The organism is Conyzicola lurida (genome assembly GCF_014204935.1).
GTDB lineage: Bacteria > Actinomycetota > Actinomycetes > Actinomycetales > Microbacteriaceae > Conyzicola > Conyzicola lurida.
In genome coordinates, this window is record NZ_JACHMJ010000001.1 from 2,951,895 (window position 1) to 3,009,565 (window position 57,671).

Sequence of the window (57,671 nt, forward strand, 5' to 3'; positions counted from 1 at the left end):
TCGGCGACGATCTCGCCCAGTTCCGCGATCATTCGTCTCCCCTGACGACGAGCGTCGAGGTCGCGGTGACCACGTGGGCACCGGTCTGGTCGACGATGGTGGATTCGGCGGTGACCATCGCGTTGCCGCCGAGCGTCTTGATGCTCGAGACGGCGAGGGTCGCGGTGAGCTCGTCGCCCGCGACGATGGCGCGCGTGTAGCTGAACCGCTGCTCGCCGTGGACGACGCGCGAGAAGTCGATGCCGCCGTCGGGCTCGGCGAGGAGCTGCTGGAGCGTCGCCTCCTGGACGACGACCGGGAAGGTCGGCGGGGCGACGATGTCCGAATACCCGGCAGCGCGCGCGGCCTCCGGGTCGTGGTTGAGCGGGCTCGTGGCGAAGACGGCGCGGGCGAACTCGCGGATCTTCTCCCGCCCGACGAGATAGGGGGCAGTGGGCGCGAACACGCGGCCCTGCAGTTCGGGGTTCACTGGCACCCGGTAATTCTAGCGACCGAGCGGTCGGACGGTGGACGGCGGCGTGCGCCATCCCTCCCCGCTCGGACAACCACAAAACCCCGGCTGCCTGTCGGCAACCGGGGTTTCGTTGGGGGTCTTTTGGGGTGCTATCTGCCTACTGGCAGGAGTCGCACTGCAGAAGATCCATCGGGTCAACGGGAACTGCGTAGCCGCCGACTGTTTCGTCGTTGTCCATGTGATCCTCCTTCTGTGTTGTGGTCGTGACCGCGACTGACTGCCGCGAGGGTTCTCACTATATAACGGGAATCACACGGATGTCATTCCACTACATCTAGTGTTTCGGCGTGTCGCGATGATTAATATTCTGCCAACGACCACTGACATTTGCGGCACCCGCGGAATCTCGCGGGAGTTGCCGGGCGGGCTGATTTCGCGCGTCTTTTCGGGAGGAAAATCAAGTCCCCCGATCTGGGACGGGGTGGTGGGCGTGTCGTTTTCGCCGGCCGACAGGATGACGCGCGGGCGAGCGCGCGATCGGTCCTGTCGGGCGGGCGAACGGGGCGATCGGCCCTGTCGGGCGGGCGCGGCGGGGGCGCGTCGAAGGCGCGTCGAAGGCGCGTCGCGGCGGGCGGGCGCGGCGCGTCGCGGCGGGAGCGCGTCGCGGCGGGTGGGCGCGGCAAGGCGGGCGGGTCAGCCAGCCAGCCGGCGCAGCACTAGCGGTACGACGCCGCCAGGCGGGCGAAGCCCTCGTCGAGCGAGACGGCGGGCGTCCACTGCAGGTCGGCGCGGGTGCGGCGTTGGTCGAACCAGTGCGCTGTCGACAGCTGCTCGGCGAGGAACCGGGTCATCGGCGGTTCGTCCGCGCCCGGGCGGATGCGCCAGGCACGCTCGATGACCGACCCCGCGGCACGGGCGACTCCGGCGGGAACACTCCACGCCGGTGCACGCACCCCGGCGGCCGCGCACATGCCCGCGAGCAGTTCGGCGACGGGCCGCGGCTCGCCGTTGGTGATCACGTACGAGTTGCCGTGCACCTGCGGTGCCCGCTCGAGGGCGGCCGTGATGGCGGATGCCGCGTTGTCGATGTACGTCGTATCGATGAGCGCCGCACCGTGGCCGAGCAGCGGCAGCCGGCCGCGGCGCGCCCGGTCGACGATGCGCGCGACGAGCTGCGTGTCGCCGGGTCCCCAGACGAGGTGGGGCCGCACGGCCACGACGGCCAGCGCGGCCGAGTCGGCGCCGAGGGCGAGCAGTTCCGCGGTCGCCTTGGTGCGCGCGTAGTCGCCGCGGGCGCGTAGCGGGTCGGCGGGCCGCGCGTCGTCGCCGACGATCGAGGCTCCCGAGTGCGCGACCGAGGGCGAGGAGACCTGCACGAAGCGCGAGACGCCCGACTGGGTGGCCGCGCGCAGCAGGCGCAGGGTGCCGCCCACGTTGACGGCGTCGAACTCCGCGGGGTCGCCGGCGAGCGAGACCTTGGCGGCGAGGTGCATGACCGCGTCGGCACCGTCGACGGCGCGCGCGACATCGCCGACCGAGGTCACCGAGCCGAGGTGGTCGGTCGCTCCGGCGACGCCCGAGGGACGCCGCTGCAGCGTGCGAACCTCGTGCCCCGCCGCGACCACCGAGGCCGCCACGGCGCTGCCGAGCAGTCCGCTGGCCCCGGTGACGAGAACGATCACGGCCGCGTCATCCGCCCGCCGGTGAAGACGGTCGACGCCCACTCGCCGAGCCGCACGCGGTCGATCTTCGAGTTGTGGCGGATATCGGTGGGCAGGTGCGGCACGACCAGCACCGCGGCGATGGGCAGGTCGACGGCCGAGCGCACGGCACTCGCGAGCGCCGAGGTCGCGAGCGACACCCCGAAGGCGGGCGGCACGGTCTCGATCACGGCGACGAGCTGCTGCTCGCCGCGCGGTCCGATGCCGACGAGCGCGGCACGGGCCACTTCGAAGACCGACTCGAAGCGCTGTTCGGGGCCGACCGGCGTGACGACTCCGTCGGCGGTGACGATCACGTGCGGCATCCGGCCCTCGACCCAGAGGCGTCCCTGGTCGTCGAGGTGTCCGACGTCGCCGGTGCGGTGCCAGCGTTCGCCGGCCGGGGCGCCGCGGCGCGATTCGCGCTCGGTGATCCAGAGGCCGTCGTAGTGGTCTTTGACGTGCGGCGCGGAGACGACGATCTCGCCGGTCACGCCGGCCTCGTCGCTCAACTCGCCGGTCGCGTCGCCGTTCTCGTCCAGGGCGCTGATGCGCACCCGCACGCTGGCGGCGGGCAGGCCGACGCAGACGCCGCCCGGTCCGCCAAGAGTGAGCGCCGCATCGCGGATGCCCTCGAGCGTGATGTCGGTCATCAGCAGGCCTTCGGTCATGCCGTACGGCGTGTGCGCGGTGGCGTTCGGCATCAGGCCGGATGCCGCGGCGAGCAGCCGCTCGGAGACGGGAGCTCCCGCGGACAGGAAGTCCTTGACGCCTGCGAGTGCGGCACGGTCGGCGTCGTCGAGAGCGCCGGATGTCGCGACGACATTGGTCACCGCGGCCGGGGAGAGGAACACGACGGTCGCGTCGACGGCGGCCACCGCCGCCGCGACGGCGGTCGCGGTGAGGGTCTTCGGCGAGGTGACCACCATGTCCGGTGTCACCGAGCGGGCGCCGAGGGCCGGGCCGAGCAGGGCGAACGGGGCGAAACCGGCGACGAGGCCGGTGCCGGGTCCGACGCCGTACGCGGTGGAGAGCGCGTCGACGAGCGCCGCGAGCTGGCCGTGCGTGTAGACGACGCCCTTCGCGGGGCCGGTCGAGCCGGACGTGAACAGGACGGCCGCGACATCCTCGGGGCCGGGCAGTTCGGGCAGCTCTTCCTCGACGCCGAGCGACACGAGGTCGCCGAGCGAGTAGGCCACGTCGAGCGAGCGGCGCACCGGCTTGATGTAGCGCGCAGTCGAGATCTTCTGGCCGGGCCAGCCGAGGGCGGTCGCCGCGGCGAGGCCGGCGGGGGCACCGATCACGTGGTCGGGCCAGGCGCCGCGCACGGCACGGGTGAGACCCTGCACACCGAGACCCGCGTCGGCCACGACCACGACGGCGCCGATGCGCAGGCAGGCGTAGAGCACCGCGGTCAGGTCGGCGCCGGGCTGCACGAGCAGCGAGACGCGGTCGCCGCGCTTCACGCCGACCATGGTGAGTCCGGCGGCGATCTGGCGCACGCGCTTGGAGAGCAGGCGCCACGTCACGACGGTCGGGGTCTTGGACCCGGCCGGAGCCATCTCGACGAGCGCGGTGTCGGAACTGTCGCGCAGCTCGTCGAGGTAGCGGAAGAGCCCGGCGGGCGGACCCTGCTTCGCGGGCTTCACGTAGCCCTCGTCGAAGCGGTTCGGGTCGAGGTCCTCGTCGTCGTCTTTCTCGGCCACGTCGGGAACGGTGACGAAGCGCGACGGGTTGCCGGCCGCGGTGCCGAGGGCGCCGAGGTCGGTGCCGCGGTCTCCGAGCCAGGTGAGCACGGATGCCGCGTAGTCGACGTCTTCGGCGACGAGGTGACCCGCGCCCTCGAAACGGTGCACGTCGGCGTGCGGCAGGCGGTCGACGAGGTCGTCGAGGTAGCGGTCGCTGAAGATCGGGTCGCGGGGACCCCAGAGCGCGAGGGCAGGCACCGCGAGGTAGCGCAGCGCCTCGGCGATGCGCGCGAGTTCGGGGTAGCTGTCGTGCTGGTCGTCGACGGGGATGTCGGCCACGAATCCGCCGATGCCGCCGCGACGGGCGGCCTCGAGGTACGGGGCGCGGTAGGCGTCTTTGACGGATTCGGCGAGCGGCGGGTGCGCGAGCGCGAGCGTCGTCTCGAGGAAGGCGGGGGTGGCGACGGTCGCGGCGCCGAGCACTCCCCGCAGGAGCGCGAGCCGCAGCGGGGCCGGGATCGCCTCGCCCTCGGGCTGGTGGATCGCGGTGTTCAGCACGGCGACGCCGGCGAGGATCTCGGGGTGGTCGACGGCCCAGCCGAGGCTGACGACGCCGCCCCAGTCGTGGCCGAGCGTGATGACGGGGCCGCGCAGCTGGAGCGCGTCGGTCAGGTCTCCGAGGTCACGGACGCGGCGCGGCAGGGTGCGGGACACTCCCGTGCGCTCGGAGAAGCCCATGTCGAGCTGGTCCACGGCGATGACCCGCCACGCTTCGCGGCCGTCGGCCGCGGCATCCGTCGCCTGCGACACCAGCGAACGCCAGAGGTAGCTCCACGTCGGGTTGCCGTGCACGCAGAGGATGGTGCCGACGGGCGTGACGCCGAGCTCGGCGAGGCGCGGGCCGTTGTCGAGGATGTGCCACTGGTGGGTGACGGAGAGCCCCTCGCTCTCGGGCGCCGTGACGAGGCGCGAGAACGACGGGTCGAGACCGTCGAGTCCCGCGGGAGGAAGGCTCGCCGGAAGGGGAGCTGAGCGCGGGATTCGAGAGATCACCAGGCGATCTCCAACATGGCGGTATTGAGTCCGGAACCGACACCCATGAGCAGCACGCGGTCGCCCTTCTTCAGGTCCTCGGCCTCGTAGGCGAGGGTGATCGGGATCGACGCGGGGCCGATGTTGCCGAGCAGCGGGTAGGTGCGGGGCACCTTCGCCTCGTCGAGACCGGCGGCCTTGACGATCGCGTTGGTGTGCACGGAGGAGACCTGGTGGAGGATGTAGCGGTCCATCTTGCCCCAGGACCAGTCGGTCTTCGCCTCGTTCCACGCGGAGACGACGAGCTCCATGCCGCCCTTGAGCAGCGCCTTCGCGTCGGTGAACATGCCGTCGACGCTGCCGACGCAGAGGTCGTTGAACTGGGTGGCGGCACGGGTGACGCCGCCGAGGACGCGGTGGCCCTCGGGGTGCGCGTCGGCCCGGCCGAGCACGGCGGCCGCGGCGCCCGACCCGAGGGTGAGGCTGGCGAACTCGCTCATGAAGTCTTTGCGGCTGAGGCTGTTGGCCTCGAGGCGGTCGACCGTGTTGTTCTGGATCTCGTCGGCGTCTTCTCCGGCGACAATCACGGCGTAGTCGATCTGGCCCGAGTCGATCAGCGACGAGGCGAGGCTCATGCCGTTGACGAAACCGAGGCAGGCGTTGGCGATGTCGAAGTTCAGCGCGGAGCTGGGCAGGCCGAGGCCGTGGTGGATGCTGACCGCGACGGAGGGCTCGAGGTTCTTGCGGGTGACCGAGGTGTTGATGAGGAGGCCGACCTGGTCGGGGCGGACGCCGGCCTGGGCCAACGCGCGCTTTCCCGCAGCGACGGCCGCGTCATCGAACTTCTGACCGTTCTCCCAGTTGCGTCGCTCGTAGACGCCGGCGACCCGCTGGAGGAGTCCCTTCGGGAGGCGGAGTCTCTTGAGAGCTCCTTGCAGTCGCTGGTCGATTGATTCGGACGTCGTGATCCGCGAAGCAATCGTGCTGGCGACTGAGAGCAAGGCGACGTTCGTGTGCGTCGTCGTGGCGTTTCCGTCCAACGGATCTCCCTATCGAATTGTCATCTGGTGCTGGTGACAAGTTAATTATTGTCCGTCTAGAACCTGACCGTTGACCGGGCGGGGCCTGTGTCAGGCGGCGCGGCCGGGTGGGCTTTTGCAGGACGTGCGACCGGATGCCGCAAATCGACCCAAATCGGGAGTGAATGGGTCGATATTCGGCAACGCGATCGGTGTGGATAAGATTCCCGCGATGTGGTCCGCGCGGGGGAGGATTCTGCGATGGGCCGCCGAGATCCACTCCCTCCAGAGTTCGGTCGTGAGCCGTTCGCGACTGGTGCCGCCCGTCGCGCCGGAATCGGAGAAGGACGGTTACGCGGTCGCGATCTCGACCGGCCGTTTCACGGAGTCCGGGTGCCGCGGCCGGGGCCTGCCCCACTCCCCAACGAGTTCGGCAGCTTTCCCTCCCCGCGCGCGGCCGAGGAATTCGACCTGCTCGTCGAGCGCTGCCGGGCCTACGCGCCGCTGCTGCGGCCCGGGCAGTTCTTCAGCCACACGACAGCCGCGCGACTCTGGAAGGCGCCGATGCCGGGCGAGTTCACGCTCGACGAGCCGTTGCACGTCTCCGTGTTCGCGCCCGGCCGGGCGCCGCGCAGCCGTGGGATCGTCGGGCACCGAGCGCCGGCCGGGATACCCGTGGTCGACCGATTCGGGCTCCCGACCTCCGACCCAGCGGCGACGTGGTTGTCGCTCGGCACCACGGCTGCGACGCGGCTCGGGCACGACGACCTCGTGGCGGTCGCGGATCACCTGGTGCTCGATCCCGTGAGGTTCGACCCTCATGATCCGCGGCCGTACGCATCGATCGCGCAATTGGGCGACAGGCTGCTGGACTTCTCCGGCCCGGGTTCACGCGCCGCGGCATCCGCCATTCTCGACGTCAGGGAGCACGTCGAGTCCCGCCAGGAAACTCGGCTGCGGCTGGTCTTGGTGCGGGCGGGGCTTCCCGAACCAGAGCTCGGGGTGGACATCTACGACGACCTCGGCCGATGGCTGGGGCGCGCCGACCAGCTCTTCCGAGAATGGAAGGTCATCAGCGAGTACGACGGTGAGCAGCACCGCACGTCGAGCGCGCAGTACGACCGTGACCAGATCCGCCTCGACGACTTCCGCCAGGCCGGCTACACGACCGTGCAAACCCGCAAGCGTCAGCTGTACCCCCGGCCCGAAGTGGCCGTCGCGCGGGTCGCGCGAACCCTTTGGGCGGCTGGATGTCCGGGGTAGCGCACCACAATGCCGCAAATCGACCCATCGGCAGCAATATGGGTCGATTTGCGGCAATCGGCGGCTCTAGGGCAGCCCCTGCCTCTGGTTACCCCGCCGTGGTACTTTGGCGACGATCCGCTGGGCGTGCGCCCTTGCGCACGTGCCACCACGTTCAATGACGAACACGGAAGGTCCCGACATGAAGAAGCTCATCAACGCCCCCGAGGACGTTCTCGCCGATGCCCTGGTCGGTGTCGCGGCGGCGCATCCCGAACTCGCCGTCGACCACGAGAACCGCATCATCTACCGAGGCACTCCGACCAAGGCCGGCAAGGTCGCGCTCATCTCGGGCGGCGGTTCGGGCCACGAGCCGCTGCACGGCGGCTTCGTCGGGTTCGGCATGCTCGACGCGGCGTGCGCCGGGGAGGTCTTCACCTCCCCCACCCCCGACCAGATGATCGAGGCCACCAAGGTCGCTGATTCCGGCGCGGGCGTGCTGCACATCGTGAAGAACTACACCGGCGACGTGATGAACTTCGAGATGGCCGCCGAGCTCGCCGAGGCCGAGACCGGGGTCAAGGTCGCATCGGTCGTGGTGGCCGACGACGTGGCCGTGGAGGACTCGACCTGGACCGCCGGACGGCGCGGCGTGGGCACGACAGTGCTGCTCGAGAAGATCGTCGGCGCCGCGGCCGAGGAGGGCCGCGACCTCGCGGCCATCACCGAGCTGGCCACCCGGGTCGCGAACACGGGGCGCTCGATGGGCATGGCGCTCACCAGCTGCACGGTGCCCTCGGCCGGCAAGCCGACCTTCGACCTGCCCGACGACATGATGGAGATCGGCGTGGGGATCCACGGGGAGCCCGGGCGCCATCGTGTGCCGTTGGCGCCCGCGTCATCCATCGCCCAGCAGCTCGTCGAACCGATTCTCGCCGACCTCGACTTCACGAAGGGCCCGGTGATCGCCCTGCTCAACGGCATGGGCGGCTCGCCGCTGCTCGAGCTGTACCTCATGTACGGGGAGGTGGCGAAGCTGCTCGAGAAGGCGGGCGTCACCGTGGCCCGCAACCTGGTCGGCAACTACATCACCAGCCTCGACATGGCCGGCTGCTCGGTCACCCTGCTGCAGGCCGACGACGAGCTGCTCGGCCTGTGGGACGCGCCGGTCAACACCTCCGGTCTGCGCTGGGGCATCTAGTGGCAGACACCGCCTCGCTCGAGGAACTCACCGACTGGCTCGCCCGCTTCCAGGCGCTCGTGGTCGAGAACCAGGCCTACCTGACCGAACTCGACTCCGCGATCGGCGACGCCGACCACGGCTCGAACATGGCGCGCGGCATGAACACCGTCGAGCTCAAGCTCGGCAGCCCCGCCACGATCGACGCCCTCTTCAAGACGGCCGGGATGACGCTGGTGAGCTCGGTCGGAGGTGCGAGCGGGCCGCTCTACGGCACGTTCTTCCTCCGGATCGGCACCACGGCCGGCGCGGTCACCGAACTCGACGGCGCGGCCCTCGCTGCCGCGCTGCGCGCCGGGTTCGCGGGGGTGCTCGCCCGCGGCAACGCCGAGCCGGGCGACAAGACGATGGTGGATGCCATGGGCCCGGCCCTCGACGCACTGGACGCCGGTCTCGGGTCGGGTTCGTCGATCGCCGCGGCAGCCTCGGCTGCAGCCGACGCCGCCGCGGCCGGTCGCGACGCCACCGAGCCGCTCGTGGCGCGCAAGGGACGCGCGAGCTACCTCGGCGACCGCAGCGCCGGGCACCTCGACCCGGGCGCGACGTCGACGGCGTTCCTGTTCCGGGCACTCGCCGACGCGCTGGGCGACGCCGCGTGATCGGCATCGTCGTCGTCTCGCACAGCCCCGCGCTGGCGGACGCGGCCGTCGCGCTCGCCCTCGACATGGCGGGCGGCACTCCCCCGCGCGTCGCCGTCGCGGCGGGCGCCGGCGGCGGGGTGTTCGGCACCGACGCGGTTGCCGTCGCCGCCGCGATCGACGAGGTGGCCGGCCCCGACGGGGTGCTCGTGTTTATGGATCTCGGCTCGGCCGTGCTGAGCGCGGGCATGGCGCTCGAGTTCACGACGACGGATGCGCCGGTGCGCCTGAGCACCGCGCCGTTCGTCGAGGGGGTGGTCGCCGGAATAGTGCTGGCCGCGGCCGGGGCGAGCCTCGACGAGGCCGACCGCGAGGCGGCGGGGGCGATGACGGCGAAGAACGCGCAGCTGGCCGGGCCTGGCGCGGCGCCGGCCGCGGCATCCTTGCCCACGACCGGCGCCGTCGAGGTGACGCTCGTCAACCCGCTCGGGCTGCACGCGCGCCCCGCCGCCGCGATCGTCGCCGCCCTCGCAGAGGTGGACGCGACGGTCACGGTCTCGACGGGGTCGGCGCCGGGCGTCTCGGCGAAGAGCCTGATGGGGCTGATGTCGCTGGGCGCGCAGCAGGGCGCGGTGCTGCGGATCGAGGCGAGCGGGGCCGATGCGGCCGTGGCGGTCGAGACGATCCGGGCGATGGCGGAGGCGGGGTTCGGCGAGGTCTGAGGCGGTTTCGACAGGCTCAACCCGTTAGCGAACCACCAGAGCCAGCAGCTCGTCCAGGTCCTCGATGACGTGCGACGCCCCCGCGGCGTGCAGTACCTCGACCGGCGCGTATCCCCCCGCGACGCCGATCGGCACGTAGCCGGCCTCGAGCGCCGAGCGCATGTCGTAGGCGGTGTCGCCGACGTAGAACGCGCGGGCGCGTTCATGCCGGTGCGCGGCGAGCGCGGCGACCTTGTCGACGACGGGTGCTTCGACCGAGCGCCAGACGTCCGGCACTCCGAGAGACGCTCGGTCGAAGTCGACCGCCTCCCGTGCCGCGGCCGAGACGACTCCGAGCCAGGCACCGTCGGCGGCCAGCCGGTCGAGGGCGCCGACAGCACCGGCGCGCAGCCGCGTGGTTTCCGACGCCATGTGCGCGTTCCACTCGGCCTCGGCCGGGAGCAGGGCTCCCGTGGCGACCCCGAGCTCCTCGAACATCTCGCCCATGGGCAGCCGGAACCGGGTCGCGAACTGGGTCTCGTCGAGCAGCCCGAGGCCACGCCTCCCGAGTACTCCGTTGAGCGCGTCTCGCGCCCGGTCACCGTCGAGCACGACGGTGCCGTTCCAGTCGAACAGCACCATCGTGTCGGCGAGCGCCGCGGCGACAGCCGTCACGCGTGCACCATCGTGACGAGCTCGACACCCTCGCTCTCGGCGCTGCCGAGGAGGAGGCCGGATTCCCGCGAGTAGACGAGCACGTCCCGCGGGGATCCGACCACCGTGACGCGGGAGCCGGGCACCGGGCTCTCGGCCACTTCGCAGCGGAAGGCGACGATCTGACCGGCATCCGTCACCAGCTGCACGACGCGGTCCTTGCCGGTCGGCTCGACCAAGCCCACGGTTCCCGTGATCGACCAGCCCGGCTCCGACGCGGAGCCGAGCCGCAAGTGCTCGGCGCGGATGCCGAGCGTGACCGGGCCGATCTGGCCGCGGTGGCTGCCGAACGCCGAGCCGCCGTTGCTGTCGATCTCGACGAGGTTCATCGGCGGGGAGCCGACGAACGACGCGACGAACAGCGTGGCGGGCCGCGCGTAGAGCTCGTCGGGAGTACCGACCTGCTCGATGCGCCCGGCGTTGATCACCGCGATGCGGTCGGCCATCGCCATCGCATCGAGCTGGTCGTGCGTCACGTTGATGCCGGTTGCACCCACGGCGCGAAGCAGCGACGCGATCTCGAGCCGCAGGACCGCGTGCAGCTGGGCGTCGAGGCCCGAGAGCGGCTCGTCGAGCAGCACGATGCCGCTGCGGCGGGCGAGCGCGCGGGCCAGGGCGATGCGCTGACGCTGGCCGCCCGACATCTCCTTCGGCTTGCGGGCGAGCAGAGACTCGACCTGCATGCGCGTCGCGATCTCGTGCGCCCGGTCGGACGCCTCCTTCTTGGGGAGCCCGAGCCCGTGCCGCAGTCCGAGGGTGATGTTCTCGAGCGCGGTGAGGTGCGGGTAGAGGGCGAAGTGCTGGAACACGATCGCCGCGTCGCGCTTGTGCGGGGGGATGCCCGCCTGCGAGACACCGCCGAACGACACCGAACCCGAGTCCTGGTCTTCGAGGCCGGCGATGATGCGCAGCAGGGTGGACTTGCCCGACCCCGACGGGCCGAGGATGGCGAAGTTCTCGCCGTCCCCGATCGACAGGTCGATCCCGTCGAGGGCGGTGACGCCCCCGAACGACTTGCGGATACCGGAGAGTTCGACGGTGGCCATGGTTACTCGCCGACGATCGCGTCGATGCCGCTGACGGCGGAGGCCACGGTCGGTTCCGCGTCGTCTCCGGCCTGCAGCTTCTGCGCCATGGTGCGGATCGTGTCGTTCACGCGCACGATGTTGGTTCCGTCGAAGCCGCCCCACGGGGTGAGGGGCTTGTCGTAGCTCCACGCGTAGGTGAGCTGGGGGGTGGCGGCGTCGCTGGCCAGCAGGGCCTCGCCCGCCTCGGTGTCGACGGGGATGTAGCTGTACGAGGTTCCGCTGGCGCCGGCGACGGCCTCGGGCGAGAGCAGCTCGCCGATGAGCGCGTTCGCGAAGGCGGCGCGGCACTCGTCGTCGCTCAGCACGATCCAGCCGTTACCGCCGGCCGGGAGCGCGCCGCCGTCGGCGTCGACGCTCGGCAGGTCGACGGGCGTCCACTCGAACGAGTCGCCGATGCCTTTCTGCAGCGACGCGATGGTCGACGTCGTGTAGACGAGGAACGCCGCGTTTCCGCCGATGAACTGTGCCATCGCGTCCTGGTCGGCGATGCCGAGCTCGAGGCCCTTGTCGGCGAGGGTCGACCAGATCGACAGCGCCTCGACGGCCTTGTCGGTTCCGAAGCCGGCCGAGCCGTCCTCGTTCACGAAGGTCTCGCCCGATCCCTGCACGAAGGCCTGGCTGAACCAGTCGGCGAGGCCGACCGCGGGGATACTCACCGAGGGAGCGCCGGTCTCGGCGGTGACCTTCTCGGCGGCCTCGACGAGCTCGTCGAAGGTGGTGATGTCCGCGGCCTCGCCGGCGTCGGCCGCGTCGAGCGCGTCCTGGTTGACGAGCAGCACGGGCGTGGAGATCTGCGCCGGGGCGAGGTAGACGGTGCCGTCGACGGTTCCCGCGTCGAGGAACTGCGTCTTGTAGGTCGCAGGGAGAGCGGCGGTGTCGATCGGTGCGGGCTCGTAGGTGTCGGTCCAGAACCGCAGCTGGCCGAGGCCCGTCATGATCAGGTCGGGGCGTTTGCCCACTGCGATGTCGGCGACGACCGTCTTGGTCAGGTCGTCGTAGCTCGAGGTCGCCTGCGGTTCGGCGGCGATCTCGAGGCCGGGGTATTCGGCCTTCAGGTTCGCGACGGCGATCTCCATGGCTTCGGCGGCCTGGGTGCCGAAGGTCACAGTGATCGGCGATTCGGCCGGGTCGCAGCTGGCGATGTCCGCGATGTCGGCGATTGCGACATCCGTCACCGGTGTTGTCGACGCGGCGCAGCCGCTGAGGAGGAGGGAACCGGTGGCGAGGGCACCGAGCGCGAGAGTGAGGCGTTTTTTGGGCATGACGATTACTCCTGGGGTGAGAGGGGTGGTGTGAGTGAGGGTGGAAGGGGACGGAAGGGTTAGCCGGGGATCTCTGTGCCGCTCATGCCCTGCACGAAGCGCTTCTGGGCGAAGAGGAACAGGATGACGACGGGTGCCGTGACGATGACGGCTCCCGCGCTGAGGGCGGAGTAGTCGAGGCCGACGTCCGCCTGCTGGAAGACCCCGAGCGCGAGCGGCGGGGTGGCGATGTCGGTGCTGCGCGCGATGAGCAGCGGCCACATGTAGTCGTTCCAGTGGGTGAACACCGAGAAGACGCTGAAGGCCGCGATGCCGGGCGCCGCCATCGGGATAACGACGTTGCGCAGCGTGCGGAAGTGGCCGAGGCCGTCGGTGCGGGCCGCCTCCATGAGCGAGTCGGGGATCGACATCATCTGCTGGCGCAGCAGGAAGATGCCGAACGCGCTCGTCACGAACGGCAGCACGAGCGCCGTGAGGGTGTCGGCGAGGCCGAGCATGTTCACCCCGATGAACGTGGGAATGAGCGTCACCTGCGCCGGCACCAGCAGGCAGCCGAGCACGATGCCGAGCACGAGCCCGGTGCCGCGCATCTTCACCTTCGCCAGCACGTAGGCCGCCGGGATGCAGGTGACGAGCTGCAGCACGAGGATCGACACCGTCACGATCACGCCGTTGAGCACGGCGCGGCCGAGGTTGGCGTCCTCCCAGGCACGCACGAAGTTCGACCAGTCGAGTTCGGACGGCACGAGGGAGATGCCGTCGAAGAAGACCTCGTCAGCGGGCGAAACGGCGGTCCGCAGCATCCAATAAAAAGGGAAAAGCGAGATGAGTACGGCGACGACGATGAGCAGCCAGCGGCCGACACTGAGGGCGTGGGTCACTTGGAGCCTCCCGAAAGAACGCGGCGCTGGAGGATTCCGACACCGATGAGGACGACGAGGAGCAAGAACGAGAGGGCGGATGCCGCGCCGAGATCGAAATACCCGAACCCGAGTTTCCAGCTCATGGTGAGGATCGTCTCGCTCGAGCCCTGCGGCCCTCCCTGCGTCATCACGTTGATGGTGTCGAACGCCTGCACGGACGCGAGGACGGCGAGCACGACGGCGAAGACGACGGTGGGTTTCATGGTCGGCAGGGTGATCTTGCGCAGCTTGGTGAAGCCGCGGATACCCTCGGCCTTCGCCGCCTCGTTGAGCGTGCCGGGGATGGTCGCGAGGCCGGCGAAGAAGATCATCATGCTGAAACTCGCGCTGCGCCAGACGCCGACGAGGGCGACCGTGATGAGCGAGGTGTCGGTGTCGCCGAGCCAGTTGACCGCGCCGAAGCCGACGAAGCCGAGCAGCTGGTTGACGAATCCGCCCTGGAAGGCGAACAGCCAGCGGAAGACCACGGCCATCGCCACCAGGTTCGCGGTCATCGGCAGAAACAGCGCCGTGCGCACGAACGGCTTGCCGCGGCTCACCGAGTTGGCAAGCAGGGCGAGCGTGAGGCCGATGACCAGACTCGGCACGATCGTGATGACCGAGTAGACCGCGGTGTTGCCGATCGCCTGCAAAACGGCCGGGTCGGTGAGCACGCGCTGGAAGTTCGCGATGCCGACCCACTGCCACGCGCCGCCGGCGAGCGGCACGGAGAAGAAGCTCGCGACGAGCGAGAGCACGGCGGGAAGGATGACGAAGAGGACGATCGCGACGCCGGCCGGGGCCAGGAACAGGATCGGCACGAGGTTCGAGCGGTCGCGCCTCCGCACCGCCACGGCGTCGGGTGCCGTCACGGGACGCTCCAGGGTGGCGGTCATCGGGCGACCTCGGTCGAGAGCGCGATGACGTTGCCGTCGGTGCCGACAGCGATCAGGCGGTCGCCGGCGTCGACGAGCGCGGCGGCGATCGGCGAGGCGAGCTGCGTCTGCCCGACGACGACGCCGTCGAGCGAGATGCGCCGGATCACACCGTCGAGCCCCGGCAGCAGCAGCTCGTCGCCGACGAGCACCGGCGGCGCGATCACGGGGTGCGCGGCCTTCGTGTACGCGGCCATCGGGAACGCGGCGTCTCCCTCGATCGGCAGGTCCCAGAGGGTCTCGCCCGTCTCGGCCGACACCATGCGAAGCCCGTGTCCGGTGACGGTCACGACGTAACCGACGGGGGTCACGATCGGGGTGGCCGGGCTGAAGCCGCCCTCGTGTTCCTGCGCCCAGCGCACCAGACCGGTCGCCCGGTCGATGCTCGTGGTGGCGCCGAACGCGGGGATGACGACGCTGTCGGTGGCCTCGTCGAAGACGGCGGTGCCGAGGATCAGCAGTCGCTTGAGCACCGCGAACAGGTCGTCGGCACCCATCTCGGCGCTGGCCCAGACGGTCTCGCCGGTGCGCGCGTCGAGCCCGACGGGGTGCGACGGCGTCGGCCAGAAGCCCTGCACGAGCAGGTCGCCGACCACGAGCGGCGCCGAGTGGTTCACCAGGTTGTGGTGCGGCGAGAGATCGGTGCGGCGCCAGACCACCTCGCCGGTTCGGGTGTCGAGGCACCGGAGGTCGGACTGGTCGCCGAGGTAGACGCGGTCGCCCTGCACCGTGGGGCTGCCCCAGGCGAAGCGGCGCAGCGGGTCGGTCGACGGCGTGACCCAGAGCAGGTCGCCGGTGAGGCGGTCGAAGCCCGAGACGTCGCCGCCCACCTCGGCCGCGATCACGACGTCGCCCGCGACGACCGGCGAGGTCTTCACCGCCGACGAGGTGTGGGCGCGCCAGAGCAGAGCGCCGGTGGCGAGGTCGAGCGCCTCGACCGTGCCCGCGGGACGGTCTTCGATCTGCGCGCCGGCGAAGACCATGTCGCCGTCGACGGTGACGCGCTGACGCTGGCCCGCGCCGGCGAGTTCGGCCCGCCAGAGCACCGCGTCGTCCATCGAAGGGGTGGATGACGCGGCATACGTCGCGGTGGAGGTGTCGCCGAGCGAGGCAGGGGTCGGCAGCCACGGCATGATCTGGGTGCGCAGCGTGATGGCTTCGCCGTCCCAGGTCACGTGCCGGAAGGCCGGCGGGCTGTAGTCGAGGTTCGCGAAGAAGCTCGTCGGGCTGTTGACGTGCAGTGTGCCGTCGACCTCGACGACGCGCGAGGTGTGCCAGTGGCCCGAGAACGCGGCGATCGGCAGCCACGGCATCTCGTCGACGATCGAGGCGGCGGGCTGGTCGTGGAAGAGCAGGATCCACGGGCTCCCGTGAGGGATGCTCGCGAGGTCGGCGCGCAGCCACGCGTTCTGCTGCTCGTGGTCGAGACCGAGCTCGTGGGTGTGCCAGTCGAGGGTGACGACGTGCAGACCGGCGACGTCGAAGCTATACCAGCGCGGGCCGAGATAGTGCTCGTAGAGGTCGGGCGTGCCGACGTTGGTGAGGTAGTTGTTGCGGCTCACGAAGCTGCCGTGCGCACCGTTCATGTGGTCGTGGTTGCCGGGGATGAGGTGCACGGGCACCGGGCTCGCACCGAGCGCCTCGATGTACGCCTCGTACTCTTCGGCGAGGCCGTGGTCGACCAGGTCGCCGGTGATGAAGATGCTCTGCGCGTCGGGGGCGACCTCGGGCAGCGACCGCAGGAACGCTCGGATCTCGTCGGGCAGGCTGCCCTCGCGGTAGAGCGTGAACCCGCCCTTCTCGCTCTCGACGCCGCTCTGCGGCACCGTCATGTGCGTGTCGGTGAGGTGCACGAACTCGTAGGGCAGCGACTGCACCGAGCGCTCGATGGTGAAGCGCAGTTCGTCGGTGGATACCGGGAGCCACCAGGTCGCGGCGGTGTGGTCGGTGGGGCGGGTGATCGCGACGAAGCGGCCCTCGTCGGGCAGCTCGAACTGGCCGTCGTCGCCCGTGCGGGTGACCTGCGTTCCGTTGGTCACGGCGACGCCGGAGGCCGGCATCCCGTCTGCGTGGTTCACGATTCCGTGCACGGTGAAGTCCTTTGGTCCTGGAGCGGGAGGGATACGGGGAGGGGTTACATCCGGTGCTCGATGAGCACGTCTGCGGTGAGGGCGAGGTGGGCGGTGCTGTCGGCACTGCGGTGGGAGATGGCGACGAAGATCGCGTCGAGAACGGTGAGGTGCACGACGCGGCTCGCCATCGCCTCGACCCGGTAGGCGGTCTCCGCGCTGCCGGCCACGAGCACGAGGTCGGACACCTCGGTGAGCGGCGAGCGCGCGAAGCTGGTCAGGGCGATCGTGGTCGCGCCCGCCGCACGGGCGGCGCGCGCCGTGGAGAGCGTCTCGAAGGTCGAGCCGGTGTGGCTGATCGCGAAGAAGACGTCGCCGGGGCGCAGCATGCGGGCCGTGACGTGCTGCGTGTGCACGTCCTGGGCGAACGAGGCCTCGACTCCGAGCGTGGTGAGACGGTAGGCGGCGTCGAGCGCGAGCGGCGCGGAGGTACCGACGGCGCCGAACATCACGCGGCGTGCGCCGAGCACGCTGTCGACGATGGCACCGACGGCGTCGATGTCGATCGTGCGCGCGGCGTCGGCGAGCGCCCGGGAGGTGCCCTCGATGACCTTGCGGGTCATCTCGGCGAGATCGTCGTCGGGGCCGATTTCGCCGACCAGGCTCTGCGCCGAGGGGATGGCCTCGCTCGCGAGCCGGATCTTGAGGTCTTGGAAGCCGCGCAGGCCGAGTGTGACGCACATGCGCACGACGCTGGCCGGCGAGCTCTCCGCGATCGCCGCGAGCTCGGTGACTGAGAGGTGGATGACCGCGACCGGGTCCTTGAGCACGGCGGCGGCGACGCGACGCTCGGCGGGGCTGAAGGTGGTCAGCCCGGCACGGATGCGCTCGCGGATGGCGACGGCGTCGATCGGCGCCTGGTCGGGGATGGTGGTTTCGCTCACACCTCGAAAGTAGGCAGCGGCGCTTAACGGGCAGCCCCGCGAAGGTTAACGATGAACGCCATTTTCATGTCGGGACGGTGAGTGAAATTGCGTTTCACATCGCAGCGGATTGAGCTTGTCGAAATCCCTTCTCGTGGTTACGGGTTTCGACAGGCTCCACCCGCTGGGGCGCTGGTTGAACGGTTGTGCGCAACTTGGTTGCGCACAACCGTGCTATGGTTTCACCCATGACCGACACCGTGAAGGTACTCCCGCCTGAGGAGCAGATCTGCTTCGCGCTGTACAGCGCCTCCCGGTCGCTCACCGCCCTCTATCGCGACCTGCTCGCGCCGCTCGGCGTCACCTATCCGCAGTACCTCGTGCTACTCACCCTCTGGGACGCGGGCACCCTCTCGGTCGGCACCCTCGGCAAGCGCCTACAGCTAGACTCCGGCACGCTGTCGCCGCTGCTGCGCCGCCTCGAGCAGGCCGGCCTCGTCAGCAAGGGCCGCTCCGCCACCGACGAGCGCGTCGTCGAGATCTCCCTCACCCCCGCGGGCGACGCACTCCGCAGCGAGGCACCGCGCATCAGCGACGCCGTCTGCGGCTCCACCGGCCTGGCGATCGAGGACCTCATCCAGCTCCAGGCACAGGTCTCCGCACTCGCCGAGCGCGTGCGCTCCGTCGCCTGATCCCCGACCCACCCGATACCCGACTACCCCGAAAAAGAAGGACACACCATGGCAACACGCACCGCACGCACCGCTTGGATCGGCAGCGTCGAAGAGGGCTCCGGCCAGACCGAACTGACCAGCTCGGGCCTCGGCACTTACACGATCGCCCTTCCGACCCGCACGGCAGAGAAGGCGGGCGGCTCCACCAGCCCCGAAGAGCTCATCGCCGCGGCGCACTCCGCCTGCTACGCCATGCAGCTCTCGGCCGTGCTCGGCGCGACCGGCGGAACGATCGAGGTCCTCGACGTCACCGCGGACGTCACGCTCGGCACCGACCCCGCCGGCGGCTTCCAGCTCACCGGCATCCACCTCACCGTTCGCGGCGAAGTCAGCGGCATCGACAGCGCGACCTTCCTCGAGGCCGCGCAGAACGCCAAGGCCACCTGCCCGGTTAGCAAGGCGCTCACCGGCGTGGAGATCACTCTCGACGCACAGCTCGAAGAGTAGTCACTGAGAAAAAAGCCCGGCCAGACATACCCACTGGCCGGGCTTTTCCTTTTCAAGCGATCGGATGCCGCGGCTCACGCCCCGCGCGGCACGAGCCGCAGCGTGGCCGATGCGGCATCCGGGCCGACGACACTGCCGACGATGGCCGGGCCGTAGCGGTCGTACTTCGCGTGGTACGCGGCGTCGATGGCGGCGTGGTCGTCGGCCGCGGCATCCACGAATTCGACGTCCTTCTGCACCCCGCCGGCCTTTATGCGGCCGAGACCGCTCGCGACGGCCCGGCGGTACCAGGGGTTCGTCGAGCCGTAGGCGGAGCGGACGTAGATGTCGTCGCCCACCCGTACGGTCCAGATGATGACATCGCCCCGCAGCGAGCCGTCGGGCCGCTGCGAGGCGATCTTCAGTTCGTCGGCGGCGCCGATTTTCGACAGTTCGCTGTCGGTCCATGCCGGCATGGCGTTCTCCTCGTGTCTCGTTTCTTCGAAAGTACCCACGCACTGCGCGATGAGACAGACCCTGTCGGTACACCCCACGCGACACCTGCGTAGGCTTGACGGGTCAACGCCGATGATCAGGAGAACCATGACTGCACCGTCCGTCCAGCTGTACACCGTGCGCGATGCCATCGCCGCCGACCTGCACGCCGCCGTCGCGCGCGTCGCCGAGATCGGGTTCACGAAGGTCGAGCCCTACGCGTTCGTCGAGCGAGCCCCCGAGTACGAGAAGGCCCTCGCCGCCGCCGGACTCGCCGCGCCCTCCGGCCACGCCGCGACGATCGACTCGCCCGACCCCGCCGCGATCTTCGACGCCGCGAACCGCCTCGGCATCGGCACCGTCATCGACCCGTTCATCCCGAGCGACCGCTGGCAGACCGCGGACGACGCCGCCCGCCTCGCCGAACGCGTGAACGAGCTGCAGGTCGAGGCCGCGGCCGCGGGACTGCGCTTCGGATACCACAACCACAACTGGGAGTTCTCGAACCGCGTCGACGGAAGGCCGGTCTACGAGCTGTTCCTCGAGCAGCTCTCGCCCGACGTCGTGCTCGAGGTCGACACGTTCTGGTCGACCGTCGGCGGCGCCGACACCCCCGCGTTCCTCCGCTCGCTCGGCGAGCGGGTGCAGTTCCTGCACATCAAGGACGGCCCGGTCGTCGGCGACATCGCCGACGTGCTGCCCAGCAGTGAGAGCGCGCTGAAGGTGCCCGAGTCGCTCACCGCCGCTTTCGAGACCCAGGTTCCGGCCGGCAGCGGCGACGCGAACGTGCCCGCGATCCTCGCGGCCGCCCCGCACGCCCTGCGCATCGTCGAGTTCGACGGCTACGACGGCGACCCCTTCGACGGCATCGCCCTGTCGCTGCAGTGGCTGGCGGAGAACGACCGCTAGGCCCGCCGCGATTGCAGCGCTTCAAACGCGGGTAATGTTCTGCGAAAGGTGACCCCGCGGAACGGAGCGACGATGTCGAGGCTGAACGGGCCGGCCAGAACCAACCGGCCGGCCAAGCTCATCGACGTGGCGCGCCACGCGGGCGTCTCCACCGGCACGGTGTCGAACGTGCTCAACCACCCCGACAAGGTCAAAGAGGGCACCTCGGCGCGCGTGATGCGCTCGATCGAGCACCTCGGTTTTGTGCGCGATACCAACGCCAGCTCGCTCGCCAACGGCGGGTCGCACGACATCGGCCTGGTGGTCATCGACCTCGCCAACTCGATCTTCCTCGACGCCGCGCGCGGCGCGCAGTCGACCGCCCGTGCGGCCGGCCTCAACCTGCTGATGGCCGGCAGCGAGAACGACTTCGGGGTGCAGAGCTCGAACGTCGACTCGTTCATCGGCGCGCGCGTCGCGGGACTGCTGCTCGCGCCGATGCAGGACTCCTCCGCGCAGATCCAGCGGCTGACCAAGCGGCACGTGCCCGTGGTGCTCGTCAACTACGACCCGGGCACCGACCACGCCTGCTCGGTCATCGTGGACAACGATGCGGCCGGCTACATCGCTGCCCGCCACCTGATCGACCTGGGCAGACGCCGGATCGCCTTCGTGAGCGTCGACTGGGACCTGCAGCCCGTGGAGCAGCGCCGCCACGGCATCCGCCGCGCCGTCGCCGAGACGGACGGCGCGGTCACCCTCGAAGAGATCGTGGCCGACGACCTCGAGGTCGGCTCGGGCAACGCGATCGCGCGGCAGGTCGCCGCGCGCGATGCGGCCGAGCGTCCCGACGCCGTCGTCGCGGTCACCGACAACCTCGCGGTCGGGTTCATCGAGCAGGCCGCCGACCTCGGCATCGACGTTCCCGGCGACATCGCCGTGATGGGCACCGACGACAACACCTCCGCGGCGCGCTGCCGCCTCACGCTCACGACTGTGACGATGCAGGGGCGGCAGCTGGGGGCCGTGGCGATGGAGCTGCTGATGGACGAGATCCGGCACGGCCGCGACGAGCACCGTCACCAGCGCGTCGTGCTCACCCCGCAGCTCGTGGTGCAGCAGTCGACGGTGCGCTGAACTCGACCGTCGCGGGGCCCGTCGTGCGCTCGTCGCCGCGCACCAGTGTGTGCCCGGCCGGCACGTCCACCCGCACCCGGTCGCGGTCGGCCGTGACGAAGATCTCGCCTCCGGGCACGGGCACCACGGCCGAGGCCCAGTCGAGCGCGCCGAGCCGCGGCGAGACCCCGAACTCGCGCCACCCGTCGCTCAGCGGCCGCACCCCGAGCACGACGCGCGGCAGCAGCGCCGCCGGCCCCGCCGCCCAGCCGTGGCAGAGGCTCTTGCCGAACGGCCGCCCGTACATGGCGAGCGGCGTATCCCCGTCGTCGAATTCCTCCCAGAAGGTCTGGGCGCCGGCGTCGAGCATGCGGCCCCAGCGGTCGGCGATGTCGGCGACCACTCCGTCGGCGTCGCCCAGCTCGGCCCGCGCGAGCAGGGCGAACGAGCGCATGAACGGGGTGCCCGGGGTGCCGGCCGCGATCTCCGCGGCGACCGTACGCGCGCCGTCCGCGGGCACGAGGCCCGCGAGCACGGCGAGCAGGTTCGCGTAGCCGCGCTGCCCCACCGCGCCGTCGTCGTCGTCGTCGAGGTATTCGCGCCAGACGCCGTCGCGCGCGTGCCAGCCACGGTCGTGCAGGGTCGCCGCGGCGGTGTCGGCCGTGCGCGCCCAGCCCGTCGCGCCCGCGTGCCCGACCGCGGCGAGCACGTGCTCGGCACTGCGCAGGGCGCGGTACCAGAGCATCTGCAGGGCGACCGGGTCGCGCCCCTCCTCGAGCGTCACGCCCCAGTCGATGAACACCGACCCCGGGCCCGCGTCGACGAACGAACCCGCGCGCTGCCGCGGACGGAACACGCCGTCGCGCCCGACGTCCTCGGCGAGATCCTCCATAAACGCCTGCAGGTGGTCGGCCTCCCGCGCGGCGTGCTCGAGATCGCCGAAGTGCTCGAGGTAGTCGCGCTGGGCGATCACCCACCAGAGCGAGTAGTCCGCGATCCCGTTGACGTATCCGTCGCGGGCCCGCCCCAGCGCGACGAGTCCGTCGCGCTGGATCGGCGCGTCGGCGAAGGCGTAGGCGTTGGCGAGGACGGCCAATGCCTGGTCGCCGGCCCACGGCATCCGGTCTCTCTTGATGCCGTCGACCACGAGACCCTGCATGCAGAGCCGCAGGGTGTACGCGCTCGTCGACCAGACGCGGTTGAGGCGGTGGTCGCTGCAGTGGAACGCGCCGCGGCGGGCGACCGGCCGCACATGGGCGGCGACGCCCACCGCGTCGGGCGCGGCGGTGTCGACCCGCAAAAAGGCGATGGCGAGCGGGTGCGACGTGGTCCAGCCCGTGTCGCGGTGCCGCACGGTGACCGCGCGGGACTCGGTGTCCGTGTCGGCGAGCGCCTCCCTGCGGGATTCGCCGGCCCGGAAGCGGGGCGGGATGTCGCCGCCGACGACCGGCGTGCCGAGCACGGGCGCGTCCGCCCGCCAGAGTCCGCCGCCGAGGTCGCGCAGCGGCACCTCGACGACCGGTTCCGGCGCGAGGTGCGGCGCGCCGGCCGTGCCCGGGCGGCCGCGCGCGGGCGACCACGCGCTCTCGCCGGCGACACGGCAGGTCCAGTCGGCACCGTGGTGGGCGAGCGGCTCCCCCACCGCGGCGGGCACACCGGGCGGGCACTCGACCGTGAGTTCGAGCGTGCGCCCGCCGCGCACCGTGATCAGGAACTCGTCGTCTCCGACGAGGACGCCGAGCGGCACCGGCCGCCCGTCGACCGCGGCCGCGAGCGTGCCCGTGCTGCGCAGCACGACGAGGTGTTCGTGCGGCTCGATCTCTCGACGGAAGTCCGCGCGGCCCGCCGGGTGCCCGTAGTTGTCGCTGTAGTGCACCGTGTCGCTGGCGGCGAATCCGTCGCGCACGATACGGCCGAGCAGCGCGAGTTCGAACTCGGCGGGCGGGTACCACCACTGCGTGTCGGCGGGTGGCGTGACCGGCCGGTCCGGCAGGCGGTCCGGTCCGGCGTGACGGGCGAGAGAGACCGCCTCCGCCGCGGACTCCGCGCGCACGGGGCGGGGCGCGTCGTCGACGAGTTCCGGCGAGCCGCTCGTCACGAGCGCGCCTGGGGCTGAGGGGTTCGACGCTGAACCGTGGGGTATCGCATCTGCCCATAATTACTGAAGCGCTTCAATCTCGCAATGCCAGATGATTGACACGATTCATCCCGAGGCATATGGTGGTGCCAATTGAAGCGATTCAATCAATCTATCCGAGCCGAGTCAGAGTTGACCGGGTCTTACAAGGAGGTAAGGGATGAGATCTTTCAGGTCGAAAAAACTGGCCATCGGAGCGGGCGTGCTCGCCGTCGCTCTCGGCGCCACCGGCTGCAGCTCGGGCGGGGGTGACGACGCCGACGGCACCGAACTTTCCATCTACATCGACAGCACACAGTCGAGCGTCGACCTCTTCGACGGGCTCATCGCGGCCTACAACGAGGAGAACCCCGACGTCACCATCACCACCGAGACGCACCCCGCCGGCGGCGAGGGCGACAACCTGGTGAAGACGCGTCTCGCCACCGGCGAGATGAACGACCTGTTCTTCTACAACAGCGGCTCGCTCTTCCAGGCGCTCAACCCCGACCAGACGCTGGTGAACCTCGCCGACGAAGACTGGACCGGCTCGCTGCTCGACGACTTCGTGACGACCGTCTCCACCGACGACGGGCTCTACGGCGCTCCCGTCGGAGCGTCGTTCGCCGGAGCGATGACCTACAGCAAGCCCGTCTACGAGCAGCTCGGACTCGAGGTGCCGACCACGCTCGACGAGTTCAACGCCAACAACGAGATCATCAAGGCCGCCGGCATCGACCCGATCGCGCAGACCTACGGCGACACCTGGACCTCGCAGCTCTTCGTGCTGGGCGACTTCTACAACGTGCTGGCCCAGGACCCCGAGTGGGCCGACGAGTACACGGCCAACGAGGCCAAATTCGTCGACGAGCCCGGACTCGCCGGTTTCCAGAACCAGCAGGACGCCTTCGACGCCGGCTACTTCAACGAGGACTTCGCCTCGGCCACCTACGACGACGGCGTACGCATGCTCGTCGAGGGCACCGCGGCGCACTACCCGATGCTCACCGGCAACGTCGCGAGCGCGGTCGGGGCGAACTACCCCGACGCGGTCGGCGACATCGGCGTCTTCCCGATGCCGAGTAACAACGTCGACGAGCCCGGCCTTACGGTGTGGATGCCGAACGGCCTCTACATCCCGAAGTCGACGGAGGGTGCGACCCTGGAGGCGGCGAAGGACTTCGCCGCGTGGGTGGCCTCGCCCGCCGGTTGCGATGCCGCGGCCGCGTCATCCACTCTCGGCGGCCCCTTCGTCGTCGACGGCTGCGACCTGCCCGACGACGTGCCGGCGATCGTCTCCGACATGCAGCCGTACTTCGACAACGGCCAGACCGGCCTCGCGCTGGAGTTCCTCTCCCCCATCAAGGGACCGGCACTCGAGCAGATCACGGTCGAGGTCGGATCGGGCATCCGCGACGCCGCGGACGGCGCCGCCCTCTACGACGAGGACGTGAAGAAGCAGGCCCAGCAGCTCGGCCTCGACGGCTGGTGATCCTTTCCTAAAAAAGTCCGACCGGTGGGCGGGCGCGATTACCCGCCCGCCGGTCGCCTAACCGTCAGGTCGTTATGACTCTCGTAACCGAACTCGCCCAGAGCGAGACACCGAAAACCGAACGCCGCCGCCGCATCAGAAGCCCGTATCCCACCTGGTTCTACATCCCGGCCGGTGTCTTCTACGTCGCCCTGTTCCTCATCCCCACCGGAGCCTCGTTCTACTTCGCGCTCACCCGGTGGAGCATCTTCGACGTCGAGTTCATCGGCTTCGACAACTTCGTGCAGTTCTTCCAGGAGCCGGCCCTGATCCAGGGCTTCGTCAACACCTTCTTCTACGCCTTCATCACCTCGGGCCTCAAGGTCGTGCTCGGCCTGCTGCTCGGCGTGCTGCTCACCTCGCAGATCATCGCCCGCGGATTCCTGCGCTCGGTGCTGTTCTTCCCGGTGCTCGTGAGCACGATCGGCGTCGGGGTCACCTTCAAGGTGTTGATGGACCCGTTCGACGGCCTCATCAACCAGGCCCTCGCCACGATCGGCGTCGACGGCCCCGGCTGGCTCACCGACCCGGCCTGGGCGCTGTTCTCGGTCGCGCTCGTCGACGTCTGGAAGGGTGTCGGCCTCGCAACGCTCATCTACATCGCGGGCATCGTCGCGATTCCGCAGGAGTACTTCGAGGCGGCCCGCGTCGACGGCGCGACCGGCTGGCAGAACTTCCGCTACCTGATCCTGCCGCTCGCGCGTCCGGCGACCGTCACGGTCGTCATCCTGTCTCTCATCGGCGGTCTGCGCTCGTTCGACCTGATCTGGACCATGACGAGGGGCGGCCCCGGTTTCACCAGCGACGTCATCGCGTCGGTCATCTACAAGCAGTACCAGGCCGGGTTCTACGGGCTCTCCACGGCGGGCAACGTCGTGCTGTTCCTCGTGATCGCCGCCATCGTCGTGCCGCTGTCGGCCTGGCTCAACCGCAAGGGGGCAGAATCGTGAGCCGCGCCGACCGCATCAAGCCGCGGGGCATCTGGACGGGCGCCATCGCGTTGGTGCTCGCCGCCGTCGTGTTCCTCGTCCCGTTCGCGTTCATCCTGGTCACGGCGGCGAAGACCCAGCAGGAGGCATCGCTCCTGCAGTTCAGCCTCCCGACCGAGTGGGCGCTCTGGCAGAACATCCAGACGGTGATCGAGACCCGGGACGGCATCCTGATCCGCGCCTTCGTCAACAGCGCCGTGCTCACCGTGGCGAGCGTCGCCGTCATGGTGGTGCTGGCCGCGATGGTCGGCTACGTTCTGCAGCGCCGCCAGTCGAAGTGGAACCCGCTGGTGAACATGCTCGTACTCGCGGGACTCATCATCCCGCCCGCGGTCGTGCCCACCATCTGGGTGCTGCAGGGACTCGGGCTGTTCAAGTCGCTCGTCGGCCTGATCGCGGTGCACATCGCGTTCGGCCTCTCGTTCTGCATCCTGTTGTTCAAGGCGTTCGTCGCGACGATCCCGCGCGAGCTCGACGAGGCGGCCCTCATCGACGGCGCGAGCCCGATCCGCCTGTTCTTTTCGGTGGTGTTCCCGCTGCTGCGCTCGGTGATCGTGACGGTGATCGTCGTGCAGGCGGTGACGGTATTCAACGACTTCACCTACGCCCTCTACTTCCTGCCCGGGGAAGAGAACTCGACGGTGCAGCTCACGCTGTACAACTTCCAGTCGCAGGGGCTCAACCAGTGGAACCTGCTCTTCACCGATGTGCTGCTCATCACGATCCCGCCGCTGATCATGTACATCTTCTTCAACCGCCAGATCGTCGCGGGAATGACCTCAGGGGCCGTCAAGGGATGACCCTCGCCCCGACCCATCGACCCACCCAGCACCACAAGGAGAACCCCGTGACCTCAGTAACTTCGCTGCGCGCCGAATACCGCGACGACACCGGATTCGTAGCCGTCGCCGCCCCGCGGCTGAGCTGGAAGACCAGCACCGATTCCGCCGACTGGACCCAGGTCTCGGCCGAGATCGAGGGCGGCGCCGACGCCGTCACGGTCGAGGGCCGCGACTCGGTGCTCGTCGACTGGCCGTTCGCCCCGTTGGCCGCGGGCGAGTCCCGCGCCGTGCGGGTTCGCGTCACCGGCTCGGACGGCGAGACCAGCGACTGGAGCGAGCCGCTCGTGGTCGAGGCCGGCTTCGTCGACGAGTGGACCGCCCCGCTCGTGCGCGCCGCCGCCCCGACCGGTATCGGCCGGCCGCTGCTCGTGCGCGGCACCGTCGACCTGCCACCCTTCACCCGGGCCGTGCTCTTCGCCACCGCGCAGGGCGTCTACCAGGCCGAGATCAACGGCACCGAGGTCGACGACCAGATCCTCAAGCCGGGCTGGACCGCCTACCAGCACCGCCTCACCCACGAGACCACCGACGTCACCGACCTGCTGCACAAGGGCGAGAACATCGTCGGCGTGCGGCTGGCCGGCGGCTGGTTCACCGAGAGCTTCGGCTTCAACGGCAACGACAGCCCCTTCTACGGCGACCACCCGGCCGTGAGCGTGCAGCTGCGGGTCACCCTCGCCGACGGTTCCGTAGAGATTTTCAGGTCGGATGCCGCGTGGCAGACCTTCGACGACGGCCCGGTCATCAGCAGCAGCATCTACGACGGCGAGACGTTCGACGCCCGCAAAGAACCGGCCGGCTGGTCGACCGTCGGCTTCGACGCGAGCGGCTGGGCGGCCGCCGCCGAGGTCGCCGAGTTCCCGACACCGAGCGCCCGGTACTCCCCCGCCGTACGCATCACCGACGAGTTGCAGGTGCGCGAGGTGATCACCTCGCCGAGCGGCCGCACCATTCTCGACTTCGGGCAGAACGTCGTGGGCCGCCTGCGCATCACGGTGACGGGCGAGGCCGGCCACACGGTGACACTGCGTCACGCCGAGGTGCTCGAACACGGCGAGCTCGGACTCCGCCCGCTGCGCCGGGCCAAGGCGACCGACCACTACACGCTCGCCGGCGACGGGCCGGAGACCTGGGAACCGTCGTTCACCTTCCACGGCTTCCGCTACGCCGAGGTGGAGAACTGGCCGGGCGAGTTCGACCCGGCCGACGTCACCGCCGTCGTCTTCCACAGCGACATGGTGCGCACCGGCTGGTTCGACAGCTCGCACGAGCTCGTCAACAAGCTGCACGAGAACGTCGTGTGGGGCATGCGCGGCAACTTCCTCTACCTGCCGACCGACTGCCCGCAGCGCGACGAGCGCCTCGGCTGGACCGGCGACATCCAGGTGTTCAGCCCGACCGCGAGCTACCTCTACGAGGCCGACGGCTTCCTCGCCAGCTGGCTCGAAGACCTCGCGCTCGAGCAGAAGCAGCGCGACGGGGTCGTGCCGTTCATCGTGCCCGACGTGCTGCGCGGCTTCGCGGCCCCCGCGGCCGCCTGGGGCGACGCGGCCACGGTCGTGCCGTCCGTGCTGCTCGAGCGCTTCGCCGACCGGCGCGTGCTCGAGACCCAGTACCCGAGCATGCGCGACTGGGCCGACACGATCGTGAAGCTGTCGGGCGAACGGCATCTCTGGGAGGGCAACTTCCAGTTCGGCGACTGGCTCGACCCCGACGCCCCGGCCGACTTCCCCGCCGACGCCAAGACCGACGCCGACATCGTCGCCACCGCACACGTGTTCCTCTCGGTCGATCTGGTCGCCAAGGCCGCGGCCGTGCTCGGCTACGACGAGGACGCGCGCTCGTACCGGTCGCTCGCCGACACGGTGCGCACCGCGTTCCGCCGCGAATACGTCACCGCCTCGGGCCGCATGGTCTCCGACGCCCAGACCGCGTACGGTATGGCGATCCAGTTCGGGCTCACCGAGAGCGACGACGAGAAGCAGCGCATGGGCGACCGGCTCGCCGCCCTCGTGCGCGCCGCGGGGTACCGCATCGGCACCGGCTTCGTCGGCACCCCGCTCGTCGCCGACGCGCTCACCGCGACCGGCCACCTCGAGGTCGCCGGCCGCCTGCTCACCCAGACCGAGAACCCGTCGTGGCTGTACCCCGTGACGATGGGCGCCACCACCATCTGGGAACGCTGGGACTCGATGCTCGAGGACGGCTCGATCAACCCGGGCGAGATGACCTCGTTCAACCACTACGCCCTCGGCGCGATCGCCGACTGGATGCACCGCTCGCTCGCCGGCCTCGCCCCCGCGCAGCCCGGCTACCGGGTGATCCGCATCGAGCCGCGGCCCCTGCCCGAGTTCGACTACGCCACGACGTCGCACGAGACTCCCTACGGGCTCGCGAGCGCGGGCTGGAAGCGCGTCGGCTCGCAGTACGTCGTCGACGCCGTGGTGCCGCCGAACACGACCGCGGAGGTCGTGCTGCCCGGGGCGGCCGAGACGCTGACGGTCGGCTCGGGCACGCACAGCTGGACGGTCGATGCGGCGCCGGCAGCGGCATCCACCGCCCCTCTCTCGCTCGACAGCGACCTCACGGCCATCATCGACGACCGGGAGGCGTACGAGTCGGTGCTGGCCGCGATCGGCGAGGTCGACGCCGACGCGGCGCGCGCGCTGCGCAAGAACACCAAGTGGGTCGCCGGCCGCAGCCTGCACGAGGAGTTGATGATCATGAGCGGCACCGTCGCCGAGGCCGCGAAGACGGCGCTGGCGGGGCGGCGATAACCCTCAGAACGACGGATGCCGCGGCCGACCCGACCGGTCGGCCGCGGCATCCCCGTCTGAACAGGGCCGACGCTACCGGCGTGGGTCGACGAGCACCTTCGCGTCGGCGCTCGTGCCGGTGTCGAGTTCGTCGAGCACGGACTGCAGCTCGTCGAGACCGACGGTGCGGGTGTGCAGCGAGGCGACGTCGACCGCACCGCTCGCGATGGCGAGCATGGCCCCGGTGAAGTCCTCGTGGTTGTAGGCGAGCGAGCCGACGACGGTGAGTTCGCGGCTCTGCCAATCGGGGTAGCTGACGACGCTGGTGGTCCCGGGGTAGCCGAGCAGTGCGAGGGTGCCGCCGCGTCGCACGAGTTCCGCCGACGCCTGCATCAGCTGGGCGACTCCTGTGCACTCGTAGAGCACGTCGGCGCCGAGCCCGTTGCTCGAGGCGAAGACGTACGCGGAGAACTCGGCGCCGGGTGCGAACACCTCGGTGAAACCGAGCGCCGTGGCGGCGGCGCGGCGCGCCTCATTCGGTTCGACGATGACCACCCGGCCAGCACCGGCGTGACGCGCGTGCTGCGCGGTGAGCAGGCCGATCGGTCCGGCGCCCTGTACGACGACGAAGGCACCGAGTCTCTGGTTCACGCGCTTGACGGCGTGGAAGGTCACGGCGGTGGGTTCGACCAGCGCGGCCTGCTCGTCGGAGAGCTGCTCGAGGACCGGAAGCACGCGTCGGGCGTTGACCGCGATCTCGTTCGCAAATCCGCCGTGGGCGGGCGAGTCGGCGGTGACGCCGTTGGCCTCCGCGAACGAGGTGTCGCAGTTCTCGGTGAAGCCGGCGAGGCACTGCGGGCAGGTTCCGCAGGCGGGTCCTACGCAGGCCACGACCCGCTGGCCCACGCTGAGGCCGACCACGTCGGACCCGACGGCCGCGATGGTCCCGGCCCACTCGTGGCCGAAGACGGACGGCGGGATGAGACCGCCCGAGGTGTACCCATGGGTATCGGTCGCGCACACTCCGCAGTAGCTGATGGCGACGATCACGCCGTCCGTGGCCGGCTCGGCCGTACCCGCCTCCGTCCGTAGTTCGAGCGATCGCGGTGCGTCGACGGTGGCATAACGGGCGGGAGACGTCGGTGTATTCACCCGAAATAGGCTACACCCGTCGCTTAGTCGGGCCGGAGGAATACGCAGGTTGGTGCCCTAGGCTCGGCCGCTTGCCCGTTACACACAGAACTCCCGTCAACGCCGGTCCGCCGACGATCATCCTGCTGCCGTTCACCGAAGAGGGTGCGACCCGCGTGCTCGCCGGTCTCAAGCGGCCGGGCGAGGAGTGGGCGAGGGACTACCCGCTCTTCCACGAGCTCGACTTCCTGCGCGCCTTGCTGCTCGACCGCGCGGCGGGCACGGACCCCGGGGTTTTCGGCATGTACCAGGTCCGCCTCTCCGACAGCACTCTCGTCATCGGCGGCGCGTCCTTCTTCGGGCCGCCCGACGAGTTCGGCGCGGTGGAGATACTGGTCGGCATCGTGCCCGACTACGCCGACGGGAGCTACGCCGCCCACGCTGTCGCACAGCTGGTGCGGATCGCGGCCGACAACGGTGCCCGCTACGTCATCGGCAGCGCCGACGTCGTCGACACCGCGGCCATCGACGGGTTGCTCCAGGGCGGGCTCGACGAGGTCGTCCGCGACGACACGATCGCGCACTTCGCCCGGGAACTCACGGCCTGAATGTGTGACGATGGACTGAGTCGCCCGCGGAACCGGGACTGAATCGGGGGGAACCACGTGCTTTCAATCGCCTACGTCAGCGTCGCGACGAGTCCGATGAGCGACGAGGACATCGCGCAGATCCTCACCCGGTCGCGCGCCAACAACGCGCGCGACGGCATTACCGGGATGCTGCTCTATCACGGCGGCCGGTTCGTCCAGATCGTGGAGGGTGACGACGAGGTCGTGCTCGCCCGGTACGAGACGATCGCGACCGACCCGCGGCACCGCAACGTGCAGAAGATGCGCGAGAAGACGATCGGGGTGCGCCAGTTCCCGCAGTGGACGATGGGCTTCCGCGAGAGGACCGACGACTCGGTGAAGCAGCTCGACGGGTTCGAGGACTTCTTCGCGCGCACCGGGCGGGCGCGGCTCGAGCACGCCGACAACGAGGCGCAGCAGTTCCTCGAGTGGCTCGGCGAGTACTGGTTGCCCCGGTCCTGACGTCGGCAGAAGTTCCGCCCCGGCCGACCTCGCGCACCCGTCGGGCCTTGTCAATGGGTACGCACGCATTTCGGACCGTGCCTAGGTTGGGCAGATGAAACACCTCACATACGCAGACCGGTCTGTGCTCACGGGCGACGAAGCGGCCGACATTCTCGTGGAGCTCTCGGCGATTCTCGCCGAGACGGGTCACGCGGACTCCGTGACCCTCAACGCGCTCGGGGACGACGGGGATGCGATCGTGGCGAAGTTCGTGCTGGGCACCGGCACCAACCTGATGTCGGCGAGCACGACGTCGCAGTTGCCCGAACCGGAAAACCGCGAAGCGGTCGCGTATATGAACGAGCAGATCGCTCGCCTCACGATCCCGGCCGCCGCGGTTCCCAGCGACGACGAATGGCATAGCGCAGAGCCGTTCGAGGCGAACCTCTAGTCGCGTCGCGCGGGGCCGAGCAGGGGCGACTCGGGGTGCGCGAGCACTGACCGGGCCGCAGCCCGGAAACTGCGCATCGCCCGTCCCCAGTACTCGACCGGCGAGACACCGCACGCTCGCAGCGCCGCCCCGTGGTCGACGACGATCACGGTCGCCGCGCCGGCCGCGACCACTCCCCAGGCGAGGCCGACCAGCGCGCGGGCAGGCGCGGGCGTCGCGCGGAATCCGATGCGCAGCCGGTCGATCTGGAAGCGGATGTGGTCGCGCTCGTCCTCGGCGATGCGTCGACCGATGCCGCGCAGCACCGCGTCGGGTGCGTGCCCGGCGAGCGCGACGAAGTATCCCATCGCGACGCTCTCGGCGATGAGGAACAGCCCGATCTCCGTGCGCAGCCCGAGCAGGCGGCGCAGCCGGGTGAACGCGGCATCCGTCCAGTGCTCGTCGAGGGAGGGCGCCGCCAGATGCCGCAGCCCCCGCCCGAACAGCGCGGAGTGCTTCTGCTCCTCCGCGACGAGCCGGCGCAGGGCGTCGGTGTAGACGGGATCGCCCGCCTCCGCCGCCATCCGCAGCAGTCGCACGCCGTCGCCGCTCTCGCCGAGCTCGAAGCGCTGGAACGAGCGCACAAAAGCCCTCCGCTCGCGGTTCGCGAGTTCCGCCGGAGCGGACCAGTCGATGGTCGCCTCCGTCGCGCGCTGGCGCTCGGGGTTGGTCTGAAAGTGCACGACCCAGTCGTCAAAGGTGTCCATATCGTCTCCCGTCGAGACCGACACTAGGTCGAGGGTGCGGGATGGCGCGTCGGCACCGAGGGCGACCGTGGGTGGTCCGCAGGGATGCAGTGCGTCATCCGGCAGGCGGGGTTAACCAGAAAATCCCCGAATAATCGGGGATCTTGCGGTAGCTGAGGGGAGGCTCGATCTCCCGACCTCACGATTATGAGTCGTGCGCTCTAACCAACTGAGCTACTCAGCCATATAGCCGCCGAGGCAACTAACGAGCCCCCTGTGGGAATCGGACCCACTACCTCTTCCTTACCAAGGAAGTGCTCTACCAATGAGCTAAGGGGGCACAAAGCGATTTTCATCGTTTTGGCACCGTAAGAGACTAGCACCCGCCGGAGCCTTCTCTTGCACACCTCGGGGGCGGAACCCGGGCGTCGCGGCATCCCGCACAAAAATTCGGTAGTCCGGGGGCCAGCCGGCCAGTTCGGGCGGATATGAGGGGTGCGTGCGGGCACGAATTGGCCAGCTGGATGACGCGGGCGGCCGTTACCCGGCGGGGAGCACGATTCCCGGCAGCTTCCAGACGCCGAACGTCGGGCCGGTGCCCGAGAGGTGTCCCTCGGTCAGCTTGGCGTCGCCGAACAGCCGCTGGGCCGAGGCGAGGCCGGCGAGAACGTCGGACTCGAACAGCACGTCGAAGTCGTCGCGTGCGGCGAGGACGAGCAGCGACTCCTGCGGGTGCTCGCGCACGTAGACGAGCACGTCGTCGCCCACGTGGATCCAGCGGATGCCGCCCTCGTTGAGCGCGACGTGCGAGGTGCGCAGGTGGATCAGCTCGGTGTAGAGATCGATCGTCGCGCGCGAGTCGGCGATCGAGTCCCACGGCAGCGGCGAGCGCGAGTGCTCGCCGTCGTCGCCGACCAGGCCGAACTCGTCGCCGGCGAAGATCACCGGGATGCCGGGCAGCGTCACCGAGAGGCCGAACGCCACCGGCACGCTTCCGGGGACCGCGTGGGTGAGGAACCGCGGGGTGTCGTGCGTGTCGAGCGCGTTCATGGTGTGCAGCCGCACCCGCCACGGGAAACCGGCCGTGAACTGGTTGTGGGCGGCGAAGACCTCGCGGCCCGTGTACGACGGGATCGTGCCGAAGGGCAGCCCGAAGTACGAGCTCTCGCGCTCGCGCTCGGAGAGCCAGCCCCAGATCGGCCGCGTGAAGTTCGAGTACGTCATCGCGCCGTGCCACGCGTCGCCCTGGAAGTCGCCGGTGGCGTCGTTCGTCGACTCCCCCAGCAGGATCGTGTCGGGGTTCACGTCGATCATCGTCTGGCGGATGATGCGGCGCACGTCGGCGTTCAGATCGGTGTCGAGGTACCGGCCGGTCATGTTCGCGACGTCGATGCGCCAGCCGTCGAGGTTGTACGGCTCGCCGAGCCACTTCGCCACGACGGAGTCGGGACCCTCGATGAACCGGTCGCGCAGCTCCTGTGACGCCCAGTTGAACTTCGGCAGGCTCGGTACGCCCAGCCACGAGGCGTAGTGCTCCTGATTCTCGTCGAGCCAGTAGTAGAACTCGCTCTCCGGGGCGCCGGGCTTGAGGTGCGACGCCTGGAACCACTCGTGCGCGTCGCCGGAGTGATTGCTCGTGAGGTCGCCGATCACCGTGAAGCCGCGGTCGTGGGCCACGCGCACGAGGTCGACGAGCGCCTGGTCGCCACCGAGCAGCGGGTCGACCTCGGCGAACGAGAGCGCGTCGTAGCGGTGGTTGCTGCGGGCGGGGAACACCGGCGTCAGGTAGATCATCGTGATGCCGAGGTGCTCGAGATGGTCGAGGTGCTCGACGATTCCCTCGAGGTCTCCCCCGTAGAACTGGCGCGCGGTCGACGGGCCGATGTGGATCGGCTCGTCGGTCCACTCGGCCGGTTCGGCCCACTCGGGCAGTTCGCGGTCGTCGGCGGCACGTGACCGCGCGAACCGGTCGGGGAAGATCTGGTACATCACGCTGGCCCTGCCCCACTCGGGCGGCGCCGGGTAGGTGAGCAGTTTGAAGTCCTCGGAATCGAGGGTCTCGATGCGGTGGTACCCCGACGCGTTGAGCCAGGTCTTCGATCCGTCGGCGAGCGCGATGAGGAACCGGTAGCCGTGGATCGGGTTCTCGACCTCGACCTCGGCCTCCCACCAGTCCCAGCCGTCGAGCGACACGATCTTGGTGGCGACGGTGAAACGCGGCTCGTGGTCGGGGTTCGACCGGGTGCGCACGTTCTCCACCGGACCGAGACTGTGCGGGATGCGCACCCGCACCGTCACACGCTCGCCGAGCACGGGAGTCTGGGTCGAAACGTAGAGCGGTGAACCGTCGTGATGGGGATCCATGCGATCAGCGTAGCGATCGCGAGGTTTCATTCCCGTTACGGTTTCGCCTTCCGCCGTTAGGCTTGGCGGATGACTATCGCTAGCGAGACCTCTGCTGTGCCCGTCACTACGAGAACACTCGGTTCCGAGTGGTGGCGCAGCGCGGTCATCTACCAGATCTACCCGCGTTCGTTCGCCGACCTCGACGGCGACGGCATCGGCGACCTGCCCGGGATCACGGCCCGCCTCGACTCGCTCGCCGCCCTCGGCGTCGACGCCGTCTGGCTCTCTCCCTTCTTCACTTCTCCACAGAAAGACGCCGGCTACGACGTAGCCGACTACTGCGACATCGACCCGCTCTTCGGCACCCTCGCCGACTTCGACGCCATGCAGAACCGCGCGCACGAGCTCGGCCTCCGGGTGATCGTCGACCTCGTCCCCAACCACACCTCCGACGCCCACCGCTGGTTCCAGGAAGCGATCGCGACCCCGGCCGGGTCTGCCGAGCGCGCGCGCTACATCTTCCGCGACGGCAAGGGCGCATCCGGGGAACTGCCGCCCAACAACTGGGAATCGGTCTTCGGCGGCCCGGCCTGGACCCGCCTCACCGAGCCCGACGGCACGGCCGGCCAGTGGTACCTGCACCTGTTCGACTCGTCGCAGCCCGACCTCGACTGGCAGAACCCGTGGGTGCGCGAGCAGTTCCGCGACATCCTGCGCTTCTGGCTCGACCGCGGCGTCGACGGCTTCCGCGTCGACGTGGCGCACGGCATGATCAAGGCCGAGGGTCTGCCCGACTTCACCCCGAAGCCCGGCGGCAGCATGGGCGGCAGCGGCAGCAGTGTCGACGGCGTCTCGCTCGAGCCGGGAATCAGCGACCACGAAGACACCGCGCCTTTCTGGGCTCAGGATGGCGTGCACGAGATCTACCGCGACTGGCACGAGCTGCTCGCCGAGTACGAGGGCGACCGCGTGCTCTGCGCCGAGGCCTGGGTCGAGCCGCTCACCAAGCTCGCCAACTGGGTACGCCCCGACGAGATGCACCAGGCGTTCAACTTCTCCTACCTCGAGACGCCGTGGGCCGGACCCGCGCTGCGTCGCATCATCGACAACTCGATCTCCGCGTTCGCGGGCGTCGGCGCCCCGAGCACGTGGGTGCTGAGCAACCACGACGTGGTGCGCCACGCCAGCCGACTGGCCCTCACCGCGGAGAACCCGCAGGGCGCCGGCATCGGCCCGAAGTCGCTCGGCCTGCCCGACGCCGACCTCGGCCTGCACCGCGCGCGTGCCGCGACCGCCCTGATGCTCGCGCTACCCGGCAGCGCCTACGTCTACCAGGGCGAAGAGCTCGGACTGCCCGAGGCGATCCACCTGCCCGACGCCGCCCGTCAGGACCCGACGTGGTTCCGCACCGACGGAGAACGCTACGGGCGAGACGGATGCCGCGTGCCGATCCCGTGGGAGGCGTCGAGCCCCGCGTTCGGATTCAACGCCACCGGCGAGAGCTGGCTGCCGCAGCCCGAGGAATGGGCGTCCTACGCCCGCGACGCGCAGCTGGGCGTGGAGGGATCGACGCTCGAGCTGTACACGCGCCTGCTCGCACTGCGTCACGAGCACGACCTCGGCATGGGCACGCTGAAGTGGATCACCGGCCACGGCGAGGCCGTCGTCGCGTTCAGCAATGGCGACGTGACGGTGTTCGCGAACACCGGGGACGTCCCCGTGGAGCTCCCGCTCGGCGAGGTGCTCGCCGCGAGCGGCCCCGTCACGGGCGGATCGCTGCCCGCCGACACGACCGTCTGGCTGCGCACCGCGTAACCGGTTTCGACGGGCTCACCCGCGGGTTGAGCCCGTCGACACCCCAACCGCAGCCGCGCGCTGCCCTTTGTCGCGTACGCGCCCGTCCGTACCGGCGCGCGCGCCACAAACCTCAGCGCGCCCGGGACAAACCTCCGCGATCGAAACGTCGCTCAGCGCCGCACACTCGCTCACGCGGATTGAGCCCGTCGGGATCCCGGCGGTCGAGTTGGCCGCCCGCGGCCGTGTCGAAACCCAGCCACGCGGATCGAGCCCGTGGCGATGGCTAGCGGGCGTTCGCCTGCAGCCAGGCGAACGGGTCGACGGCCACGCCGTCGAGGTGCACCTCGAGATGCAGGTGGGCGCCGGTGGACGCTCCGGTCGAGCCGACCAATCCGAGGAAGTCGCCGACCTTGACGGTCTGACCCTCCACGACCGGGCTCGAGCCCTGGATCATGTGGCCGTAGATGCTGTCGACCTGCTTGCCGTCGATCACGTGCGACATGTAGACGTGCTGGCCGAAGCTGCCGCCGAACTTGGACTCGGTGATGACGCCGTCGGCGATCGCGTAGATCGGCGTGCCGGAACCCGGGGTGAAGTCGACACCGTTGTGATGGCTGGAACAGCCGCGGCACGGTGCGACACGGTCGCCGTAGCCCGAGCTGATCGGCGTGGCGTACGGGAACGGCCAGCGGATGTCTCCGGCTGTCGGCGTGAAGCTGTAGATGCGCGTGCCGTACTTGGCCGTGAGCACCTCGGCGTAGCTGGTGACCTCGAAGGCGTCGCGGGCCAGTGAGCCGATCGACGTGTCCGCGGAGACGGCGACCTTCTGCGCCTCGCCCGCGTCGGCCATGATGACGGTCGTGCCGTTCACGTCTTCGGCGGCGAACGTCATAAACGCATTGGCCGGAACGGTCGTACCGACGAGCAGTGCGCCCGAGAAGAGCATGGCGCCGATCGACAGAAGAGTGGATGCCGGTCGGGATTTGCGTCGGACCTTGGCCGCGACATCCGCCCTCGACTTGGAACTGCGTTTCTTGACCCGCACGACGGCGGGGCGCTCGGCCTTCGCTCGACGGAGCTTGGGGCGCTTCACCCAGCTGCTGCCGCGCACGGGGCCGTCGACCATCGGGATGGCCTCGGGGTGCACGGTCTGCTCGGGCGCCGCGAACAGCGAGGCGAGGAACGGGTCGTCGACGGGGGCGGGTGCCACGGCGTCGTCGTCGACCGATGCCTCGACGTGCAGGGTCGGAGCGGCCAGATCGTCCGCGGAGGTTTTCTCGACGGGGAGTTCGGTGATCGACGCCTCGACCGCGAGCGGGAGTGCGGCGAATAAGTTGGCTTCGGTCGGCTTCGACGGTTCGACGGGAACGGCGGCTTCGGAGGCGATGGGAACGGCGGGTGCGGAAACGGACGGCGCGGGGGTGGGAACCGGCGGCGCGAACCGGCCGTTCGCTTCCATTTCGCGCAACTGGCGCCGCGTCAGGGGAGCGGATGTTTCATTCGTCACGAGGCGAATGCCTCCGAGCGACGAGTGGGTACAGCGCGCACAACAACGTCTACACGTAGAGTCATGCGGGTTTCTCCTCTAAAAAGCTGCCATCCGGGGTGAGGACGGCGATATTTCTCGGGCTGGTTACACGGCAGGCGCGAGGCCTAAAAGGTAACGGATAGATAAACATTAGCTGCAAACGCATGAATCGGCCACCTGTACCACGTCAGACCCGCAGTTCTCGGAGGACGCGCTGGAGCGGATCGGCGAGTCCCGGTGCCGCGGCGAGCGCGAAATCGGCGCTCGCGGGGGCGCCGTCGAGACCGGTCACGACGGCTCCGGCCTCGCGGGCGACGAGCGCCGCGGCGGCGTGATCCCACGGCTTGAGGCCGCGCTCGAAATACCCGTTCAGACGGCCCGTTGCCACGGCACAGAGGTCGAGAGAGGCCGCCCCGAACCGGCGGATGTCGCGCACCAACGGGAGCAGTCCGGCGACCACCTCGCCCTGCCTCGCACGCTCCGCGGAGTCGTACGAGAAACCGGTGCCGACGAGGGCCTGCTCGAGTGAGTGAAAATCGGGAACTTTAAGCTGCTGATTTGCCGAGAACGCACCCCCGGCCTCCGTCGCTGTATAGATCTCGCCGGTCACCGGATTGGTGACGCAGCCGGCGAGCGCGCGCCAGGTGAGCGGGTCGGGATCGCCCTCCACCACCGCGATGCTGACGGCCCAGTGCGGGATTCCGTACAGGTAGTTGACGGTGCCGTCGATCGGGTCGACGACCCAGGTGAGGCCGCTCGCGCCCCGTCCCGCGCCGCCCTCCTCGCCGAGGAACCCGTCGTCGGGTCGCACGTCGGCGATCAGGGACCGGATCAGCAGTTCGGTCTCGCGGTCGGCCATCGTGACGACGTCGACCGGGCTCGACTTGTGGTCGGCGATCTCGACGCCCTCGATGCGACGGCGGTGCGCGAGCTCGCCGGCGGTCACTGCGGTGGCGCGGGCGAGCGCGAGGAGTTCGTCGTGGGCCATGACTCCACGGTACCCGGGTAGCAGGGGCCGCCGTCAGCCGCGCTGCAGCGCCCGCAGCGCCGTCGACGCCTGCTTGCCGGCCTGCACCACGAGCTGCGCGAGCTGCTCGTCGGTGCCGACCTCGCGCGAGGCCAGCACGGCGACGCTCAGCGCCCCGGCCGGTTCGGGGTCGAGCCCGAACACCGGCACGGCGATGCTCCGCGACAGCGGCACCCGCTCCCCCGACGTCGTCGCCCAGCCGCGCTCGCGCACGAGCGCCAGCCGCTCGCGGATCTCCCCGGGGTCGACGACGGTCGTCGAGGTGTACTGCAGCAGGGGCACCGTGAGGGCGAGGTCGATGTCCTTCTCCGGCATAAAGGCGAGGATGGCGTTGCCGCTCGCACCGCCCGTGAGCGGGTGACTGTCGCCGACGCCGATGGTCACGCGGATCGGCTGCGCGCTCTCCACCTGGGCGACGTAGACGCGCCGGTAGCCGACGCGCGAGCAGAGGATGCTCGTCTCGCCGGTGACGCTGGCCAGCCAGGAGAGCGCGGGCATCGCCGCCGTGCGCACATCGCTGTTCGCGGTGGCCCGGCGGCCGAGCGCGATCGCGGCGGGGCCCAGGCCGTAGGTGCGCTTGTCGGGCTGGTAGACGAGCATCGCCGTTTCGACGAGCGTCTGCAGGATGCGGTGCACGACCGCTTTGCCCAGCCCTAGCTCCCGGGAGATCTCGCTCACCCCGAGCCAGGGCGCATCGCCGGTGAAGCACAGCAGCACCCGTGCGACCCGCTCGGTGGTCGAGGCAGGCGTGGGGGTGGCGAGAGCGTTCACGGGCAACTCCTGAGTCGCAATCATCGATCGGCTGAATTGCTCAAATTGTTCCACTCTTCGGAACGATTTGTCCAGCTTGCCAATTTTTGAAACACGGAGTTAACACTGGGGCAACGGTGGGCGCGTTTTCGGTGGCTACTTTCGTCTGTAAGCCAAGAAGGCACCAGGAGAACCGTTCCATTCAGCGGAACACATCAGAGGAGCAGCGTTGATAAGAGGCACCAGGTACGCAGCAATCGCGGGACTCGCGATCGCGTCTATTTCCCTCACCGCGTGTGCGGGTTCAGCCATGAGCACGTCGACCGAGTCCACCGAGGCGGGCGTCACCGTCGACGAGGTCGTCATCGGTTCGCTTCACCCCGAGAGCGGCTCCAGCGCCGCCGACGGCCAGCAGATGGCGCGCGGCGCACAGTACGCCGTCGACGCGATCAACGAGGCGGGCGGCATCGAGTCGCTCGGCGGCGCGAAGCTCGTGCTCTCCTCCGCCGACACCCAGGGCAAGCCCGAAGTCGGCCAGAGCGAGGCGACCCGCCTCATCCAGGAGGGTGCCGTCGCACTCATCGGCACCTACCAGAGCGCTACCAGCGCCAACGTCGCCGCCGTCGCCGAGCGCAGCAAGGTGCCGTTCGTGATGGACATCTCCAGCCTCGACGAGATCCTCGACCAGGGCTACACCTACTCCTTCCGCCTGCAGCCCAACGCGACCCTCATGGGTACGCAGGGCGCCGAGGCGCTCATCGCCATGGGCGAGGCGTCCGACGAGCCCGTCGAGAAGGTGGCCTTCCTCTACGAGCAGGGCAACTTCGGCCAGGCGACGCTCAAGTCGTTCCAGGCCGCCGCCGAGGAGGCCGGCGTGACCGTCGACCCCGTCATCAGCTACGACGCCGCGAGCGTCAGCGACATGACGACGCAGGTGCAGCAGGTCGCGGCGTCCGGTGCCGACGTGCTCGCCGTCGCCGGCTACTACCGCGACAGCCTGCTCGTGTCGCAGGCGGTCGACACGATCAAGCCCGACCTCGACGCCGTCTTCGGTGTCGCCAACGGCGCCTACGACCAGCCGCAGTTCGTCACCGACGCCCCGAACGGCGGCGAGGGCTACTTCGACGCCAACTACCACTGGGACGTCACCAACGACGCCGCCGTCGAGCTGGCCGACAAGTACGAGGCCGAGTTCGGCGAGCCGATCCGCACCGGCGCCGTGCTCTCCTACGACGCGGTCATGGTGATCGCCGCGGCCCTCGAGGAGTCGGGAACCGTCGACACCACCGACCTGCGCGACGCGATCGCCGACAGCAGCTACGAGCCGCTCGTCGTGAGCAACGGCCCCGTGTCCTTCGACGAGGACGGCGAGAACACCAACGCCTCGATCGTGGTCATGCAGGTCCAGGATGGCGCGATCAAGCAGGTCTACCCGGACGACCGCGCGGAGAGCGACTTCCTCTACCCCGCGCCCGTCAACTAGCCAGCGCAACCAGCAGTACCGAACACCGACAGATCAGGAGAGGCCCATGACGACGAACACGCAACCACGGGCGGAGCTCGAAGCTCCCCCCGTCGCGCGCCGCCGCATCCGCTTGAGCAGGGAGATGACCAAGACGCTCGTCGTCACCGTCGTGATCCTCACGATCGTCGCCGTCGCGGCGGGCATCGTCTCGGGGAGCACGACAGTGCTCACCCAGGCCCTCGTCACCGGCGTGCTCACCGGCGGGATCTACAGCCTCATCGCCATGGGCCTCACCCTGATCTACGGTGTTCTGCACATCATCAACTTCGCCAATGGCGCGATGGTGGCGCTCTCGCTCTACCTCACCTACGAGGTCGTGTCGATCTTCGGAGTGCACCCGTACCTCGCGCTCGTCATCACCATCCCGGTGATGATGGGCCTCGGGGCGCTCGTGCAGGCCGTGCTGCTCAACCCCGTCATGCGGGCGCCGATCCACACGCAGCTGCTCATCACGATCGGCCTCGCCCTGGCCATCGAGAACCTGCTGCTGCTGGTCTTCGGCCCCAACCCGCTGTCGGTGCAGCTGCCGGGCAACACCGGAGTGCCGGTCCTCGGCGCCACGGTCGAGTTGTCGCGCATCTACGCGTTCATCGGATCGCTCGTGCTCGTCGCGGCCCTCTGGCTTCTGCTCAAGCGCACGGCGATCGGAACCGCCATCCGCGCCGTCGCCGCCAATCCGGAGGGCGCGCGCCTCGTCGGCATCAACATCAAGGGCATCTACATCCTCACCTTCGCGATCGGCGCGGCGGCGGCGGGAGCGGCGGGCACCCTGATCGCCCCGTTCTCCACGATCCAGCCCACGGCCGGCGCGATCTTCAACCTCACCGCCTTCGTCGTGGTCGTGCTCGGCGGCATGGGCAACGTGCCCGGCGCGCTCGTGGGCGGCCTCGTCGTCGGGCTCACCGAGCAGCTCGGCGCCCTCATATTCCCCGGCCAGTCACCGCTCCTCGCGGTGTTCGTGGTCTTCCTCATCGTTCTGTTCGTCAAGCCCAAGGGCGTATTCGGGAGGGCATCGTGAGCGTCACCACCCCCACAAGGACCAGCAAGCAGGCCCCGGACGCGGACCTCGCCACCCCCTTCCTCACGCTCGCCCCGCGGCGGCCGTTCCCCTACGAGTACGTCATCCTCACCGTCATCCTGATCGCCGGTGCCGCGCTCCCGTTCATCCTGCCCGCGGCCGAGATGGCGATCGCCGTCCGCGTCCTGGTGTTCGCCCTCATGGGCATCGGCTGGAACATCATGAGCGGCTTCGGCGGCATGTTCAGCTTCGGTCACGCCGCCTACTTCGGCATCGGCTCCTACACGGCGGGCTTCATGCTCGTCGAGTTCGGCGTCAGCCCGTGGATCGGCCTCGTCGTCGGCATGGTGGTCGCGGTCATCGCGGCAGTCGGCATCAGCTACCTCGCCTTCCGCTACAAGCTCGAGGGCGCGTACTACGCGATGTCGACCTTTGCCTTCGCCGAGATGCTGCGGCTGTTCGTCAGCGGCAACGACGCGCTTCACCGCACCGTCGGCTTCACCGTGCCGGTACTGCCCGAGTCGTCCTTCGCGATGTTCCAGTTCGACGCCGGTTCGCCGCTGTACTTCTGGATCGGCCTCGTCATGGTCGGTATCGCGCTGCTCACGAGCATCGTCTTCTTGCGCAGCCGCACCGGCCGCTTCACGCTGGCGGCGCGCGACAACGAGATGGCGGCATCCGCTCTCGGTATCAACGTCCTTCGCTACAAGCTCACCGCCGTCGCGATCTCGGCCGCGATCACCGCCTCGGCCGGCGTGCTGTACCTGCAGTTCTACATGTTCATCGACCCCGACCTGGCCTTCGGAGCCCATGTCTCGAACAACGCGATCATCACCACGGTCGTCGGCGGCGCCGGCACCATCTGGGGCCCGCTCGTCGGCGCGATCATCATGGCGCCCCTCTCCGACGTCGTCGCCGGGTTCCTGCGCAACCCGCCCGAGCAGCTGTCGTTCCTCGCCGGGCACGGCGGGCTCGACCTGCTCCTCTACGCGGTGATCCTGATCGCGTTCGTCATCCTGCTGCCCAAGGGCATCTACGGCACCATCTGGAACAAGGTGAAGAAGAAATGAGCCTTCTCGAGGTACGCAACTTCAGCAAGTCCTTCCGCGGGCTCAAGGCCCTGCGCGAGGTCGACATCAGCGTCGACGAGGGCACGATCCTCGGCATCATCGGAGCCAACGGCGCGGGCAAGACCACGCTGTTCAACTGCATCATGGGTGCCTTCCCGCCCGACTCCGGAACCGTCACCCTCGACGGTAAGGACGTCACCGGCGTCGCCAGCCACAAACTGGCCAAGCTCGGGATGGTGCGTACCTTCCAGTTGATGCGCCCGTTCCACACCATGACGGTCTTCGAGAACGTCACGATCGCCGCCCTCAGCCACGGCGCGAAGAGCGACCGGGCGGCGCGAGCCGAAGCGGCCGTCGCGATCGGCAAGACCGGGCTCGCCGAGTGGGCCGAGAGCGAGTCCGGCCAGCTGCCCGCCGCGGTGCAGAAGCGTCTCGAGCTCGCACGCGCCCTCGCGATGCGGCCGCGCGTGCTGCTGCTCGACGAGGTGCTGGCCGGGCTCGTGCCCGCCGAGCGCCTGCCCGTGCTGGAGCTGCTCGAGACGCTGCGCGCCGACGAGGGCGTGACGATGATCTTCATCGAGCACATCATGGCGGCCGTGCGCCGCCTCAGCGACAGCGTCGTGATGATGGACCAGGGTGCCGTGCTGGCCAGCGGCCAGGTCGACACGGTGCTCGCCGACCCCCTCGTGATCGAGGCCTACCTGGGCAAGGAGTACACCAATGCTTGAAGTCACCGATGTGCGCAGCGGCTACCACGGTCTCGAGATCGTGCACGAGCTCTCGCTCACCGTCGCCCCCGGCGAGATCGTCGCCATCGTGGGTGCCAACGGCGCCGGCAAGTCGACGACCCTCAAGACCATCGTCGGCGAGGTGAAGCGCTTCGGCGGTTCGGTCGTGTTCGACGGCAAGCCGGTCGTCACGGGGCGCTCGTTCGACCTCGCCCGCGCCGGCCTCATGCTGGTGCCCGAGCACCGCGCGCTCTTCGGCTCGCTCACCGTCGAAGAGAACCTGCAGATGGGTACCTGGGGCAAGCGCGACCGCGTCGGCTTCAGCGAAGAGGAGATCCTCGACCTGTTCCCGATCCTGCGCGAACGCCGCAGCCAGCTCGCCGAGACGATGTCGGGCGGCCAGCAGCAGATGCTCGCCATCGCCCGCGCGCTCATGGGTGCCCCGCGCCTGCTGATGCTCGACGAGCCGTCGACCGGTCTTTCGCCGAAGCTCACCTGGGAGGTGTTCCACGCGATCAACGCCATCCGCGAGCGCGGGGTCAGCATCCTCCTCGTCGAGCAGAACGCCGGCCAGGTACTCGAGCTCGCCGACCGCGCCTACGTCATGGAATCCGGCTCCGTCGTTCTCGAGGGCACCGGCACCGAGCTCGCCGCCGACGAGCGCGTGCAGTCGGCGTACCTCGGAGTCTGACCGGTGTTCGTCGATCCCATCTCCGAGAGCGACGCTCTCGAGCACGCCGCCGCTCTGGCCGGACTCGGCCGCTGGGCACACGCGTTCGAGCTGTCCGAGCTCGGCGAGAGCGCCCGCACCGCACTGGACGACGTGCTGGCGAACCTGCTCGCCGTCGCGGCCGGAGGTGCGGCGACCGAGGAGCACGCCGCACTCGTCGCCGCGTGGGATCCGGAACCGGGATCGGCGACCCTCCTCGGCGGCGGAACGGCCACCGTCGAGACGGCCGCGTGGCTCAACGGCGTGGCCTCCGTCGCGATGGAACGCGACGAGGGCAACCGGCTGACCAAGGGCCACCCCGCCTCGCAGAGCTTCTTCGCCGTGCTGGCCCTGGCCGAACGCCTCGGCAGCTCCGGCCCCGACACCCTCGCCGCACTGGCCGTCGCCTACGAGGTCGCGGCCCGGTTCGGCCGCGCCACCGACTTCGCCACCGGCGTGCACACGCACGGCACCTTCGGCGTTCCCGGGGCCGCCGCGGGCTGCGCCCGGCTTCTGGGGTTGGATGCCGCGGGCATCTCCTCCGCGATCGACGCGGCCTGCGCCATGCCGCCGTCGACCAGCTGGGGACCGGTGCTCGTGGGCAGCAGTGTCCGCGACCAGTGGGTCGGAGCCGGCAACGTCGCGGGAATCGCCGCCGCGCGCTTCGCCGCCGCCCGTCCCGGCGAGACAGTACGGGGAACCCTCCCCGGCTTCGGCGGCTCGCTCGGTACCGTCGACCCGCGACTCCTCGTCGCCGGCCTCGGCACCGAGACTCTGATCGAGCACGGCTACTTCAAGCGCCACTCCTCCTGTGCCTACACGCACGCCCCGGCAGACGCCGCGCTGCTCGCCCGCGAGCGCATCGCCGCCGCCGGCGCGACCCCCGCCGACATCGTCGCGGTCGAGGTCTCGACGACCGCCGCGGGTGCCGCCCTCGACGCGACCGACTGGACGACCCGCCACGGCGCCTACTTCTCCGTGCCGTTCGCCGTCGCCAGCGCACTGGTGCACGGCGACGTGGCACACTCCCGTTCCGCACCGTCGGCCCGCGGCATCCTGCTCGACACGGCAGCCATGATCACTGTCACCGACGGCGGTATCGCCCCGGCGAGCGCCACCCACCGGCCGGCCCGCGTCACCGTGACGCTCCGTGACGGCAGCTCGGTCGTCACCGAGGTGCCGCACCCCGCCGGCGATGCCGACTTCACCCCGTTCGACCGTGCCGCCCACGCGGCGCTGCTCGACGACGCCCTCGTCGGCGTCACCTCCCCCGCCGCTTCCACCGTCGTCGCCGTCGTCGCGGCGCTGCCCCACGCCGGGCGGGCGGGCGACCAGTTCGCCCTGCTCCGCTCGCACTGAACACCCACCATGAAGGAGAACACCCGCATGAGCATCGACTGGAACACCGAAGTCGCCAAGATCCGCGAGCTACGTGCGGCCCGCACCAAGGTCGGGCCCGGTACGACTCCGGCCGTCGTCGTCGTCGACTTCCAGCGGGCGTTCACCGAGCACGAGAACATCGGCCCGTCGACCGCGATCGCGCTCGAGCACACCAACGAGCTGCTCGTCGCGGCCCGCGCCGCCGGTGTGCCCGTGATCTACCTCGTGATGATCCTCGACTCGCTCGACGACCGCATGCTCGCGCAGCGCGTGCGCTCGAGCCTCACCGAGCGCTGCGGCCGCGGCAACCCGTGGACAGAGATCTCCAGCGCCGTGCCCGCGCAGCCCGGCGACCACATCGTCGAGAAGACGGTGGCGAGCGGTTTCTACAAGACGCGCCTCGAAGACCTGCTGCACGAGCTCGGCGTCGACGAGGTCGTGATGACCGGCACGTCGACGAGCGGCTGCGTGCGCGCCACCGTCGTCGACGCGGCGTACCGCAACTTCCGCATCAGCGTCGTCGAGGAGTGCAGCGACGACTTCCGCACCCTCTCGGGCGAGGTCTCGCTCTGGGACATGCAGGACCGCTTCGGCGACGTCGTCTCCAAGTCGTGGATGCTCGACCGCTTCGCCGCCCTCCAGACCGAACGCGCCCTGGACGGTGCCGGAGTCTCCCTGTGACGATCCAGAACAACGACCGCCTGGTCTACGAGGCGATGCCCACGCGCCCCCTCGTCACCTGGCCCGAGGGCAAGACGGTCGCGGTCTGGCACGCGCCGAACGTCGAGCACTACGACTACGTCGCCCCGGGCGGCGGCAGCCCGCAGGGCCGCACGCGCTATCCCGACCCCCAGCACTACATGCACCGCGACAACGGCAACCGCACCGCCTTCTGGCGCCTGCTGCGCGCCGTCGACAAGTACGAGATCCCGTCGACGGTGTCGCTCAGCCTCTCGGTGCTCGAGGAGATCCCCGAGGTACGCGACGCCATGGCCGAGCGCGACTGGGAGATCATGAGCCACGGCATCTCCAACCTGCGCCCGCTCTACGACATGCCCTACGACGACGAAGACCGCTTCTACGAGCTCTCGCAAAAACTGTCGGAGACCTACTACGGGGGAAAGCGCATCAAGGGCATGCTCGGCCCGAAGATCTCCGGCACCGACAACACGAGCGACCTCATGGTCAAGCACGGCATGACCTACCACGCGGACTGGATCCACGACGAGCAGCCGCGGCCGATCCGCACTGAGGGCGCGGGCAAGCTCGTCTCGATCCCCTACTCGTACATGCTCAACGACGTGCCGCTGCTGCTCGCCAAGCACTACCCCGGCAGCTACTTCGTCGCCATGGCGAAGGCGCAGATCGACCGGCTGCTGCGCGACGCCGACGAGGACGGCCAAGGCCGGGTGGCGTGCATCGCCACACACCCGTTCGTCACCGGCCAGCCCTACATGCAGCGCTACATCGAGGAGATCTTCGACTACCTGCGCAGCGACGACCGTCTCTGGGTCACCACCGCCGGAGACATCTCAGACCACTACCTCGAGAACAGCTACGACGAGCAGTTGGCGCACGCCGAGGTCATCGCCGCGGCACGGGAGGCTTCCGCATGACCCTCATCCAGCACCCCGACGACGCCACCGTCTTCGCTCCCGGCCTGCCGCGCACGTTCGACACGCATCGCGCTCCGTGGGCCCTGCCCGACGGCAAGAAGCTCGCGGTGAGCGTGCTGCTGCACGCCCCGAGCTATCAGGACGTGCCACCCGCGGGATCGTTCAAGCCGATCACGATGCAGGGCGGCGTCGGCCGCGACACCTCCGAGCCGAAGCACGGGCAGCTCGCCCGTCTCTCGCAGTGGGACTTCGGACTCACCGTCGGCATCTGGCGCCTGCTCGGCATCGCCGAGAAGGCCGGGGTTCCGGTCGCCGTCGCGCTCGACTCGTTCGGCGTGCGCACCATGCCGGGGCTCGCCGACCTCGTCGCCGAGCGCGCGCAGGAGATCGTGGTGCGCGGCAGCGCGGCGAACATCGTCATCGACGAGGCCATGACCGCGGAGCAGGAACGCGAGTACATCACCGAGGCCCGCTCCTCCGTCGAAGCCGCGACCGGCCGCACCGCCACGGGCTGGTTCTCGCCCGAGCGCGCGAACAGCCTGCGCACGCCGGAGCTGCTGCGCGGGGCCGGCTTCGACTGGTTCGGCGACTGGCCCGTCGACGAGCGCCCCGTCGCCCTCGACGGCGCGGCCACCGGTCTCACCGCCGTGCCCTTCGGCCTCGAGACGGAGGACATGTTCTCGCTCTACACCCGCAGCCTTGCCTTCCCCGACTACGAGCGCCTGCTCGACGAGACGATCGAGCAGCTGGTCGCCGACGCGGATATCGTCGGCGCACGCTTCCTCGGACTCAGCTGGTTCGGCTGGGTGCTCGGCCAGGCCTGCTTCGCGGATGTCGCGGAACGCACCCTGCAGAAGCTGGCGGCCCACCCCGACGTGATCCTCGTGACCCCGGGACAGGTCGCGGCACTGTAGCGATGACCACCCGCAATCCCCCGGCCGCCGACACCCCGGCCCGCCTCCCCCTGCCCGCGCGCTTCAGTCTGGCGCTCGGCACCGGCACCATCCTGCAGGGCCTGAACTCGGCGATCGTCGCCGTCGCGCTCATCCCGATCGCCCTGCACTTCGGCACCTCGGCCGCGATCCCGTGGATCGTCAGCGGCCTGTACATCGCCTCCGCGGTCGGCTCCCCGGCCGCCGGGCGCCTGTCGGACCTGTTCGGCCCCCGCCGCATCTACCTGATCGGGCTCGCGGTCGTGCTGCTCGCCTCCGTCGCCGGCCCGTTCGTGCCGAGCGTCGAGTGGCTCGTGGTCGACCGCATCGTGCTCGGTCTCGGCGCGTCGATGCACTTCCCGGCGGCGATGGCGATCATCCGCCAGCAGGCCGCGAAACGCGAGCAGACGGCCACGGGCGCCATCGGCATCATCGCGATCTGCGGCCAGACCAGCGCCGCCCTCGGCCCGACGATCGGCGGCCTCGTGGTCGTCATCTGGGGCTGGGAGGGCATCTTCTGGGTCAACGTGCCGCTCGTGATCGCGTCGGCGATCTGGGTGCTCACCCAGGTGCCCGCCGACGAGGCGCGCAAGCGCTCCGGCGTCCTCGCCGGCATCCGCTCGATCGACCCGCTCGGCATGGGGCTCTTCGTCGCCACCGTCGTGCTGCTCATGCTCGGGCTGCTCTCGCTCGAGGGCGACCCGCAGTGGCTGCTGTTCGCCGCGTTCGTTCCCGTCGCCGCCCTGTTCGTGCTGCGCGAGCTGCGCACCCCGAGCCCATTCATCGACGTGCGGCTGATGCTGACCCACCGCCAGTTCGCGCTGACCTGCGCCCGCGCCATCCTGACCTTCATTTCTTTCTACTGCATCTTCTACGGACTGCCCCAGTGGCTCGAAGCCTCGAGAGGGCTGGATGCCGCGGCCACGGGCCTGCTGATGCTGCCGGTCTTCGGAGTCGGGGTCGCGTCGACCATCCTGGCCACCCGGCTCGGCAGGCGGCTCAAACCGCGCCTGCTGCTCGTGTTCGGCACGACCGCGATGGTGGTGGCCGGCGCGCTGCTCGCGCTGGTGACGAGCACCGATTCGCCGATCTGGCTGCTCGTGGTGATCAGCGTCCTGCTCGGCATCCCGAACGGCTTCAACAACCTCGGCAACCAGCTCATCCTGCACTCGAGCGTCCCCGGCGCCAACGCCGGCAGCGCGAGCGGCATCTACCGCACCTCGCAGTACTTCGGCGCCGTGCTCTCCGCGGTGATCGTCGCGCACGTCGTCGGCGTCGGCGAGGCGGAGGGCGGCATCCGCACCCTCGGCGTCGTCATCGGCGGGCTCGGCGGCCTCATGCTCGTGACCAACCTCGTCGCCCTCTACCGGGGGCGCGGAAAATCGATGGTGGAACTGTGACCTCTCTCTTCGACTCCCTCCGGCTGCGCGACCTCACCGTCGCCAACCGCGTCTGGGTATCACCGATGTGCATGTACGCCTGCGAGGGCGAACCGGGCGTCGTCGGCGCCTGGCACGTCGCGCACTACGGCCAGTTCGCGCTCGGCGGCGCGGGGCTCATCGTGACCGAAGCCACCGCGGTGCTACCCGAGGGGCGCGTCACGCCCGAGGATGCCGGACTCTGGGGCGACGACCACGTCGCGCCGTGGAAGACGGTGACGGATGCCGTTCATCTGGCGGGTTCCGCGATCGCGGTCCAGCTGGCCCACGCCGGTCGCAAGGGCGGCAAGTTCCGCGGCCTGCCGGGCGACGAATTCGCGAACTCGTCGGTGCCCGCGGACCTCGGTGGCTGGACCACGGTCGGCGCTACCGGCGAGGCGTTCGGACGCTACGACGCCCCCGCGAAGGCCACCGCCGACGACCTCGCCGCCACGGTCGCGGCCTTCGGTGCCGCCGCCCGCCGCGCGGACGAGGCCGGCTTCGACGCGATCGAGTTGCACGGCGCGCACGGGTACCTGCTGCACGAACTGCTCTCGCCGGTCACCAACACCCGCGACGACGACTGGGCCTCGCGCGAGCGGCTGCTGCTCGAGACCGTCGCCGCGGTGCGCGCCAATTGGCCGCAGGGCAAGCCGCTCATCGTGCGACTCTCGGTGGACGACGTGGCGCCCGGCGGGCTGACCGCCGAGGACTCCGCGTCCCTCGCCACCCGCCTCGGCGAGCTCGGCGTTGACCTGATCGACTGCTCCTCGGGCGGCCTCGTGGCCGGTGCCGAGTACGCGGCGACCCCCGGCTACCAGGTACCCGGCGCGGCGACCGTGCGCCGGCTGTCGGGGCTCCCCACCTCGGCGGTCGGCCTCATCACGAGCCCCGAGCACGCGGCGTCGATCGTCGCCGAGGGCTCCGCCGACGCGGTGATGCTGGGGCGCGAGATGCTCCGCAATCCGTACTGGGCCAGGCACGCGGCATCCGCCCTGGGCGTTTCGCTGCCGGGGGTGTCGCGGTACCACCGCGCGCACGCGTAGCCGCGCGCCGTGCGCTCGCGCCCGCCGCGGCCCCCTCGCCGCGCTAGAAAGGCCCCGGGCCCGGCCTGCGCGCCCGAGGCCCCCTGCGACGCTCAGCGTTGTCGCGCGCGCTGCGCTTCGTCGCGCACGCGGCGGCACGAACAGGCGCGTGCGCGACAAATCTCATCGCGCACCCCCGGCGTGCACAGCCCGCCGCGCGAAACCCCGGCGCACGAAAAAGCCCCGCACGAGGCGGGGCTTCTCTGTTCCAGTCCGACTTCCTGGTGGCGAGTGAGGGATTCGAACCCCCGAATGCGATGCAGTCTGATTTACAGTCAGATCCCTTTGGCCGCTTGGGTAACTCGCCAGGGCGCTTCGTCCACATGTAATCATCTGACCGAAGGCGCTGAACAAGAATAGCGTTACTTTTGCCTCGTCAAAATCACACCGCCCAAAACCACGGATCCCGGGCACGCGCCCCGATAGTATCGCTGTGCCAAAGGAGGTGCCGCGAGTGACGGGAATCAACGAAGTCGCCGTGCTCGCGGGCGTCTCCACGGCCACGGTTTCCCGGGCTCTCAGCGGTAACGGCCACGTTTCGCTCGCCACCCAGTCCCGCGTCAAAGCCGCGGCACTCGAACTGGGGTACGTCGTTTCCTCCAACGCCTCGGGCCTCGCCACCGGCAGAACGAAAAACGTCGGCGTCGTCATCCCGTTCCTCACCCGCTGGTACTACAGCTCGGTGATCGAGGGCGCCGAGCAGGCCCTGCTCAGCCACGGCTACGACCTCACCCTGTACAACCTCAGCGGCGGGGGCGACGAGCGGCGCAGCGTCTTCGAGCACTTCCTGCTGCGCAAACGGGTGGACGCCGTCATCGCCATCTCCCTCGAACTCACCGCGAGCGAGCTGGCCAGCCTGTTCGAGATGAACAAGCCGATCGTCGGCATCGGCGGCCCGCTGCCCGGCGTGCGCACCCTCAGCATCGACGACGTGAAGGTCGCACGGCTCGCCACCGAACACCTGCTGTCGCTCGGCCACACCTCGATCGCGCACATCGGCGGCGACACCTCGGTCGAACTCGACTTCCACCTGCCCACCAACCGCCGCGTCGGCTACGAGGCGGCGCTCGAGGCAGTGGGCATCCCTATCGACCCGGAACTCTTCGCCGCCGCCGACTTCAGCGTGCCCGGCGGCTACCGCGCCGCGAAACAGCTGCTGGGCAACCCGCGCAAGCGCCCGACGGCGGTCTTCGCGGCATCCGACGAAATGGCCATCGGCACCATTCTGGCGGCGCGCGATCTCGGCTTGGCCGTACCCGGCGACGTCTCGGTGATGGGCATCGACGACCACGAACTGGCCGGCTTCTTCGGCCTGAGCACGGTCGCGCAGTTCCCGGCGGCCCAGGGCCGGATGGCGGTGGAGCTCTTGATGGAGGAACTGCACCCCGGCCGCCACGTCGCGGCGGCGAACACGCCGCTGCACTTCGAGCTCATCGTGCGGTCGAGTACCGCCCGCCCGCGCTACTCGGCTTCGGAGCGGTAGCGGCTGCCCGCCTCTGCGATCGTCACGATGTAGTCGGGGTCGGAGTTGTACGCGGTGATGCCCGCCGACCAGCCGTCCTCGCTCGCCATGTCGCCGCTCGCCCGGCACAGGTAGTTCGCGCTCGCCATCGTCGCGTCGTCGATGTTCTGCGGGTCCCCCGCACCGTCGGCGTTGGCGTCGACGTGCCAGTTGTTCCACGTCTGCGGGATCAGCTGCATCGGCCCGACCGCGCGGTCGTACTCCGCGTCGCCGTCGATCGCTCCCTGGTCGCTGTCGGGGATGTGCGCCGTCGACGCCCCGTCGAGCGCGATGCCGAAGATGCCGGGGCTCACGGTGCCGTCGGCCTGCACCGACGAGCCCGCGTGGGTGCCGTGGCGGCTCTCCGCGTAGCCGATCGCGGCCAGCGTGTTCCAACTGAGCCCGCAGGTCGGCATCTGCAGCGCCTTGTCGATCGCGACACCGGCGTAGGCGGCGAGCGCGCGCTCCGGGATGCCCGTGCTCTCCGCGGTCTGGGACAGCCAGACGGGGTCGGCCAGAGAGGCGATACCCGGGGCGGATGGCGCGGCCGCCGTCACGGGAGGTGCGGCCGGCGCGGCCCACGTCGGCGCGGGCAGGGCCTCCTCGGTGGTGACGGCGGGGACGAGCGGCGAGAGAGCGAGCCAGGCGGCGGCGGCCACGGCGAGTACAGCGACGGAGGCCCCCGCGATGATCCAGGGACGGCGTCGATCGGGCATGCCCCGTTTTACCACGCGGGTATGGGAGCCCTCCGACATCCGCAATTCAGAAAAAACCGCGACCGCGTAGAATTGCCGCATGGCAGACCCCACATTCGACATCGTCAGCAAGGTCGACAAAATGGAGGCGGACAACGCCGTCAACCAGGCCCAGAAAGAAGTAGCCCAGCGCTACGACTTCAAGGGCGTCGGCGCGTCCATCGACTGGAGCGGCGAGAAACTGCTGCTCAAGGCCAGCGCCGAAGACCGCGTGAAGGCGGTACTCGAGGTACTCGAGGCCAAGTTCATCAAGCGCGGCATCCCCCTGCGCAGCCTCGACACCGGCGAGCCCTACGCGAGCGGCAAGGAGTACCGCATCGAGGTGTCGCTCAAGAACGGCATCTCCTCCGAAGACGCGAAGAAGGTCTCGAAGATCATCCGCGACGAGGGGCCCAAGGGCGTCAAATCGCAGATCCAGGGCGACGAGCTGCGCGTCACCTCCAAGAGCCGCGACGACCTGCAGGCCGTCATGGCGCTGCTCAAGGGCAAGGACCTCGACGTCGCCCTGCAGTTCGTCAACTTCCGCTAGAACCGCCCGCGACAGGTTCGCGCCCCCCGTGTGACGATCGCGCCCGAATGTTCGGGCGCGATCGTCATTTAACGGCGCGAAAACCTCCCGGACGGGCGTGTGCCGAGCACCCCCGCGATCGATAGACTTCGAGAGAAATGGATGTAGCTTCCTGGGGCCCGACGCTCGTCATCGTCGCGGCGGTCGTCGACTTTCTCATTCGGCTGACGTGCCTCATCTACGTGCCCCGCAACCGTCGCCCGCAGACCGCGACGGCGTGGCTGCTCGCCATCTTCTTCCTCCCTCCGTACATCGGCGTGACGCTGTTCCTGCTGCTCGGCAGCCGTCGCCTGCCGAAGTCCCGCCGGGCGAAGCAGGCCGAGGTCAACTCGTTCATCACGGAGACCACCGAGGGCATCGAAGAGGTCAAGCACGACCACCCGTGGCTCGACCCGGTCGTCGAGCTCAACCGCCACCTCGGCGCGATGCCCCTCGTCGGCGGCAACCAGGCGAAGCTCTACGGCACCTACGACGAGACCCTCGTCGCGATGACCGAGGCGATCAACAACGCGACCAAGTGGGTGCACGCGGAGTTCTACATCCTCGCGCTCGACAAGACCACCGCGCCGTTCTTCGACGCCCTCGAGGCGGCAGTGAAGCGCGGCGTGACCGTGCGCGTGCTGCTCGACCACGTCGCCGGGGTGCGCGCCGTCGGCTACCGCCGCACCAAGCGCCGTCTGCGCAAAGCCGGGGTGCAGTGGTCACTGATGCTGCCCGTGCAGCCGTGGCGCGGCAAGTGGCAGCGTCCCGACCTGCGCAACCACCGCAAGATCCTCGTGCTCGACGGCAACGTCGCGTTCACCGGGTCGCAGAACGTCGTCGACTCGAGCTACAACAAGAAGGGCAACCTGCGGCGGGGCCTGCACTGGAAAGACCTCATGGTGCGTTTCGAGGGCCCCATCGTCGCCGGCGTCAACGCGCTGTTCATCACGGACTGGTACACCGAGACCAACGAGCTGCTCATGCGCGAGGCCAGCACGGTGCCGCGCCCGCGCGTGCAGAACTCGCTCGACGCGCAGGTCGTGCCCAGCGGTCCGGGCTTCGACGGCGAGAACAACCTGCGCCTGTTCAACTCCCTGCTCTACCTGGCGCAGGAACGCATCATCATCACCTCCCCGTACTTCGTGCCCGACGAGTCGATGCTCTATGCCATCACCACCGCGGCGCAGAGCGGCATCGACGTGCAGCTCTTCGTCTCCGAGATCGGCGACCAGCCCGTGGTCTACCACGCCCAGCGCAGCTACTACGAGGAGCTGCTGCGCGCCGGCGTTCGCATCTGGCTCTACAAGGCGCCGACCGTGCTGCACTCGAAGTTCTTCACGATCGACGACGAGGTCGCGGTGATCGGCTCGAGCAACATGGACATGCGCTCGTTCAGCCTCAACCTCGAGATCTCGGTCATGGTGCACGGAAAGACATTCGTCGACGACCTGCGCAAGGTCGAGCAGGAATACCGCGACACCAGCCGCGAGCTCTTCCTCGACGACTGGACGGAGCGGCCGAGGGCTGCGGCAGTGCTCGACAACGTCGCGCGGCTCACGGCGGCCGTGCAGTAAGTTTCCCGACGATTCGTCGACTCGAACGGCTAGCGTGGAAGACGAGCCGGAGGAGACCACCGTGGACGAACGCACGACAGAATTCATCGACACGTTCCAGACGTTCTTGCGGGACATGCTCAACGAGAGGCCGTCCGGGACCGACAGGCTGACCCCGTTCGGCGAGTTCGTCGAGGAGTTCCTCGGTGCCAGCGTGCGCGAACTCCCCGTCATCAGCCACTCCGTCGCCGCGCATCGGCTCGTCGACGCTGACGTGGCACTCGCCGACCTTGCGGCGGAATCGCATGCGGAGCCTCACGGCATCACGGGCGGACAGCAGCGGGACCACAACCAGCTCGCCGAGCTGATCAGCAACCCGTATGTGCGGTTTGCGCCCGGACCAGTCGAATACATCTCGATCCCCGACGGTCCCGAATCCACCCGCCGGGTGATGGCGTTCGGGTTCTACGCGCTCGTCTTCGAAGGCCACCCGATCGTGGTGCTGCAGCGCCGAGCCCGCCCCGACCACGGTGTCAATGTCGCGAGCCTCGAGGTCATCACACCCTCGCCCGACGCGGCGACCGCTTTCCTCGCCGAGTTCGGCGAGCGAATGCTGCGGCTCAGCGTGCTGCGCGGACAGGTCCTGTCGTTCAGCGGCAACGAGTACGGCCAGCTGGGCGCGGGGGCGACATTCCTGCCACGGCCGACCGTTGTCGCCGACGACGTCATCCTTCCTCCCGGCGTGCTGGAGAGCGTCGTGCGCCACGTCGTCGGCATAGGCGACCACCGGGACCGGCTCGTCGCTGCGGGCCAGCATCTGAAACGAGGCGTGCTGCTCTACGGGCCTCCCGGCACGGGCAAGACGCTGACCGTGCGGCACCTGCTCGCGCTCACGCCCGGGACGACAGCCGTGCTGCTGACCGGTTCGAGCATCCAGTTCGTCACCCAGGCCGCGGAGCTCGCCCGCGCGATGCAACCCGCCATTGTCGTGCTCGAGGACGTCGACCTCGTTGCCGCCGAGCGCGGTATGCACGGATCGCCGGACCCCCTGCTGTTCTCGATTTTGGACGCGCTCGACGGACTGGACGGCGACGCCGACGTGACCTTCCTGCTCACGACGAACCGCGTGGACGTGCTCGAACGTGCCCTCGCCGAGCGGCCGGGCCGGATCGACCTCGCCGTCGAAGTTCCGTTGCCCGACGACGAATCGCGCAGACGGCTTTTCGCCCGGTACGCGAGCGGGCTCCCCCTGTCGGCACCCGCCCTCGACGCCGCCGCCGACCGGTCGCCCGGCACGACCGGTTCATTCGCCAAAGAGCTCGTGCGTCGCGCGGTGCTCAGCGCTGCCGAGCAGGGCCGCGAGGTCACGGACGCCGACCTTGCCTCTTCGCTCGACAGTCTCTTGGACTCCGGAGCCCAGCTCGCGCGCAATCTGCTCGGCGGAGGTCAGAGCGACGAAGAAGCCACCTCGGTCTCGACGACCTTCGGCAGTTTCGCCCCGTCCGTCGTGGTGACGCGCCACAACCTGACCTGATCCGCGACAACGTCGCGCGGCTCACGGCG

Annotated in this window: 52 protein-coding genes and 3 tRNA genes (1 of these 55 only partly in view); 31 read left to right on the forward strand and 24 right to left on the reverse strand. The window is 69.7% G+C overall.

The window, feature by feature from the left end; all coding sequences use genetic code 11:
* The 5 genes from HD599_RS14385 to HD599_RS14405 form a co-directional block, all read right to left on the reverse strand.
* On the reverse strand, positions 1–32 hold the beginning of the coding sequence (locus tag HD599_RS14385; protein WP_184238768.1) for a MaoC/PaaZ C-terminal domain-containing protein. Its footprint begins 370 nt before the window's first position; only the first 32 of its 402 coding nucleotides appear in the window; the start codon lies at positions 30–32; the stop codon falls past the left edge of the window.
* Positions 29–475: an FAS1-like dehydratase domain-containing protein gene (locus HD599_RS14390; protein WP_184238770.1), complete on the reverse strand. Its 447-nt coding sequence runs from the start codon at positions 473–475 to the stop codon at positions 29–31. Before HD599_RS14390 ends, HD599_RS14385 begins: the two co-directional genes overlap by 4 nt.
* 695 nt (positions 476–1,170) lie before the next feature.
* Positions 1,171–2,136, reverse strand: a complete 966-nt coding sequence (locus tag HD599_RS14395; protein ID WP_184238772.1) for an NAD-dependent epimerase/dehydratase family protein — start codon at positions 2,134–2,136, stop codon at positions 1,171–1,173.
* Positions 2,133–4,895 carry an alpha/beta fold hydrolase gene (locus HD599_RS18090; RefSeq protein ID WP_343062091.1) on the reverse strand — a complete coding sequence of 921 codons (2,763 nt, stop codon included), beginning with the start codon at positions 4,893–4,895 and terminating at the stop codon, positions 2,133–2,135. The genes HD599_RS14395 and HD599_RS18090 overlap by 4 nt, the downstream gene beginning before the upstream one ends.
* Entirely contained in the window at positions 4,892–5,914 is a 1,023-nt protein-coding gene (locus HD599_RS14405; RefSeq protein ID WP_184238775.1) for a 3-oxoacyl-ACP synthase III, read from the reverse strand. The genes HD599_RS18090 and HD599_RS14405 overlap by 4 nt, the downstream gene beginning before the upstream one ends.
* Positions 5,915–6,154: 240 nt before the next feature.
* On the opposite strand from HD599_RS14405, the gene HD599_RS14410 reads away from it, so the two are divergent.
* The 4 genes from HD599_RS14410 (at position 6,155) to HD599_RS14425 (ending at position 9,675) form a co-directional block, all read left to right on the forward strand.
* Positions 6,155–7,156 carry a hypothetical protein gene (locus tag HD599_RS14410; protein ID WP_184238777.1) on the forward strand — a complete coding sequence of 334 codons (1,002 nt, stop codon included), beginning with the start codon at positions 6,155–6,157 and terminating at the stop codon, positions 7,154–7,156.
* 181 nt (positions 7,157–7,337) lie between these two features.
* Positions 7,338–8,336, forward strand: a complete 999-nt coding sequence (gene dhaK, locus HD599_RS14415) for a dihydroxyacetone kinase subunit DhaK (RefSeq protein WP_184238779.1) — start codon at positions 7,338–7,340, stop codon at positions 8,334–8,336.
* Entirely contained in the window at positions 8,336–8,974 is a 639-nt protein-coding gene (dhaL, locus tag HD599_RS14420; protein WP_184238781.1) for a dihydroxyacetone kinase subunit DhaL, read from the forward strand. Before dhaK ends, dhaL begins: the two co-directional genes overlap by 1 nt.
* Positions 8,971–9,675 (forward strand): HPr family phosphocarrier protein, encoded by a 705-nt coding sequence (locus HD599_RS14425; RefSeq protein WP_184238783.1) that lies wholly within the window; start codon positions 8,971–8,973, stop codon positions 9,673–9,675. Before dhaL ends, HD599_RS14425 begins: the two co-directional genes overlap by 4 nt.
* A 24-nt stretch (positions 9,676–9,699) precedes the next feature.
* Here the strand turns inward: HD599_RS14425 and HD599_RS14430 are convergent, their stop codons facing one another.
* From HD599_RS14430 to HD599_RS18355, 7 genes are read right to left on the reverse strand one after another with little or no spacing between them, the layout of a single operon-like run.
* Positions 9,700–10,329, reverse strand: coding sequence for an HAD hydrolase-like protein (locus HD599_RS14430; RefSeq protein ID WP_184238785.1), 630 nt, complete (start codon positions 10,327–10,329; stop codon positions 9,700–9,702).
* Positions 10,326–11,414, reverse strand: coding sequence for an ABC transporter ATP-binding protein (locus HD599_RS14435; RefSeq protein ID WP_184238787.1), 1,089 nt, complete (start codon positions 11,412–11,414; stop codon positions 10,326–10,328). Before HD599_RS14435 ends, HD599_RS14430 begins: the two co-directional genes overlap by 4 nt.
* A gap of 2 nt (positions 11,415–11,416) precedes the next feature.
* Entirely contained in the window at positions 11,417–12,718 is a 1,302-nt protein-coding gene (locus HD599_RS14440; RefSeq protein ID WP_184238789.1) for an extracellular solute-binding protein, read from the reverse strand.
* 59 nt (positions 12,719–12,777) lie between these two features.
* On the reverse strand, positions 12,778–13,599 hold the full coding sequence (locus HD599_RS14445; RefSeq protein ID WP_343062092.1) for a carbohydrate ABC transporter permease: 822 nt from the start codon (positions 13,597–13,599) through the stop codon (positions 12,778–12,780).
* Positions 13,596–14,516, reverse strand: a complete 921-nt coding sequence (locus HD599_RS14450) for a carbohydrate ABC transporter permease (RefSeq protein ID WP_184238791.1) — start codon at positions 14,514–14,516, stop codon at positions 13,596–13,598. Before HD599_RS14450 ends, HD599_RS14445 begins: the two co-directional genes overlap by 4 nt.
* Positions 14,513–16,633, reverse strand: a complete 2,121-nt coding sequence (locus tag HD599_RS14455; RefSeq protein ID WP_184238793.1) for an outer membrane protein assembly factor BamB family protein — start codon at positions 16,631–16,633, stop codon at positions 14,513–14,515. The genes HD599_RS14450 and HD599_RS14455 overlap by 4 nt, the downstream gene beginning before the upstream one ends.
* Before the next feature lie 56 nt (positions 16,634–16,689).
* Positions 16,690–17,568, reverse strand: a complete 879-nt coding sequence (locus HD599_RS18355; RefSeq protein WP_221420520.1) for an SIS domain-containing protein — start codon at positions 17,566–17,568, stop codon at positions 16,690–16,692.
* A 227-nt stretch (positions 17,569–17,795) separates the two neighbouring features.
* Here HD599_RS18355 and HD599_RS14465 point away from each other — a divergent pair, with 227 nt between their 5' ends.
* Positions 17,796–18,239, forward strand: a complete 444-nt coding sequence (locus tag HD599_RS14465; RefSeq protein ID WP_184238795.1) for a MarR family winged helix-turn-helix transcriptional regulator — start codon at positions 17,796–17,798, stop codon at positions 18,237–18,239.
* A 48-nt stretch (positions 18,240–18,287) separates the two neighbouring features.
* Positions 18,288–18,728 carry an OsmC family peroxiredoxin gene (locus HD599_RS14470; protein ID WP_184238797.1) on the forward strand — a complete coding sequence of 147 codons (441 nt, stop codon included), beginning with the start codon at positions 18,288–18,290 and terminating at the stop codon, positions 18,726–18,728.
* Between the two features lie 74 nt (positions 18,729–18,802).
* Here the strand turns inward: HD599_RS14470 and HD599_RS14475 are convergent, their stop codons facing one another.
* Positions 18,803–19,183, reverse strand: a complete 381-nt coding sequence (locus HD599_RS14475) for a DUF2255 family protein (protein WP_184238798.1) — start codon at positions 19,181–19,183, stop codon at positions 18,803–18,805.
* A 127-nt stretch (positions 19,184–19,310) separates the two neighbouring features.
* Between HD599_RS14475 and HD599_RS14480 the strand changes: the two genes are divergently transcribed.
* A complete protein-coding gene (locus HD599_RS14480; protein ID WP_184238800.1) occupies positions 19,311–20,111 on the forward strand; it encodes a sugar phosphate isomerase/epimerase family protein in 801 nt (266 codons plus the stop codon).
* A 72-nt stretch (positions 20,112–20,183) separates the two neighbouring features.
* Positions 20,184–21,227, forward strand: coding sequence for a LacI family DNA-binding transcriptional regulator (locus tag HD599_RS14485; RefSeq protein ID WP_184238802.1), 1,044 nt, complete (start codon positions 20,184–20,186; stop codon positions 21,225–21,227).
* Here the strand turns inward: HD599_RS14485 and HD599_RS18360 are convergent.
* Positions 21,187–23,304: an alpha-L-rhamnosidase-related protein gene (locus tag HD599_RS18360; protein WP_184238805.1), complete on the reverse strand. Its 2,118-nt coding sequence runs from the start codon at positions 23,302–23,304 to the stop codon at positions 21,187–21,189. The two genes, HD599_RS14485 and HD599_RS18360, sit on opposite strands and share 41 nt — an antisense overlap.
* A gap of 199 nt (positions 23,305–23,503) precedes the next feature.
* On the opposite strand from HD599_RS18360, the gene HD599_RS14495 reads away from it, so the two are divergent.
* The 4 genes from HD599_RS14495 to HD599_RS14510 all read left to right on the forward strand — a co-directional run bounded on the left by HD599_RS14495 (position 23,504) and on the right by HD599_RS14510 (position 29,461).
* Entirely contained in the window at positions 23,504–24,814 is a 1,311-nt protein-coding gene (locus HD599_RS14495) for an ABC transporter substrate-binding protein (RefSeq protein WP_184238807.1), read from the forward strand.
* 74 nt (positions 24,815–24,888) lie between these two features.
* Entirely contained in the window at positions 24,889–25,803 is a 915-nt protein-coding gene (locus HD599_RS14500) for a carbohydrate ABC transporter permease (protein ID WP_184238809.1), read from the forward strand.
* Positions 25,800–26,642, forward strand: a complete 843-nt coding sequence (locus HD599_RS14505; RefSeq protein ID WP_343062093.1) for a carbohydrate ABC transporter permease — start codon at positions 25,800–25,802, stop codon at positions 26,640–26,642. Before HD599_RS14500 ends, HD599_RS14505 begins: the two co-directional genes overlap by 4 nt.
* A gap of 47 nt (positions 26,643–26,689) precedes the next feature.
* The gene (locus HD599_RS14510) at positions 26,690–29,461 is read left to right on the forward strand and encodes an alpha-L-rhamnosidase (RefSeq protein ID WP_343062094.1); all 2,772 of its coding nucleotides are present in this window, start codon (positions 26,690–26,692) and stop codon (positions 29,459–29,461) included.
* A 72-nt stretch (positions 29,462–29,533) separates the two neighbouring features.
* On the opposite strand, the gene HD599_RS14515 is transcribed toward HD599_RS14510, so the two are convergent.
* Complete coding sequence (locus HD599_RS14515) at positions 29,534–30,592, reverse strand: zinc-binding dehydrogenase (RefSeq protein WP_184238814.1); 1,059 nt, start codon at positions 30,590–30,592, stop codon at positions 29,534–29,536.
* A gap of 71 nt (positions 30,593–30,663) precedes the next feature.
* Here HD599_RS14515 and HD599_RS14520 point away from each other — a divergent pair, with 71 nt between their 5' ends.
* From HD599_RS14520 to HD599_RS14530, 3 genes are all read left to right on the forward strand, one after another.
* Positions 30,664–31,179, forward strand: a complete 516-nt coding sequence (locus HD599_RS14520) for a GNAT family N-acetyltransferase (protein ID WP_184238816.1) — start codon at positions 30,664–30,666, stop codon at positions 31,177–31,179.
* Positions 31,180–31,236: 57 nt separating this feature from the next.
* On the forward strand, positions 31,237–31,662 hold the full coding sequence (locus HD599_RS14525) for a BLUF domain-containing protein (protein WP_184238818.1): 426 nt from the start codon (positions 31,237–31,239) through the stop codon (positions 31,660–31,662).
* A 94-nt stretch (positions 31,663–31,756) separates the two neighbouring features.
* A complete protein-coding gene (locus HD599_RS14530) occupies positions 31,757–32,095 on the forward strand; it encodes a hypothetical protein (protein ID WP_184238820.1) in 339 nt (112 codons plus the stop codon).
* On the opposite strand, the gene HD599_RS14535 is transcribed toward HD599_RS14530, so the two are convergent.
* From HD599_RS14535 to HD599_RS14550, 4 genes are all read right to left on the reverse strand, one after another.
* Positions 32,092–32,841: a ferritin-like domain-containing protein gene (locus HD599_RS14535; protein ID WP_184238822.1), complete on the reverse strand. Its 750-nt coding sequence runs from the start codon at positions 32,839–32,841 to the stop codon at positions 32,092–32,094. The genes HD599_RS14530 and HD599_RS14535 overlap by 4 nt on opposite strands.
* Before the next feature lie 149 nt (positions 32,842–32,990).
* Positions 32,991–33,064 (reverse strand) — tRNA-Met (locus HD599_RS14540).
* A gap of 24 nt (positions 33,065–33,088) precedes the next feature.
* Positions 33,089–33,160: transfer RNA gene (locus tag HD599_RS14545), tRNA-Thr, on the reverse strand.
* 200 nt (positions 33,161–33,360) lie between these two features.
* Positions 33,361–35,184, reverse strand: a complete 1,824-nt coding sequence (locus HD599_RS14550; RefSeq protein WP_246376205.1) for a glycoside hydrolase family 13 protein — start codon at positions 35,182–35,184, stop codon at positions 33,361–33,363.
* A gap of 69 nt (positions 35,185–35,253) precedes the next feature.
* Between HD599_RS14550 and HD599_RS14555 the strand changes: the two genes are divergently transcribed.
* Positions 35,254–36,981: a glycoside hydrolase family 13 protein gene (locus tag HD599_RS14555; protein WP_184238827.1), complete on the forward strand. Its 1,728-nt coding sequence runs from the start codon at positions 35,254–35,256 to the stop codon at positions 36,979–36,981.
* A 265-nt stretch (positions 36,982–37,246) separates the two neighbouring features.
* On the opposite strand, the gene HD599_RS18365 is transcribed toward HD599_RS14555, so the two are convergent.
* The 3 genes from HD599_RS18365 to HD599_RS14570 form a co-directional block, all read right to left on the reverse strand.
* Complete coding sequence (locus HD599_RS18365) at positions 37,247–38,470, reverse strand: peptidoglycan DD-metalloendopeptidase family protein (protein WP_184238829.1); 1,224 nt, start codon at positions 38,468–38,470, stop codon at positions 37,247–37,249.
* Between the two features lie 208 nt (positions 38,471–38,678).
* Positions 38,679–39,479 (reverse strand): inositol monophosphatase family protein, encoded by an 801-nt coding sequence (locus HD599_RS14565; protein WP_184238831.1) that lies wholly within the window; start codon positions 39,477–39,479, stop codon positions 38,679–38,681.
* 33 nt (positions 39,480–39,512) lie between these two features.
* Positions 39,513–40,289 (reverse strand): IclR family transcriptional regulator domain-containing protein, encoded by a 777-nt coding sequence (locus tag HD599_RS14570; RefSeq protein ID WP_184238833.1) that lies wholly within the window; start codon positions 40,287–40,289, stop codon positions 39,513–39,515.
* A 289-nt stretch (positions 40,290–40,578) separates the two neighbouring features.
* Here HD599_RS14570 and HD599_RS14575 point away from each other — a divergent pair, with 289 nt between their 5' ends.
* From HD599_RS14575 to HD599_RS14625, 11 genes are read left to right on the forward strand one after another with little or no spacing between them, the layout of a single operon-like run.
* Positions 40,579–41,751, forward strand: a complete 1,173-nt coding sequence (locus tag HD599_RS14575; RefSeq protein WP_184238835.1) for an ABC transporter substrate-binding protein — start codon at positions 40,579–40,581, stop codon at positions 41,749–41,751.
* A 46-nt stretch (positions 41,752–41,797) separates the two neighbouring features.
* A complete protein-coding gene (locus HD599_RS14580) occupies positions 41,798–42,811 on the forward strand; it encodes a branched-chain amino acid ABC transporter permease (protein ID WP_221420521.1) in 1,014 nt (337 codons plus the stop codon).
* A complete protein-coding gene (locus tag HD599_RS14585) occupies positions 42,808–43,881 on the forward strand; it encodes an ABC transporter permease subunit (RefSeq protein ID WP_221420522.1) in 1,074 nt (357 codons plus the stop codon). Before HD599_RS14580 ends, HD599_RS14585 begins: the two co-directional genes overlap by 4 nt.
* Positions 43,878–44,609: an ABC transporter ATP-binding protein gene (locus tag HD599_RS14590; RefSeq protein WP_184238837.1), complete on the forward strand. Its 732-nt coding sequence runs from the start codon at positions 43,878–43,880 to the stop codon at positions 44,607–44,609. The genes HD599_RS14585 and HD599_RS14590 overlap by 4 nt, the downstream gene beginning before the upstream one ends.
* The gene (locus tag HD599_RS14595; protein ID WP_184238839.1) at positions 44,602–45,300 is read left to right on the forward strand and encodes an ABC transporter ATP-binding protein; all 699 of its coding nucleotides are present in this window, start codon (positions 44,602–44,604) and stop codon (positions 45,298–45,300) included. Before HD599_RS14590 ends, HD599_RS14595 begins: the two co-directional genes overlap by 8 nt.
* A 3-nt stretch (positions 45,301–45,303) precedes the next feature.
* A complete protein-coding gene (locus HD599_RS14600) occupies positions 45,304–46,677 on the forward strand; it encodes an MmgE/PrpD family protein (protein ID WP_184238842.1) in 1,374 nt (457 codons plus the stop codon).
* 9 nt (positions 46,678–46,686) lie between these two features.
* Entirely contained in the window at positions 46,687–47,379 is a 693-nt protein-coding gene (locus tag HD599_RS14605; RefSeq protein WP_184238844.1) for a cysteine hydrolase family protein, read from the forward strand.
* On the forward strand, positions 47,376–48,314 hold the full coding sequence (locus tag HD599_RS14610) for a polysaccharide deacetylase family protein (RefSeq protein ID WP_184238846.1): 939 nt from the start codon (positions 47,376–47,378) through the stop codon (positions 48,312–48,314). The genes HD599_RS14605 and HD599_RS14610 overlap by 4 nt, the downstream gene beginning before the upstream one ends.
* The gene (locus HD599_RS14615; RefSeq protein ID WP_184238848.1) at positions 48,311–49,228 is read left to right on the forward strand and encodes a polysaccharide deacetylase family protein; all 918 of its coding nucleotides are present in this window, start codon (positions 48,311–48,313) and stop codon (positions 49,226–49,228) included. Before HD599_RS14610 ends, HD599_RS14615 begins: the two co-directional genes overlap by 4 nt.
* Before the next feature lie 2 nt (positions 49,229–49,230).
* Positions 49,231–50,646, forward strand: a complete 1,416-nt coding sequence (locus tag HD599_RS14620) for an MFS transporter (protein WP_184238850.1) — start codon at positions 49,231–49,233, stop codon at positions 50,644–50,646.
* Positions 50,643–51,710, forward strand: a complete 1,068-nt coding sequence (locus HD599_RS14625) for an oxidoreductase (protein ID WP_184238852.1) — start codon at positions 50,643–50,645, stop codon at positions 51,708–51,710. Before HD599_RS14620 ends, HD599_RS14625 begins: the two co-directional genes overlap by 4 nt.
* 261 nt (positions 51,711–51,971) lie before the next feature.
* Here the strand turns inward: HD599_RS14625 and HD599_RS14630 are convergent.
* Positions 51,972–52,056: transfer RNA gene (locus HD599_RS14630), tRNA-Tyr, on the reverse strand.
* A 147-nt stretch (positions 52,057–52,203) separates the two neighbouring features.
* On the opposite strand from HD599_RS14630, the gene HD599_RS14635 reads away from it, so the two are divergent.
* On the forward strand, positions 52,204–53,232 hold the full coding sequence (locus tag HD599_RS14635; protein WP_184238854.1) for a substrate-binding domain-containing protein: 1,029 nt from the start codon (positions 52,204–52,206) through the stop codon (positions 53,230–53,232).
* Here the strand turns inward: HD599_RS14635 and HD599_RS14640 are convergent.
* Positions 53,211–53,966 (reverse strand): lytic transglycosylase domain-containing protein, encoded by a 756-nt coding sequence (locus tag HD599_RS14640; protein WP_184238856.1) that lies wholly within the window; start codon positions 53,964–53,966, stop codon positions 53,211–53,213. The two genes, HD599_RS14635 and HD599_RS14640, sit on opposite strands and share 22 nt — an antisense overlap.
* 79 nt (positions 53,967–54,045) lie before the next feature.
* Between HD599_RS14640 and HD599_RS14645 the strand changes: the two genes are divergently transcribed.
* The 3 genes from HD599_RS14645 (at position 54,046) to HD599_RS14655 (ending at position 57,642) form a co-directional block, all read left to right on the forward strand.
* Positions 54,046–54,534: a YajQ family cyclic di-GMP-binding protein gene (locus HD599_RS14645; protein WP_184238858.1), complete on the forward strand. Its 489-nt coding sequence runs from the start codon at positions 54,046–54,048 to the stop codon at positions 54,532–54,534.
* 137 nt (positions 54,535–54,671) lie between these two features.
* The gene (cls, locus tag HD599_RS14650; RefSeq protein WP_184238861.1) at positions 54,672–56,129 is read left to right on the forward strand and encodes a cardiolipin synthase; all 1,458 of its coding nucleotides are present in this window, start codon (positions 54,672–54,674) and stop codon (positions 56,127–56,129) included.
* 34 nt (positions 56,130–56,163) lie between these two features.
* Positions 56,164–57,642, forward strand: coding sequence for an AAA family ATPase (locus tag HD599_RS14655; protein ID WP_343062096.1), 1,479 nt, complete (start codon positions 56,164–56,166; stop codon positions 57,640–57,642).
* Positions 57,643–57,671: the final 29 nt, after the last annotated feature.

Coding starts and splice junctions, on each gene's coding strand:
- HD599_RS14410 (WP_184238777.1), top strand. CDS start 6,155: ATGGGCCGCCGAGATCCACTCCCTCCAGAGTTCGGTCGTGAGCCGTTC.
- dhaK (WP_184238779.1), top strand. CDS start 7,338: ATGAAGAAGCTCATCAACGCCCCCGAGGACGTTCTCGCCGATGCCCTG.
- HD599_RS14435 (WP_184238787.1), bottom strand. CDS start 11,414: ATGGCCACCGTCGAACTCTCCGGTATCCGCAAGTCGTTCGGGGGCGTC.
- HD599_RS14440 (WP_184238789.1), bottom strand. CDS start 12,718: ATGCCCAAAAAACGCCTCACTCTCGCGCTCGGTGCCCTCGCCACCGGT.
- HD599_RS14450 (WP_184238791.1), bottom strand. CDS start 14,516: ATGACCGCCACCCTGGAGCGTCCCGTGACGGCACCCGACGCCGTGGCG.
- HD599_RS14465 (WP_184238795.1), top strand. CDS start 17,796: ATGACCGACACCGTGAAGGTACTCCCGCCTGAGGAGCAGATCTGCTTC.
- HD599_RS14470 (WP_184238797.1), top strand. CDS start 18,288: ATGGCAACACGCACCGCACGCACCGCTTGGATCGGCAGCGTCGAAGAG.
- HD599_RS14475 (WP_184238798.1), bottom strand. CDS start 19,183: ATGCCGGCATGGACCGACAGCGAACTGTCGAAAATCGGCGCCGCCGAC.
- HD599_RS14480 (WP_184238800.1), top strand. CDS start 19,311: ATGACTGCACCGTCCGTCCAGCTGTACACCGTGCGCGATGCCATCGCC.
- HD599_RS14485 (WP_184238802.1), top strand. CDS start 20,184: ATGTCGAGGCTGAACGGGCCGGCCAGAACCAACCGGCCGGCCAAGCTC.
- HD599_RS14495 (WP_184238807.1), top strand. CDS start 23,504: ATGAGATCTTTCAGGTCGAAAAAACTGGCCATCGGAGCGGGCGTGCTC.
- HD599_RS14500 (WP_184238809.1), top strand. CDS start 24,889: ATGACTCTCGTAACCGAACTCGCCCAGAGCGAGACACCGAAAACCGAA.
- HD599_RS14530 (WP_184238820.1), top strand. CDS start 31,757: ATGAAACACCTCACATACGCAGACCGGTCTGTGCTCACGGGCGACGAA.
- HD599_RS14535 (WP_184238822.1), bottom strand. CDS start 32,841: ATGGACACCTTTGACGACTGGGTCGTGCACTTTCAGACCAACCCCGAG.
- HD599_RS14550 (WP_246376205.1), bottom strand. CDS start 35,184: ATGGATCCCCATCACGACGGTTCACCGCTCTACGTTTCGACCCAGACT.
- HD599_RS14555 (WP_184238827.1), top strand. CDS start 35,254: ATGACTATCGCTAGCGAGACCTCTGCTGTGCCCGTCACTACGAGAACA.
- HD599_RS14565 (WP_184238831.1), bottom strand. CDS start 39,479: ATGGCCCACGACGAACTCCTCGCGCTCGCCCGCGCCACCGCAGTGACC.
- HD599_RS14575 (WP_184238835.1), top strand. CDS start 40,579: ATGAGCACGTCGACCGAGTCCACCGAGGCGGGCGTCACCGTCGACGAG.
- HD599_RS14580 (WP_221420521.1), top strand. CDS start 41,798: ATGACGACGAACACGCAACCACGGGCGGAGCTCGAAGCTCCCCCCGTC.
- HD599_RS14590 (WP_184238837.1), top strand. CDS start 43,878: ATGAGCCTTCTCGAGGTACGCAACTTCAGCAAGTCCTTCCGCGGGCTC.
- HD599_RS14595 (WP_184238839.1), top strand. CDS start 44,602: ATGCTTGAAGTCACCGATGTGCGCAGCGGCTACCACGGTCTCGAGATC.
- HD599_RS14605 (WP_184238844.1), top strand. CDS start 46,687: ATGAAGGAGAACACCCGCATGAGCATCGACTGGAACACCGAAGTCGCC.
- HD599_RS14615 (WP_184238848.1), top strand. CDS start 48,311: ATGACCCTCATCCAGCACCCCGACGACGCCACCGTCTTCGCTCCCGGC.
- HD599_RS14620 (WP_184238850.1), top strand. CDS start 49,231: ATGACCACCCGCAATCCCCCGGCCGCCGACACCCCGGCCCGCCTCCCC.
- HD599_RS14640 (WP_184238856.1), bottom strand. CDS start 53,966: ATGCCCGATCGACGCCGTCCCTGGATCATCGCGGGGGCCTCCGTCGCT.
- HD599_RS14645 (WP_184238858.1), top strand. CDS start 54,046: ATGGCAGACCCCACATTCGACATCGTCAGCAAGGTCGACAAAATGGAG.
- cls (WP_184238861.1), top strand. CDS start 54,672: ATGGATGTAGCTTCCTGGGGCCCGACGCTCGTCATCGTCGCGGCGGTC.